Source organism: Pseudomonas zeae, assembly GCF_014268485.2.
GTDB lineage: Bacteria > Pseudomonadota > Gammaproteobacteria > Pseudomonadales > Pseudomonadaceae > Aquipseudomonas > Aquipseudomonas neuropathica.
The window spans coordinates 1-57,219 of sequence record NZ_CP077090.1; the positions used below are offsets into that span (position 1 = coordinate 1).

54 protein-coding genes and 1 pseudogene (1 of these 55 only partly in view) are annotated in these 57,219 nt (G+C 57.7%); 31 read left to right on the top strand and 24 right to left on the bottom strand.

The genetic code is table 11. The annotated features are described in order from the left end of the window. Positions 1-2,010: a DNA helicase Rep gene (rep, locus tag HU754_RS00005; RefSeq protein ID WP_038359196.1), complete on the top strand. Its 2,010-nt coding sequence runs from the start codon at positions 1-3 to the stop codon at positions 2,008-2,010. Positions 2,011-2,068: 58 nt separating this feature from the next. After that, positions 2,069-2,641 carry a xanthine phosphoribosyltransferase gene (locus tag HU754_RS00010; RefSeq protein ID WP_007920398.1) on the top strand — a complete coding sequence of 191 codons (573 nt, stop codon included), beginning with the start codon at positions 2,069-2,071 and terminating at the stop codon, positions 2,639-2,641. Positions 2,642-2,768: 127 nt separating this feature from the next. Here the strand turns inward: HU754_RS00010 and HU754_RS00015 are convergent, their stop codons facing one another. Beyond that, positions 2,769-4,691 (bottom strand): acetyl-CoA hydrolase/transferase C-terminal domain-containing protein, encoded by a 1,923-nt coding sequence (locus HU754_RS00015; RefSeq protein WP_186620143.1) that lies wholly within the window; start codon positions 4,689-4,691, stop codon positions 2,769-2,771. 584 nt (positions 4,692-5,275) lie between these two features. Here HU754_RS00015 and lanM point away from each other — a divergent pair. Genes lanM through HU754_RS00035 form a run of 4 tightly spaced genes read left to right on the top strand, consistent with a single transcriptional unit; the run spans position 5,276 to position 10,685 of the window. Next, entirely contained in the window at positions 5,276-8,209 is a 2,934-nt protein-coding gene (lanM, locus tag HU754_RS00020) for a type 2 lanthipeptide synthetase LanM (RefSeq protein ID WP_186620145.1), read from the top strand. After that, complete coding sequence (locus HU754_RS00025; protein WP_186620147.1) at positions 8,206-9,084, top strand: 6TM ABC transporter family protein; 879 nt, start codon at positions 8,206-8,208, stop codon at positions 9,082-9,084. Before lanM ends, HU754_RS00025 begins: the two co-directional genes overlap by 4 nt. 3 nt (positions 9,085-9,087) lie before the next feature. After that, entirely contained in the window at positions 9,088-9,969 is an 882-nt protein-coding gene (locus tag HU754_RS00030) for a 6TM ABC transporter family protein (protein WP_186620149.1), read from the top strand. Then, entirely contained in the window at positions 9,966-10,685 is a 720-nt protein-coding gene (locus HU754_RS00035) for an AAA family ATPase (RefSeq protein ID WP_186620151.1), read from the top strand. Before HU754_RS00030 ends, HU754_RS00035 begins: the two co-directional genes overlap by 4 nt. Before the next feature lie 55 nt (positions 10,686-10,740). On the opposite strand, the gene HU754_RS00040 is transcribed toward HU754_RS00035, so the two are convergent. From HU754_RS00040 to dadA, 5 genes are all read right to left on the bottom strand, one after another. After that, the gene (locus tag HU754_RS00040; protein WP_093429677.1) at positions 10,741-11,157 is read right to left on the bottom strand and encodes a c-type cytochrome; all 417 of its coding nucleotides are present in this window, start codon (positions 11,155-11,157) and stop codon (positions 10,741-10,743) included. 181 nt (positions 11,158-11,338) lie between these two features. After that, positions 11,339-11,887 (bottom strand): cupin domain-containing protein, encoded by a 549-nt coding sequence (locus tag HU754_RS00045; RefSeq protein ID WP_007920393.1) that lies wholly within the window; start codon positions 11,885-11,887, stop codon positions 11,339-11,341. 88 nt (positions 11,888-11,975) lie between these two features. After that, on the bottom strand, positions 11,976-13,049 hold the full coding sequence (gene alr / locus HU754_RS00050) for an alanine racemase (protein WP_186620152.1): 1,074 nt from the start codon (positions 13,047-13,049) through the stop codon (positions 11,976-11,978). 94 nt (positions 13,050-13,143) lie between these two features. Further along, positions 13,144-13,497 (bottom strand): RidA family protein, encoded by a 354-nt coding sequence (locus HU754_RS00055; RefSeq protein ID WP_093429675.1) that lies wholly within the window; start codon positions 13,495-13,497, stop codon positions 13,144-13,146. Then, positions 13,469-14,773, bottom strand: a complete 1,305-nt coding sequence (gene dadA, locus HU754_RS00060; RefSeq protein ID WP_093429674.1) for a D-amino acid dehydrogenase — start codon at positions 14,771-14,773, stop codon at positions 13,469-13,471. Before dadA ends, HU754_RS00055 begins: the two co-directional genes overlap by 29 nt. 156 nt (positions 14,774-14,929) lie before the next feature. Between dadA and HU754_RS00065 the strand changes: the two genes are divergently transcribed. Then, positions 14,930-15,418, top strand: coding sequence for an Lrp/AsnC ligand binding domain-containing protein (locus HU754_RS00065; protein WP_003177284.1), 489 nt, complete (start codon positions 14,930-14,932; stop codon positions 15,416-15,418). A 110-nt stretch (positions 15,419-15,528) separates the two neighbouring features. On the opposite strand, the gene HU754_RS00070 is transcribed toward HU754_RS00065, so the two are convergent. Then, entirely contained in the window at positions 15,529-15,882 is a 354-nt protein-coding gene (locus HU754_RS00070) for a YkgJ family cysteine cluster protein (RefSeq protein ID WP_064389779.1), read from the bottom strand. Positions 15,883-16,029: 147 nt separating this feature from the next. On the opposite strand from HU754_RS00070, the gene HU754_RS00075 reads away from it, so the two are divergent. Next, complete coding sequence (locus HU754_RS00075; RefSeq protein ID WP_186620153.1) at positions 16,030-17,340, top strand: NAD(P)/FAD-dependent oxidoreductase; 1,311 nt, start codon at positions 16,030-16,032, stop codon at positions 17,338-17,340. A 117-nt stretch (positions 17,341-17,457) separates the two neighbouring features. Here HU754_RS00075 and HU754_RS00080 read toward each other — a convergent pair whose 3' ends face one another. After that, positions 17,458-17,703 carry a DUF1127 domain-containing protein gene (locus tag HU754_RS00080; protein WP_186620154.1) on the bottom strand — a complete coding sequence of 82 codons (246 nt, stop codon included), beginning with the start codon at positions 17,701-17,703 and terminating at the stop codon, positions 17,458-17,460. Positions 17,704-17,881: 178 nt separating this feature from the next. Here HU754_RS00080 and HU754_RS00085 point away from each other — a divergent pair, with 178 nt between their 5' ends. Next, entirely contained in the window at positions 17,882-19,303 is a 1,422-nt protein-coding gene (locus HU754_RS00085; protein ID WP_186620155.1) for an aminotransferase-like domain-containing protein, read from the top strand. Between the two features lie 60 nt (positions 19,304-19,363). After that, a complete protein-coding gene (locus tag HU754_RS00090) occupies positions 19,364-20,932 on the top strand; it encodes a phospholipase D family protein (protein ID WP_186620156.1) in 1,569 nt (522 codons plus the stop codon). 86 nt (positions 20,933-21,018) lie between these two features. Here the strand turns inward: HU754_RS00090 and HU754_RS00095 are convergent, their stop codons facing one another. Together HU754_RS00095 and HU754_RS00100 are read right to left on the bottom strand one after the other, a co-directional pair. Next, the gene (locus tag HU754_RS00095; RefSeq protein WP_099757511.1) at positions 21,019-22,161 is read right to left on the bottom strand and encodes an MFS transporter; all 1,143 of its coding nucleotides are present in this window, start codon (positions 22,159-22,161) and stop codon (positions 21,019-21,021) included. 188 nt (positions 22,162-22,349) lie between these two features. Continuing rightward, positions 22,350-23,843: an aldehyde dehydrogenase gene (locus tag HU754_RS00100; protein ID WP_186620157.1), complete on the bottom strand. Its 1,494-nt coding sequence runs from the start codon at positions 23,841-23,843 to the stop codon at positions 22,350-22,352. Between the two features lie 238 nt (positions 23,844-24,081). Between HU754_RS00100 and HU754_RS00105 the strand changes: the two genes are divergently transcribed. Together HU754_RS00105 and HU754_RS00110 are read left to right on the top strand one after the other, a co-directional pair. Beyond that, positions 24,082-24,444 (top strand): cupin domain-containing protein, encoded by a 363-nt coding sequence (locus HU754_RS00105; protein ID WP_093429667.1) that lies wholly within the window; start codon positions 24,082-24,084, stop codon positions 24,442-24,444. Positions 24,445-24,676: 232 nt separating this feature from the next. After that, positions 24,677-24,880: a hypothetical protein gene (locus HU754_RS00110; RefSeq protein WP_186620158.1), complete on the top strand. Its 204-nt coding sequence runs from the start codon at positions 24,677-24,679 to the stop codon at positions 24,878-24,880. A gap of 147 nt (positions 24,881-25,027) precedes the next feature. Here the strand turns inward: HU754_RS00110 and rpmG are convergent, their stop codons facing one another. Then, positions 25,028-25,183, bottom strand: a complete 156-nt coding sequence (gene rpmG / locus HU754_RS00115; RefSeq protein WP_003177274.1) for a 50S ribosomal protein L33 — start codon at positions 25,181-25,183, stop codon at positions 25,028-25,030. 11 nt (positions 25,184-25,194) lie between these two features. Then, positions 25,195-25,428 (bottom strand): 50S ribosomal protein L28, encoded by a 234-nt coding sequence (rpmB, locus tag HU754_RS00120; RefSeq protein ID WP_007920377.1) that lies wholly within the window; start codon positions 25,426-25,428, stop codon positions 25,195-25,197. A 448-nt stretch (positions 25,429-25,876) separates the two neighbouring features. On the opposite strand from rpmB, the gene HU754_RS00125 reads away from it, so the two are divergent. Further along, positions 25,877-27,463: an ABC transporter substrate-binding protein gene (locus tag HU754_RS00125; protein WP_186620160.1), complete on the top strand. Its 1,587-nt coding sequence runs from the start codon at positions 25,877-25,879 to the stop codon at positions 27,461-27,463. A gap of 133 nt (positions 27,464-27,596) precedes the next feature. On the opposite strand, the gene radC is transcribed toward HU754_RS00125, so the two are convergent. Continuing rightward, a complete protein-coding gene (gene radC, locus HU754_RS00130) occupies positions 27,597-28,271 on the bottom strand; it encodes a RadC family protein (RefSeq protein WP_093429665.1) in 675 nt (224 codons plus the stop codon). Positions 28,272-28,406: 135 nt separating this feature from the next. On the opposite strand from radC, the gene coaBC reads away from it, so the two are divergent. From coaBC to argB, 4 genes and pseudogenes are all read left to right on the top strand, one after another. Next, positions 28,407-29,615, top strand: a complete 1,209-nt coding sequence (coaBC, locus tag HU754_RS00135; protein WP_007920365.1) for a bifunctional phosphopantothenoylcysteine decarboxylase/phosphopantothenate--cysteine ligase CoaBC — start codon at positions 28,407-28,409, stop codon at positions 29,613-29,615. 5 nt (positions 29,616-29,620) lie between these two features. After that, positions 29,621-30,076 carry a dUTP diphosphatase gene (gene dut, locus HU754_RS00140; RefSeq protein ID WP_038359240.1) on the top strand — a complete coding sequence of 152 codons (456 nt, stop codon included), beginning with the start codon at positions 29,621-29,623 and terminating at the stop codon, positions 30,074-30,076. 272 nt (positions 30,077-30,348) lie between these two features. Further along, positions 30,349-31,725 (top strand): annotated as a pseudogene (locus tag HU754_RS00145) (phosphomannomutase/phosphoglucomutase); the annotation flags it as partial. Between the two features lie 17 nt (positions 31,726-31,742). Then, a complete protein-coding gene (argB, locus tag HU754_RS00150) occupies positions 31,743-32,648 on the top strand; it encodes an acetylglutamate kinase (protein WP_186620162.1) in 906 nt (301 codons plus the stop codon). Positions 32,649-32,815: 167 nt separating this feature from the next. Here the strand turns inward: argB and pyrE are convergent, their stop codons facing one another. Then, on the bottom strand, positions 32,816-33,460 hold the full coding sequence (pyrE, locus tag HU754_RS00155; RefSeq protein WP_008078597.1) for an orotate phosphoribosyltransferase: 645 nt from the start codon (positions 33,458-33,460) through the stop codon (positions 32,816-32,818). Between the two features lie 82 nt (positions 33,461-33,542). On the opposite strand from pyrE, the gene crc reads away from it, so the two are divergent. Further along, the gene (crc, locus tag HU754_RS00160) at positions 33,543-34,322 is read left to right on the top strand and encodes a catabolite repression control protein Crc (protein WP_007920349.1); all 780 of its coding nucleotides are present in this window, start codon (positions 33,543-33,545) and stop codon (positions 34,320-34,322) included. A 79-nt stretch (positions 34,323-34,401) separates the two neighbouring features. Here crc and gltS read toward each other — a convergent pair whose 3' ends face one another. The 3 genes from gltS to rph form a co-directional block, all read right to left on the bottom strand. After that, the gene (gene gltS / locus HU754_RS00165; RefSeq protein ID WP_186620164.1) at positions 34,402-35,613 is read right to left on the bottom strand and encodes a sodium/glutamate symporter; all 1,212 of its coding nucleotides are present in this window, start codon (positions 35,611-35,613) and stop codon (positions 34,402-34,404) included. A gap of 357 nt (positions 35,614-35,970) precedes the next feature. Beyond that, complete coding sequence (locus HU754_RS00170) at positions 35,971-36,339, bottom strand: DUF4870 domain-containing protein (RefSeq protein ID WP_007920344.1); 369 nt, start codon at positions 36,337-36,339, stop codon at positions 35,971-35,973. A 28-nt stretch (positions 36,340-36,367) separates the two neighbouring features. Then, positions 36,368-37,090, bottom strand: a complete 723-nt coding sequence (gene rph, locus HU754_RS00175) for a ribonuclease PH (protein WP_016985814.1) — start codon at positions 37,088-37,090, stop codon at positions 36,368-36,370. 270 nt (positions 37,091-37,360) lie between these two features. Between rph and HU754_RS00180 the strand changes: the two genes are divergently transcribed. From HU754_RS00180 to HU754_RS00205, 6 genes are all read left to right on the top strand, one after another. Next, on the top strand, positions 37,361-38,224 hold the full coding sequence (locus HU754_RS00180) for a YicC/YloC family endoribonuclease (protein ID WP_093429970.1): 864 nt from the start codon (positions 37,361-37,363) through the stop codon (positions 38,222-38,224). A gap of 12 nt (positions 38,225-38,236) precedes the next feature. Next, positions 38,237-38,857 carry a guanylate kinase gene (gmk, locus tag HU754_RS00185; protein WP_008078609.1) on the top strand — a complete coding sequence of 207 codons (621 nt, stop codon included), beginning with the start codon at positions 38,237-38,239 and terminating at the stop codon, positions 38,855-38,857. Positions 38,858-39,025: 168 nt separating this feature from the next. Continuing rightward, positions 39,026-39,289: a DNA-directed RNA polymerase subunit omega gene (gene rpoZ, locus HU754_RS00190; protein ID WP_008030604.1), complete on the top strand. Its 264-nt coding sequence runs from the start codon at positions 39,026-39,028 to the stop codon at positions 39,287-39,289. 57 nt (positions 39,290-39,346) lie between these two features. Further along, complete coding sequence (gene spoT, locus HU754_RS00195; protein WP_064589822.1) at positions 39,347-41,452, top strand: bifunctional GTP diphosphokinase/guanosine-3',5'-bis pyrophosphate 3'-pyrophosphohydrolase; 2,106 nt, start codon at positions 39,347-39,349, stop codon at positions 41,450-41,452. Positions 41,453-41,476: 24 nt separating this feature from the next. Then, positions 41,477-41,857 carry a RidA family protein gene (locus HU754_RS00200; RefSeq protein WP_003229509.1) on the top strand — a complete coding sequence of 127 codons (381 nt, stop codon included), beginning with the start codon at positions 41,477-41,479 and terminating at the stop codon, positions 41,855-41,857. 67 nt (positions 41,858-41,924) lie between these two features. Continuing rightward, positions 41,925-42,665 carry a putative periplasmic lipoprotein gene (locus HU754_RS00205; protein ID WP_099757516.1) on the top strand — a complete coding sequence of 247 codons (741 nt, stop codon included), beginning with the start codon at positions 41,925-41,927 and terminating at the stop codon, positions 42,663-42,665. Between the two features lie 139 nt (positions 42,666-42,804). Here the strand turns inward: HU754_RS00205 and HU754_RS00210 are convergent, their stop codons facing one another. Beyond that, positions 42,805-43,662: an SDR family oxidoreductase gene (locus HU754_RS00210; RefSeq protein WP_186620166.1), complete on the bottom strand. Its 858-nt coding sequence runs from the start codon at positions 43,660-43,662 to the stop codon at positions 42,805-42,807. A gap of 188 nt (positions 43,663-43,850) precedes the next feature. Between HU754_RS00210 and exbB the strand changes: the two genes are divergently transcribed. From exbB to HU754_RS00240, 6 genes are all read left to right on the top strand, one after another. Further along, entirely contained in the window at positions 43,851-44,810 is a 960-nt protein-coding gene (gene exbB, locus HU754_RS00215) for a tonB-system energizer ExbB (protein WP_099757518.1), read from the top strand. 6 nt (positions 44,811-44,816) lie between these two features. After that, a complete protein-coding gene (exbD, locus tag HU754_RS00220; protein ID WP_007920333.1) occupies positions 44,817-45,245 on the top strand; it encodes a TonB system transport protein ExbD in 429 nt (142 codons plus the stop codon). Next, positions 45,242-45,988 carry an energy transducer TonB family protein gene (locus HU754_RS00225; protein WP_093429658.1) on the top strand — a complete coding sequence of 249 codons (747 nt, stop codon included), beginning with the start codon at positions 45,242-45,244 and terminating at the stop codon, positions 45,986-45,988. Before exbD ends, HU754_RS00225 begins: the two co-directional genes overlap by 4 nt. A 276-nt stretch (positions 45,989-46,264) precedes the next feature. After that, a complete protein-coding gene (locus tag HU754_RS00230; RefSeq protein WP_007920331.1) occupies positions 46,265-47,194 on the top strand; it encodes a hydrogen peroxide-inducible genes activator in 930 nt (309 codons plus the stop codon). 9 nt (positions 47,195-47,203) lie between these two features. Then, a complete protein-coding gene (gene recG, locus HU754_RS00235; RefSeq protein ID WP_186620168.1) occupies positions 47,204-49,279 on the top strand; it encodes an ATP-dependent DNA helicase RecG in 2,076 nt (691 codons plus the stop codon). Positions 49,280-49,358: 79 nt separating this feature from the next. Beyond that, on the top strand, positions 49,359-50,759 hold the full coding sequence (locus HU754_RS00240) for an aminoacyl-tRNA deacylase and HDOD domain-containing protein (RefSeq protein ID WP_034152069.1): 1,401 nt from the start codon (positions 49,359-49,361) through the stop codon (positions 50,757-50,759). Positions 50,760-50,823: 64 nt separating this feature from the next. Here the strand turns inward: HU754_RS00240 and HU754_RS00245 are convergent, their stop codons facing one another. Both HU754_RS00245 and HU754_RS00250 read right to left on the bottom strand, forming a co-directional pair. After that, a complete protein-coding gene (locus HU754_RS00245) occupies positions 50,824-53,436 on the bottom strand; it encodes a hypothetical protein (protein ID WP_186620170.1) in 2,613 nt (870 codons plus the stop codon). A gap of 192 nt (positions 53,437-53,628) precedes the next feature. After that, positions 53,629-54,012: a helicase gene (locus HU754_RS00250; protein ID WP_186620172.1), complete on the bottom strand. Its 384-nt coding sequence runs from the start codon at positions 54,010-54,012 to the stop codon at positions 53,629-53,631. 584 nt (positions 54,013-54,596) lie between these two features. Here HU754_RS00250 and HU754_RS00255 point away from each other — a divergent pair. Further along, positions 54,597-54,968 carry a DUF6124 family protein gene (locus HU754_RS00255; protein ID WP_038359293.1) on the top strand — a complete coding sequence of 124 codons (372 nt, stop codon included), beginning with the start codon at positions 54,597-54,599 and terminating at the stop codon, positions 54,966-54,968. A gap of 113 nt (positions 54,969-55,081) precedes the next feature. Here the strand turns inward: HU754_RS00255 and HU754_RS00260 are convergent, their stop codons facing one another. From HU754_RS00260 to HU754_RS00275, 4 genes are all read right to left on the bottom strand, one after another. Continuing rightward, a complete protein-coding gene (locus HU754_RS00260; protein WP_186620174.1) occupies positions 55,082-55,243 on the bottom strand; it encodes a hypothetical protein in 162 nt (53 codons plus the stop codon). A 280-nt stretch (positions 55,244-55,523) separates the two neighbouring features. Then, positions 55,524-55,955, bottom strand: a complete 432-nt coding sequence (locus tag HU754_RS00265) for a hypothetical protein (protein WP_095119799.1) — start codon at positions 55,953-55,955, stop codon at positions 55,524-55,526. A gap of 66 nt (positions 55,956-56,021) precedes the next feature. After that, positions 56,022-57,095 carry a tetratricopeptide repeat protein gene (locus tag HU754_RS00270; RefSeq protein ID WP_186620425.1) on the bottom strand — a complete coding sequence of 358 codons (1,074 nt, stop codon included), beginning with the start codon at positions 57,093-57,095 and terminating at the stop codon, positions 56,022-56,024. 2 nt (positions 57,096-57,097) lie between these two features. Continuing rightward, positions 57,098-57,219, bottom strand: partial view of a tetratricopeptide repeat protein gene (locus HU754_RS00275; protein WP_186620176.1) — the 3' end only. It continues 727 nt past the right edge of the window; 122 of the gene's 849 nt are visible here — the last part of the coding sequence; its start codon lies off the right edge, out of view; it ends in the stop codon at positions 57,098-57,100.

The window sequence follows — 57,219 nt, forward strand, 5'->3', positions numbered from 1 at the left end:
ATGTCCCGACTCAATCCCCGGCAGCAAGAAGCCGTGAACTACGTCGGCGGCCCTCTATTGGTGCTCGCCGGTGCTGGCTCCGGCAAGACCAGCGTGATCACGCGCAAAATCGCGCACCTGATCCAGAACTGCGGCATCCGCGCCCAGTACATCGTCGCCATGACCTTTACCAACAAGGCCGCGCGCGAGATGAAAGAGCGGGTCGGCACCCTGCTGCGCGCCGGCGAAGGTCGCGGCCTGACCGTCTGCACGTTCCACAACCTCGGTCTGAACATCATCCGCAAGGAACACGTGCGGCTGGGCTACAAACCCGGTTTCTCGATCTTTGACGAGACCGACGTCAAAGCCCTGATGACCGACATCATGCAGAAGGAATACGCGGGGGACGACGGCGTCGACGAGATCAAGAACATGATCGGCGCCTGGAAAAACGACCTGATCCTGCCGCCTCAGGCGCTGGAGAACGCGCGCAATCCCAAGGAACAGACCGCCGCCATCGTCTACACCCACTACCAGCGCACGCTGAAAGCGTTCAACGCGGTGGACTTCGACGACCTGATCCTGCTGCCGGTAAAACTCTTCGAAGAACATGCCGACATCCTCGAAAAGTGGCAGAACAAGGTGCGTTACCTGCTGGTCGACGAATACCAGGACACCAACGCCAGCCAATACCTGCTGGTAAAAATGCTCATCGGCAAGCGCAACCAGTTCACCGTGGTCGGCGACGACGACCAGTCGATCTACGCCTGGCGCGGTGCGCGGCCGGAAAACCTGATGCTGCTCAAGGACGACTATCCGTCCCTGAAAGTGGTGATGCTCGAGCAGAACTACCGCTCCACCAGCCGCATCCTGCGCTGCGCCAACGTGCTGATCTCGAACAACCCGCACGAATTCGAAAAGCAGCTGTGGAGCGAGATGGGCCACGGCGACGAGATCCGCGTGATCCGCTGCCGCAACGAGGACGCCGAAGCCGAGCGCGTGGCCATGGAAATCCTCAGCCTGCACTTGCGCACCGACCGTCCGTACAGCGATTTCGCCATCCTTTATCGCGGCAACTACCAGGCCAAGCTGATCGAACTGAAGCTGCAGCACCACCAGGTGCCGTACCGCCTGAGCGGCGGCAACAGCTTCTTCGGCCGCCAGGAAGTGAAGGACCTGATGGCCTACTTCCGCCTGATCGTCAACCCGGATGACGACAACGCCTTCCTGCGCGTGATCAACGTACCGCGCCGGGAAATCGGCTCGACCACCCTGGAAAAACTCGGCAACTACGCCACCGAACGCAAAATCTCGATGTACGCCGCCACCGACGAAATTGGTCTGGGCGAGCATCTGGACAGCCGCTTCACCGATCGCCTGTCGCGCTTCAAACGCTTCATGGACAAGGTCCGTGAGCAATGCGCCGGCGAGGATCCGATCTCGGCGCTGCGCAGCATGGTCATGGACATCGACTATGAGAACTGGCTGCGCACCAACAGCTCCAGCGACAAGGCGGCCGATTACCGGATGAGCAACGTCTGGTTCTTGATCGAGGCGTTGAAAAACACCCTTGAAAAGGACGAAGAAGGCGAAATGACCGTCGAGGACGCCATCGGCAAACTGGTCCTGCGCGACATGCTCGAACGTCAGCAGGAAGAGGAAGACGGCGCCGAAGGCGTGCAGATGATGACTTTGCACGCGTCCAAGGGTCTGGAATTCCCTTACGTGTTCATCATGGGCATGGAAGAGGAAATCCTCCCGCACCGCTCCAGCATCGAAGCCGACACCATCGAAGAGGAACGCCGCCTGGCCTACGTGGGCATCACCCGCGCGCGCCAGACCCTGGCCTTCACCTTCGCCGCCAAGCGCAAGCAGTACGGCGAGATCATCGACTGCGCGCCCAGCCGCTTCCTCGATGAGCTGCCGCCGGACGATCTGGCGTGGGAAGGCAACGACGACACACCGACCGAAGTCAAAGCCGTGCGCGGCAACAACGCATTGGCCGATATACGCGCGATGTTAAAGCGCTAGAATTGACCACTTTTTTACTAGACCTTCGGCGCACAAAGCGCCAAAAGAGGACAGCTTCATGGAAGCATTGCACCAGAAAATCCGCGAACAAGGCATTGTGCTTTCCGACCAGGTCCTGAAGGTCGACGCCTTCCTGAACCACCAGATCGACCCGGCCCTGATGAAGCTGATCGGCGACGAATTCGCCTCGCTGTTCAAGGACTCGGGCATCACCAAGATCGTCACCATCGAAGCCTCAGGGATAGCCCCTGCGATCATGACCGGTCTGAACCTCGGCGTGCCGGTGATCTTCGCCCGCAAGCAACAGTCCCTGACCCTGACGGAAAACCTGCTGTCGGCGACCGTTTACTCGTTCACCAAGAAGACCGAAAGCACCGTGGCCATCTCCCCGCGCCACCTGACCAGCAGCGACCGCGTGCTGATCATCGACGACTTCCTGGCCAACGGTAAGGCGTCGCAAGCGCTGATCTCGATCATCAAGCAAGCCGGCGCGACCGTTGCCGGTCTGGGCATCGTCATCGAGAAGTCGTTCCAGGGCGGGCGTGCCGAACTGGATTCGCAGGGCTATCGCGTTGAATCGCTGGCCCGCGTGAAATCGCTGAAGGATGGCGTCGTCACTTTCATCGAATAAAGCCACACCGCAGCCCCCTGTAGGAGTGAGCCTGCTCGCGATAGCGTAGTGTCAGTCGATATATTCGTCGGCTGAAACACCGCCATCGCGAGCAGGCTCACTCCTACAGTTGTTTTGGGTCCGGCAGTTATTGTGCGGTGGCTTTCAGGCCGGTGAGGAGCAGGCGTTGGAAGAGGTCTTCTTTCAGGCCTTCCGGGTTTGTGAGTTGCATGCGTTCCAGGTGTTCGGGATATAGCGATGCCTCAGGGGCATCGAGAGCTGCCTTGCCCAGTTCCAGAATCTCGGTGAGTTTGAATTTGCTCTTCAGCCAGTTCAGCGCCCGCAATAAATCCCGTTCGATCGCAGTGAAATCACAACCCAGCGGATACTCCGGAAACAGGTTCGGATGCCGGGCGGCGATCGCTTGCAGACGCTGCGGTGTGTTGTCGGCAAAGCGCGGATCAAGGCGAAAATCCTTTGGCAATTTGCCGACTTTTTGCGCTTGCTCAATCAGGCCCTGCTGGAAGCGGGAATCGCTGATATTCAGCAATGACTCGATCACCACCGCATCGGACTTGCCGCGCAGATCAGCGATGCCGTACTCGGTCACGACGATGTCGCGCAGATGCCGTGGGATCGTGCAATGGCCGTATTCCCAGACGATGTTGGAACTGACGTCACCACCGGATTCGCGCCAGCTACGCAGGATCAAAATCGAGCGCGCATCGTGCAGCGCATGCCCTTGCGCGACGAAGTTGTACTGCCCGCCGACGCCACTGAGCACGCGCCCGTCTTCCAGTTGATCCGCGACGCCCGCGCCCAACAACGTCATGGTGAACACGGTGTTGATGAAGCGCGCATCAAGTCGCTGCAGGCGCTTGAGTTCTTCCTGCCCGTACAGCTCGTTGATGTAGCTGATGCGGGTCATGTTGAATTCGAGGCGTTTGCTCTGCGGTAACTCGCGCAGACGTTCATAGAAACTGCGCGGGCCAAGGAAGAAGCCGCCGTGCACCGAAATCCCGTCAGTCTGCGCGGCCTCGTCGAGGGTGCCGGCGTTGGCCTGTTCCTGCGTTTGCACATCCGGGTAGACCTTGCGCCGGATGATCCCGGCATCCGCCAGCACTAGCAGACCGTTGACGAACATTTCACTGCAGCCGTAAAGGCCCTTGGCGAACGGGCCGGTGCCGCCTTCGCGGTCGATCAATTGCGCCCACTGGCTGAGGTTGATGTCATTGAGTAACGCTGTGTATCCGGCGTTATCTGCCTGACGGGCGAGCAGAGCGGCGGTCAAGGCATCGCCCATCGAGCCGATGCCGATCTGCAATGTACCGCCGTCGCGCACCAGCGTGCTGGCGTGCAAGCCAATGAAATGATCCTGAAAGCCCACCGGCATGTTCGGCGTGGAAAACAGCGTGCTGCTGTCTTTCGCGTCGATCAGCAGGTCGAAGGTGTCGATATCGACTTCGGCATCACCGGGCATGTACGGCAGATCGGTGTGCACCTGACCGACCAGCAAAATGGTCTCCCCGGCGTGGCGGCGCTTGGCGATCATCGGCAACAGGTCGAGGGTGATGTCCGGGTTGCAGCTCAGGCTCAGACGATCCGGGTGTTCGCTGCTACTGGCGAGCAATTGCGCTACCAGATTCAGCCCGGCGGCGTTGATGTCGCGCGCGGCGTGGCTGTAGTTGCTGCTGACGTAATTCTGCTGGGCCGGCGCGCTGTTGAGCAGGCTGCCGGGCTGCATGAAAAACTGCTCGATGCGGATGTTGGCGGGCAGGCTGTCGCGGTGCAGGTCGCCAAGGAAATCGAACTCCGGGTAGTCACCGAAGACGCGTTCGACGAAGGGTTCGATAAAGCGTTTTTGCAAACCGTCGCCCAGGTTCGGCCGGCCAAGGCACAGCGCGGTGTAGATCGTCAGTTGCCGCTCGGGCAGGCCTTTGATCCGCCGGTACAGCGCGTTGACGAAGTGATTGGGCTTGCCCAACCCCAGCGGCATGCCCATGTGGATATGCGCCGGCAACCGCGCCAGCACGTCGTCCACCGCCTGTTCGATCGAACACAACTGCACCATCTGAAGCCTCCTGCCCGTTCCGTGAATAGGGGTAGACCGAGCTTGCCGGGGATTTACTTCCGAGGGAAGGCAATTAATGCGAAAAAAACGTGAAGTAGGCGAGTGCAGTGCTTGGCGCAACCACACCCAGAGAACTTTCAACAATAACAATGAATTAACAACACCAAAAGAATCATCGCACAAGCCCGTGACTTCTTTCCTACATTGGCTCGAATTTAATCACGCAGAACTTCAGGACACTTCTGAATTGAAGTTATCTGAGTCACAGCTAGCATTAAAAACGTAACACTTCATTAGCAATCAATACTTTTAGGCCAAAAATAAACTTATAAGGAAAAATTATGGAAATCGACTTCTTAGCAATCCGTAGTGCGAGGGCACACATTCTAAATTCAAGCGCACCTATTTCAACGCTGGCAATTCAAGCATTCAGCAACTTAAGCGCAGCCAGCAGCGGTTCGCGACCATGCACTAGTTGTTGCTCACAATGTTGGCAAGGGTGCTGCTACGCGACTTACATGTAGTTATGAGCCAGGGGCGGTCAATACGTGCCGCCCCTTTCAATTACTTTAGGATTTTTTACATTGAAAACGCCGATTGAGTTTTTAACTGAACCCTTGAACTCGCACCGAAGCCTGACCACAGACTGCCCGCTATGGCCATACCTGTCTTACTATATTTACCACATCGAAAATAAACTTCCAAAAACATCCGGAAGCGCCTTGGAAACTCAGTCAGTTATTATCAGCGGTTTCGCAACAAACCTGGCAGCGAGAATTACCAACGCAGCTAATAACGTTTTAATCACCGAAAAACAAATATTTGAAAAATCCATCATCGGCAGAGAGATGGAAACCTCCTCTTACTACAAGTTAGTTAGCGAAAATAAAAGCTATCTCACCGACATCATTAAAGCTTATCCAGAGCTAGATCGAGTCCTCACCAAAATATCACAAAATTTTGTCGAATTTACATTACAGTTTTTTACTCATTTAAAAGAAGACAGACAGGAGATTAACGAAGTATTCAATATTGGGTCTGACGTCAACCTCTCCGCTATTGATGTCGCGACTAGCGAAACGCATTACGGATCGAGGACCGTTTGCACGCTTTCCTTTAACTCCATAAAAATAATTTACAAACCAAGAAATCTTAAACTTGAAGCGGAAGCTTCCGGTTTTCTACTGTCTTTGAGCAGTGCCGCAGGCACTGACTTTTGCGAATGGAAAATACCAATTTATTTGGTGAAAAAAGAACATGGATGGTCAGAGCATACACCTCAAAAGCAGGCAGAAACTGAAGAAGAGGTACATCAATACTTTAAAAGAGCAGGATTTTTATTAGGTTATTGCACGGCCTTTATGGCTGCGGACATTACCTCTGACAATCTGATTGCGCATGGATCAAGCCCTATACCCATTGATCTGGAGACAATTTTTTACAGTACCTTAAACATTGAGACAATCCCGAAAGAAGTTCGGTGGAACGTTACCCAAACAAGTATTCTTCCGAATTGGACTTGGAAAGGCACCGATGGTATCGGTGTAGACTTGAGTGCGCTGGGTGGATTATCAGAGCAATATGTCAGCCTAAACCTGTATCAACACTTAGAAGACGAAACTGGTCACAGTCAATTTGGCATGGACGGAGTTAAAATATTCCCAAATCAGAATGTTTTATATCTTAACGGGAAACCGGCGCAGCCGTGGGACTACGAAAATCAAATCATTGATGGCCTAACCACTCTATTTTCTATATTGAACAATGCGCAACCGTCAATTATCGAAACAATTAAATCTTTTAGAGGCCGACAAAACAGGTATATCCCCAGACCGACCGCGACATATCACTACGCCATTCAATGTTCCCTGCATGCAACCTTAATGCGTTGCACTGACAAACGAACGGCCTTCCTGGAAAATATCCTTAATAACGACACAGCTCCCGCGATAGGCTTTCTCAACGCGGAGGTCTCAGCTTGCTTGGATCTGGACATACCTTTTGCTCGAGGACAAGCCGGTGTTCTTGAGTTCTACGAACCCGGTTACAGCGGTTCAGGGCACCTCGATAGTAAAGATTATATAAACGGAATAGACAACAGCATCCAATACATCAAAACCTTGGAAAAAAACAGAATTGCATTTGAAGAGAAACTAACTTCAAACACCCTTTTAGCAATGAAAAACATGTATGAACACGGAAATAAACTCACGGACCACTCCTTCAAACAACACGACGATGTGAGAGACCCCCGTTATTCAAATACAGACGAGATCATTAACAAAATCAGGACATCATCGGAAATCAACGCATGCTTGATCAATGAACTGTTACGCACCGAAATTTCAAGTAATGGGCTCTGGCTAGGATTTCACTCATCACCAGGTGGCTATATGGAGTTCTCGGAGTTAGGAGATGACTTCTACTACGGATTGTCTGGTATTCTTTATGGCTGCGTAGTGGCGGCCAGTCATAGCAGCGCCATAGATAAAGCTCTGGTAACTGAACTACTAAATCATTGCCACAGTAGAATAGTTAAAAAACTGACAAATAAGGGTACGCACTTAGGGGGCTTTCACTTCGGTCTATCGTCCGCAATCGTTCCGCTCCTGATAGGCTTAAATTATTTCGACGATGAAAGGCAGAGCCAACTACTACAGCTGTATAAAAAATATGTTGAAGACGTACTGGGAGAACCATGGTGGCAAAAATATTTTTGGGGCTCTGACTTTCTTTCTGGAATGTTCGGCACTCTAAATGTACTCACGCTATTATTCGATCTTACTAAAGATTTATCGTTTTCCGATTTAGCCAACTCCTTATACAAAAAAATAGAGACCGAACTCACCTTTATATCTGGAAGCAAACTACCCACATTCGACAATGCAATCACAACGAGAAGCGACGCTTTATTGAGTGGCCTGTCTCACGGAATAATGGGGTGCGCATACTCATTATTTTACTTTAATAAACTTATCGCAAAAAAAGATTCAATCCACGAATTATTCCTAGGCTTTTTGTCTTGGGAGCTTAACGAATATGATGAGTCAATTGAAAATTGGCGCGACTACAGAAAACGCTCGGAATCAAGCGCCGGTGAGTTTGCGTGGAGCCACGGTTTACCTGGTAATTATTTGGCGATCAGTTATTTCGCAAACAATGGAGTACAGCCTGCGCTAGATTTCTTGGAAAAACACCCACCAAAAGCCGCATTCTCATATTCGAATCTCGAAAAACGAAAGAGACCCGTCAATGACTCTTTATGTCATGGCGCTTATGGGATTCTGAATATCATGAAAAAGATCTCACCGGAATCGTTGCTCGACCCACAAGTTTTTCTATGGTCGAACATCGTTAACTTAAGTGAACAAAATTCGAGAATCTTGAGGACAAAAACTGCCGATCCATTAGGATTATGGATCGGACGCGTGGGTTCACTACTTGGCTCTATTGGCTTGACTGACCGTAACTACGAGTTTCCATTTCTTCCGCACCAAATGGAATTTATCAAACCATGAAAAGCAACCTAATACTTTGCTGCTTTGGCCTAGGCATCTCAGTTCTAACAAGCGTATCGCCCTACCTAATCGGCAGTTCAATTAATTTTTACCTATCCCAAGACCGCTCATATTTATATGCACTCGCAGGCGCTTCGCTTCTTATCATCGCGACGCCCCCCTTGAAACTAGCAGCCAACATTTATCTACAAAGGACTGCTGCCAAGACAAGATATATCCTGAAAAGGACAATTCTAACGCACCTGCGAAGCAAGGCAACCACATATAGGGGAAACCCAGGTGAGCAGATCGAACTTATCGACGGTGATGTTGACGGCTCGATATATCTATACCATTCGGTATTCTTTGACACCTCACTCAACTTCAGCATAATAATCTTCGCGCTGATTATAACGGCTCAGTATCATCCTCTTCTGGTGCTCGCCCCCCTTAGCGGCCTGCTATATGCCTCAGCTGCATATTTTATAACCCGGAGAAAGAGCGACACCCTTTTTGAAGAATACGTCCAAGAAAACACCGTTATAATCGGGACAATCTGTGCGCATGTATGCGGTGCCAAACCGTACAACGACAGAGTCAAGCTGGACATCAAAAAAATTGAGCGCCTCGCTTTTCGTTCAAACCTGAAGGCATCTTTTTTCGAATCAATTTCAGGCACATGTTACTTGGTAGCGATAGTTGTTTTATTCTTGATATCCGCTCATTTAATAAGTGAAAGCGCTTTGACAACAGGCGCTATCTTTGCCTCAGCCATCTACCTTGAGCGTGTGCTCAGCCCAACAATGTCACTTATATCCATTTACTACTCAAGCAGAGAGGCCTCTTATCGCCGTAATCGAATTCTGAGCTATAAACTACAGCTCGGGAGGCGCTGAATTATGCTTATGTGCTTACGAAAAAACGGGGCATTATTTTTGTTTTCAACAGTATGCCTGAGTTTAGCAGCTGCATGTCAGTTGCTAATACCTTCGATCGTGGCAGAGGGACTTACAGCTCTCAGTAGTGGTGCTGTCAGCACTAATCTGTATTTCCTTCTCACCGCTATTTTTTTATCCAAACTCGCGACTCAAACTCTGGGCAGCTCCATGGCGGCGCTCATGGAAGCGAAATCTCGCTTTTCACTCATCAATTTCATTGTGCATGATGAAAGACCTCGCCCGTTAAGCTCTCGCGTGACGATGATCAAAGAAGATGCCGAGAAAATTGCTTCAGTCCTTCATGACTTAATTCATCTGGCAGGATCTTGTATTTTGACCTTTGCCACAGCCTATATCTTACTTCGTGAAAACGCTTATTTTCTCATCCCCTTGATATTTATTACGACATTGACTTGTGTGCAGTTGAAATTTGCAAAACCACAAATCCAGAGTCTGTATAAAGACGAAATGAGCAATGAAGACCTGTACAAGGAATCGTTAATCAGCACTTTCAGCACACCCACAATTGATGAGCAAAGTTTTCAATCACTTATCAGCAATAGTAATGGATGTTTGAGCAACACAATACAAGCACGTTACAGATATCAAAAAGCCAACGCAATTCAGTGCTTCTGGCCGGAGATGGCTATCTCGGCCGGGACAGTATCAGTCATCATTTTTAGCGCCACTGCGACGCCGGAGTTATTCGGCGAGCGTCTTATTGCTTATCTTGGTTACGTCGGAATTTTTACCATGGCCAGCACGAGTTCGATAAGACTTGGTATAACAATGATTGGAGTAAAGGTATCCGTCGGTAGAGTATTCAGGGGGGCACCAATATGAATGATTTATTCATTCAGCAGATACGCCTTAAGTCAGACAGAGTTGCGGCTCATTTTCTACGCGGCCTTTTTCCGCTTCAATTCAATAACAGAATTACCGTATTTATCGGAGAAAACGGTTCTGGAAAATCCACCCTGCTTGAAGCACTTGCCATCAAATTGGGATGCAATCCAGAAGGCGGTGGGAAAAACTTCAATTTCTCGACTGAGAACACCCATTCGAAACTGCACGAAACCCTGACGCTTTCAAAAGGCTACCGAAGGGAGAAGGACGTTTTTTTCTACAGAGCAGAAACCTTCTATAACTTGAACACTGCGATCCGCAAGCTTGATGCAGAGGGGAGCTTTGATCCCGAAATAAAGACCTATTACGGCGGCGTGGATATGCATTGCATGTCGCACGGTGAAGCAATGGAGGCGCTGTTTCAAAACCGATTCAAAGCCCAGGGACTGTACGTTCTCGATGAACCGGAAGCGTCGTTATCCCCATTGAGGCAATTAGTGTTTATCAACCGAATGATGGAGCTGGCACGCAAGGGCGCACAGTTCATCATCGCCACTCACTCACCTCTCATTATGTCGATCCCGGGATGTGATCTGAGACAGATATCGGAAGGGCGCTCCGAACCAATAACTCCGGCAGATACTGATGCTTATGCTGTGTACAAAGCCGTACTTAATTCTTCCGGTGCCTTTATCGCGAAAAGCATGCAGTGATGCTGCAGACACAAAAAAACCGTCCGAAGACGGTTTTTTTCATCAGAAGCGCGGCTTATTTCAGGCCGGACATCTTCTGGATTGCGCCCTTCAACTCGTCATCCGAGCAATCGGCGCAAGTGCCTTTCGGCGGCATCGAATTGATACCGGTGATGGCTTTGGCGAGGATGCCATCAAGACCACCCTGATGATCAGCACGCTCTTTCCACGCTGCGGTGTCACCGATCTTCGGCGCGCCCAACAACCCGGTACCGTGGCAAGCATTGCAATGCTTGGCAATCACCTCATCCGGGGTTTTCGCCCCGCCACCGCCGCCTGCCGAAGCGGCAACTTCCATCCCCTTGCACTCCTTGCCTTGAACACACACCTGACCGACCGGATCGAGGCGTTTGGCAATGTCGTCATTCGTCGCAGCTTGAGCGCTGACAGCCCAGAGGGCCAGTACGGTTGCTGGTGCAGCCAGCATTTTCATAATTAGGTTCACGCGTTCACCCTCAATGGTGGCTATTCACGCCTGCGGCCACGGTTCGCAGGCGGGCGGAAGTATAGCGGGTAGCCCGCCACACTGAAACAACCCCATAGTCGAAGGGGTTATACCGCACGGTAGAAAAACTCTCCGGATGCCTTTGCCATCATGGCTTGGCACCTCTTTGTTAAAAATTCGCCGGCGTGGCTGCGCTGATTAGTCGCGCAGGCGCGTCGAACGGATTACGAAAACGGTGCGGCTTGGTACTTTCAAAGTAGTAGCTGTCGCCGGCTTCGAGAATAAAAGTTTCCAGACCCACCACCAGTTCCAGACGACCTTCCACCAGAATCCCGGTTTCTTCGCCTTCATGGGTGAGCATTTCTTCGCCGGTATCGGCGCCCGGCGGGTAGATTTCATTGAGGAAGGCGATGGCGCGGCTGGGGTGCGCGCGGCCGACCAGTTTCATGGTCACGGCGCCGTCGGAAATGTCGATCAGCTCGTTGGCCTTGTAGACGATCTGGGTCGGGACTTCCTGCAGGATTTCTTCGGAAAAGAACTCGACCATCGACATGGGAATCCCGCCCAGTACCTTCCTCAGCGAACTGATCGAAGGGCTGACGCTGTTCTTTTCGATCATCGAAATGGTGCTGTTGGTGACGCCCGCGCGTTTGGCGAGTTCACGCTGGGAAAGCCCTTTGAGCTTGCGGATCGATTGCAGTCGTTCACCGACGTCCAAGGCGGGAGCCTCCTGATGTTGTAAGAATATTGAGCGTTATCATGGCGACAGCGTTCAGTATTTACAACACTTGGCCCCCGCAGCGGCGTCAACCCTCGGAATAGAGCCTTGGCACCCGACGCAGGTTGCAGAAGATCTGGTACGGAATGGTGTCCGCCCACTGCGCCACTTCGCTGGCGAGGATGTTTTTACCCCACAGCTCAACGCTCGAACCGAGGCCAGCTTCAGGCACATCGGTGAGGTCGATGCAGAGCATGTCCATCGACACGCGACCGAGAATCCGGCTGCGTTTACCCGCCACCAGTACCGGCGTACCGGTCGGCGCCTGACGCGGGTAGCCATCGGCATAACCCATCGCCACCACGCCGACGCGCATCGGCTTGTCGGTGATGAATTTGGCACCGTAGCCGATCGGCTCACCGGCGGGCAGTTCACGGACGCAGATGACTTTCGACTCCAGGGTCATCACCGGTTGCAGGCGATCAGCCACGGCGTTGGCCTCCTCGAACGGGGTCGCGCCGTAGAGCATGATGCCCGGACGTACCCAGTCGCTGTGAATCTGCGGCCAACCGAGCACGGCCGGCGAGTTGCGCAGGCTGACTTCCGCCGCCAGACCCTGACGCGCCGCTTCAAACACCGCGACTTGCTCGGTGCTGCTCTGCGCGTGCAGCTCATCGGCGCGGGCGAAGTGGCTCATCAAGACGATTTTCGCCACTTTGCCGCTGGCCAGCAGACGCTGATAGGCCGCCGGATAATCCTTCGGATGCAGACCAACGCGGTGCATGCCCGAATCAAGCTTCAGCCACACGGTGATCGGCTTGCTCAGTGTCGCCTGCTCGATCGCTTCGAGCTGCCACAGCGAATGCACCACGGTCCAGAAATCATGCTCGACAATCAGCGCCAGCTCATCGGCTTCGAAGATGCCTTCGAGCAACAACACCGGGGCCTTGATGCCGGCCGCGCGCAACTCCAGCGCTTCTTCGATGCAGGCGACGGCAAAACCGTCGGCCTCGGTTTCCAGTACCTGGGCGCAACGCACCGCGCCATGGCCGTAGGCGTCCGCCTTGATCACCGCAAGCGCCTTGGCGCCAGTGACTTCGCGGGCAATTCGGTAGTTGTGGCGCAGGGCTTCTAGGTCGATCAGGGCACGGGCAGGACGCATGGCGGCAGACTTCTAGGCGGTCATGGGAAGAAAAACCGGCGCCGACTGACGACGTGAACCGCCAACAGCGCCGGGAGAGGGATCTTTACAACGGTTACGGCAGCGCGGCGACGATGGAAATTTCCACCAGAATGCTCGGCTTGGCCATTTTCGCTTCGACGGTGGCGCGGGCCGGGGCGGCGCCTTTGGGCAGCCACTGGTCCCACACCGAGTTCATCCCGGCAAAGTGGGCTTCGATGTCGTTCAGGTAGATCGTCGCCGACAGCAGATGCTGTTTGTCGGTGCCGGCCAGATCGAGCAAGCGCTCGATATTGGCCAGTACCTCGCGAGTCTGCTGTTCAATCCCGGCGTCGAAGTCGTCGCCGACCTGCCCGGCCAGATACACGGTGCCGTTGTGGCTGACGATCTGACTCATGCGCTCATTGGTGAGCTGGCGCTGGATTGACATGTTTTGCGGACTCCTGAATTTTGTTACCGTAACGGGAAATATCGAGGCCTTCGGCGCTGATCTGTGGCTTTTTCTTCGCCATCAGGTCGGCCAGCAAACGACCGGAACCGCACGCCATGGTCCAACCGAGCGTGCCGTGACCGGTGTTGAGGAACAGGTTCTTGAACGGCGTGGCGCCAACGATCGGGGTGCCGTCCGGGGTGGTCGGACGCAGACCGGTCCAGAAACTCGCCTCGGCCAGATTACCGCCCTGAGGATAAAGGTCGTTGACGATCATCTCCAGGGTTTCGCGGCGGCGCGGGTTCAGCGACAGGTCAAAACCGGCGATCTCGGCCATGCCGCCAACACGGATACGGTTATCGAAACGGGTGATCGCGACCTTGTAGGTCTCGTCGAGAATAGTCGACGTCGGGGCCATCGCCGGGTTGGTGATCGGCACGGTCAGCGAGTAACCCTTGAGCGGATACACCGGCGCCTTGATGCCCAGCGGTTTGAGCAGTTGCGGCGAGTAGCTGCCGAGCGCCAGTACGTAGCGGTCAGCGGTTTCCAGCTTGCCGTCGATCCACACACCGTTGATGCGATCACCGGCGTAGTCGAGTTTCTGGATGTCCTGACCGAAACGGAATTCGACACCCAGCTTCACCGCCATTTCGGCGAGACGTGTGGTGAACATCTGGCAGTCGCCGGTCTGGTCATTCGGCAGGCGCAGGGCGCCGGCGAGGATGTCAGTGACACCCGCCAGGGCCGGCTCTACGCGGGCAATGCCGGCGCGGTCGAGGACTTCAAACGGCACGCCGGATTCTTTCAGCACAGCGATGTCTTTGGCGGCGCCATCAAGCTGTGCCTGAGTGCGGAACAATTGAGTCGTGCCGAGGCTGCGGCCTTCGTAGGCGATGCCGGTTTCCGCACGCAGTTCATCGAGGCAGTCGCGGCTGTACTCGGACAGACGCACCATGCGCTCCTTGTTCACCGCGTAACGGCTGGCGGTGCAGTTGCGCAGCATCTGCGCCATCCACAGGTACTGGTCGATGTCGGCGGTGGCTTTTATCGCGAGAGGGGCGTGGCGCTGCAACAGCCACTTGATCGCCTTCAGCGGCACGCCCGGCGCGGCCCACGGCGAGGCGTAGCCCGGCGATACCTGGCCGGCGTTGGCGAAACTGGTCTCCATGGCTGCGGCTGGCTGCCGGTCGACCACCACCACTTCAAACCCGGCACGGGCCAGATAGTAAGCACTGGCGGTACCGATGACGCCGCTACCCAAGACCATTACGCGCATTTTTGTATCCCTCATCGCGGCAGGGCCGCGTACGTCTGTTGTTAGAGCAATGATGGGCGCAGTGTAAAAAAGAAATGCCAGTGCTTTTCACTATATAAGCGCCTATATTTGGCGACAATTCTCGGCAAAAACCCTTTTCACGGAGGCGCATCCCCTATGCGTACCAACACTCAGACCAAACGTGAGCTGGACAAGATCGACCGCAACATCTTGCGGATCCTGCAAGCGGACGGGCGGATTTCCTTTACCGAACTTGGGGAAAAGGTCGGCCTCTCTACCACGCCCTGCACCGAACGAGTACGGCGTCTGGAGCGCGAAGGAATCATCATGGGCTACAACGCCCGGCTGAATCCGCAGCATTTGAAGGGTAGCTTGCTGGTGTTCGTCGAGATCAGCCTCGACTACAAATCCGGCGACACTTTCGAGGAGTTCCGACGCGCGGTGCTGAAGTTGCCGCACGTGCTGGAGTGTCATCTGGTGTCGGGGGATTTCGACTATCTGGTGAAGGCGCGGATTTCCGAGATGGCGTCTTACCGCAAGCTGCTCGGCGACATTCTGCTGAAGCTGCCGCATGTGCGCGAGTCGAAGAGTTATATCGTGATGGAAGAGGTGAAGGAGAGCTTGAGCTTACCTATTCCGGATTGAAGATCGCTGGCGCTCCATTCGCGAGCAGGCTCGCTCCCACAGGGAAATGCATTCCAAATGTGCGAGCGAGCCTGTTCGCGATGGCGTCGAATCGGTTCCGAGTGAACGCGTTAAACCAACACCTGCCGATTCGCCGCCATGTACTCGAATATCTGCTTCTCCACCCGCGGATGAATCAACTCCACCGGGCGCCGCTCATTCGGACAAGGCAAGGTCTTGGTCGTGCCGAACAAACGGCAAATCAACGGCCGCTCTTCATACACCGTGCAGCCGTTCGGCCCCAGGTGCACACAGTTCAGCTCTTCCATCGCCGCATCTTGCTCGGCGCGGGTCTTGCGTGGCAGGCGGGCCATTTCTTCCGGCGAAGTGGTCACCGGGCCGCAGCAATCGTGACAGCCGGGCACGCACTCGAACGAGGGAATCTGCTGGCGCAAGGTGCGGATTTTCTGGCTGTTGCAGCTCATTGCAGCGATGACCGAGGAGGAATAGGCGGCAATTGTGCCGCAAAAGCCGAGATCCAGACACCGCAGGCCGACCAATGTTGCCCACGTTCGGGCGTGCGGCTTATGCTCCGTCAAATTTTCTCGACACTTAGCCGTTGGATGACGCCTATGACTGCCCGCGCTTTCACCTCCGCGAGCCAACCCCACGTTGCCTCTTACTACGCCGCCAGCAGCCTGCCGCAGCCCGATCACCCGGTGTTGCAAGGTGACGTGCTGGCCGACGTCTGTGTGGTCGGCGGCGGCTTTTCCGGATTGAACACGGCGCTGGAACTGGCCGAACGCGGCCTCAGCGTGGTGTTGCTGGAAGCGCACAAGATCGGTTGGGGCGCCAGCGGTCGCAACGGCGGGCAGCTGATTCGCGGGGTCGGTCATGGTCTCGATCAGTTCACCAACGTCATCGGTGCCGACGGCGTGCGCGAGATGAAACTGATGGGCCTGGAAGCAGTGGAAATCGTTCGCCAGCGCGTCGAGCGTTTTCAGATTGCCTGCGACCTGACCTGGGGCTATTGCGACCTCGCCAACAAACCGTCCGACCTCGAAGGCTTTGCCGAAGACGCCGAAGAACTGCGTGGCCTTGGCTATCGCTACGAAACCCGCTTGCTGCAAGCCCACGACATGCACACGGTGGTCGGTTCCAAACGCTATGTCGGCGGCTTGATCGACATGGGCTCCGGGCATCTGCATCCGCTGAACCTGGCCTTGGGCGAAGCAGCAGCAGCGCAGCAACTGGGCGTGAAGCTGTTCGAACATTCGGCAGTAACCCGTATCGACTACGGCCCTGAAGTGAAGGTGCATACAGCGCAAGGCTCAGTGCGCGCGAAGACGTTGGTGCTGGGCTGCAATGCCTATCTCAACGATCTGAACCCGCAACTCAGCGGCAAAGTCCTGCCCGCCGGCAGCTACATCATCGCCACCGAGCCGTTAAGCGAAGCGCAGGCCCACGACCTGCTGCCGCAAAACATGGCGGTCTGCGATCAGCGTGTGGCGCTGGATTACTACCGGCTCTCGGCGGATCGCCGCCTGCTGTTCGGCGGTGCCTGCCATTACTCGGGACGCGACCCGAAAGACATCGCGGCGTATATGCAGCCGAAGATGCTTGAGGTATTCCCGCAACTGGCGGGTGTGAAGATCGATTATCAGTGGGGCGGCATGATCGGCATCGGCGCCAATCGCTTGCCGCAGATCGGCCGCCTCGCGGATCAGCCGAATGTGTATTACGCCCAGGCGTACTCAGGGCACGGCGTGAATGCCACGCACCTGGCGGGCAAATTGCTCGCCGAAGCAATCAGCGGGCAGCACAGCGGTGGCTTTGACCTGTTTGCCAAGGTGCCGCACATCACCTTCCGGGGCGGCAAGCATTTGCGTTCGCCGTTGTTGGCGTTGGGGATGTTGTGGCATCGGATGAAAGAGTTGGTCTGATGGTTTTGCAGTGAATTTGAAGGTCCAATCGCGAGCAGGCTCACTCCTACAGTTGAAATGCGTTCCCCTGTAGGAGTGAGCCTGCTCGCGATGAGGCCCAAAACGACCATACAGATCTCAGATCCGCCAGAACGGCTTCAACCCCTCCTCCTGCGCTTGCTCACGCGTCAGCCCGATGTCCTTGAGCTGATCCGCCGTCAGTGCCAGCAACGCCTTGCGCGTGTGCAGACGATGCCACAACAGACGCCAGCGACTCAGGCCGGACGGCGCATTGCGCATGATCTCATTGCGCGCACTGTCCTTCTGCCCTGCCGCCAGTTCCTGACCGTGTAACGTCAACCGCACATCGCTCAAGCCGTTCATTTTCAATGCTCCTGTTTACTTGGGTAGCCAGAGATTCCATGATGCGCGGGCGAGCAAAACCATTACAGATTCAAAGACACTGTATTAACTCCATACAGATTTGCCGCTTTGTCGACTGAATTGTCGATTTTTGCGAGATCTGTACTGGTTTATCGAATCACCGCACCGAGGCTGCGCCATGACCCTTTATGTAAACCTCGCCGAATTGCTCGGCACGCGCATCGAAAACGGCTTCTATCGCCCAGGGGACCGGCTGCCATCGGTGCGCGCCTTGAGCGTCGAACACGGGGTCAGTCTGAGCACGGTGCAACAGGCCTATCGCGTGCTCGAAGACAGCGGCCTGGCCACGCCGAAACCCAAGTCCGGCTACTTTGTGCCGGTCGGCCGCGAACTGCCGGAACTGCCTGCCGTCGGCCGGCCGGCGCAGCGCCCGGTGGAGATTTCGCAGTGGGATCAAGTGCTAGAGTTGATTCGCGCGGTGCCGCGCAAGGATGTCGTGCAACTGGGTCGTGGCATGCCGGACATCAGCTCGCCGACGATGAAGCCTTTGCTGCGTGGGCTGGCGCGGATCAGCCGCCGTCAGGACATGCCCGGTCTGTATTACGACAACATCCACGGCACTCTCGAACTGCGCGAACAGATCGCTCGACTGATGCTCGACTCCGGCTGCCAGTTGAGCGCCAGCGATCTGGTGATCACCACCGGTTGCCACGAAGCGCTGTCTACCAGCATCCACGCGATCTGCGAACCGGGCGATATTGTCGCGGTGGACTCGCCAAGCTTTCATGGCGCCATGCAGACCCTCAAAGGCCTGGGCATGAAAGCCCTGGAAATTCCCACCGACCCGCTCACCGGGATCAGCCTCGAAGCGCTGGAACTGGCACTGGAACAATGGCCAATCAAGGTCATCCAGCTCACGCCCAACTGCAATAACCCGCTCGGCTACATCATGCCGGAGTCGCGCAAACGCGCCCTGCTCAACCTCGCGCAGCGCTTCGACGTAGCGATCATCGAGGACGACGTGTATGGCGAACTGTCCTACACCTACCCGCGCCCTCGCACGATCAAATCCTTCGACGAAGACGGCCGTGTGCTGTTGTGCAGTTCGTTTTCCAAGACCCTGGCGCCGGGGCTGCGCATTGGCTGGGTCGCGCCGGGTCGATACCTTGAACGGGTGTTGCACATGAAATACATCAGCACCGGCTCGACCGCGCCGCAGCCGCAGATCGCTATTGCCGAATTTCTCAAGGCTGGCCATTTCGAACCGCATTTGCGGCGCATGCGCACGCAATACCAACGCAGCCGCGACCTGATGATCGATTGGGTGACCCGCTATTTCCCGGCAGGTACCCGCGCCAGCCGGCCGCAAGGCAGCTTCATGTTGTGGGTCGAGTTGCCGGAAGGTTTCGACACCTTGAAACTGAATCGTGAGTTGCACGACCAAGGTGTACAGATTGCCGTCGGCAGTATCTTTTCCGCCTCAGGCAAGTACCGCAATTGCCTGCGGATGAACTACGCTGCCAAACCGACAGCGCAGATCGAAGAGGCGGTGCGCAAGGTCGGCGAGACCGCTGTCAGATTGCTGGCGGAAGCCGACTGACCTTTTTCCAGAGAACCGCGTCCATATGCCGACCCTTGCCGCCAACCGGAATGATCCTACGTGAGCTTCAGACAGCCCCTACTCGCTTCGCTGTTACTCGCCTCGTTCCTGAGCGGCTGTGCCAGTCTCGATGTCCCGCGCGAGCCAAGTCAGGCGTTACCGGCCGCTGATTCCAGCTTCGGTCGTTCGATTCAGGCGCAAGCGGCGCCCTATCAGGGCCGCTCGGGTTTTCGCCTGCTCTCCAACAGCAGCGAGGCGTTCACCGCCCGCGCCGAGCTGATTCGCAACGCCCAGACCAGTCTCGATCTGCAGTACTACATCGTCCATGACGGCATCAGCACGCGAATGCTGGTGGAGGAACTGCTCAAGGCTGCCGATCGCGGCGTGCGCGTGCGCATTCTGCTCGACGACACCACCAGCGACGGTCTGGACCAGATCATCGCCACGCTGGCGGCGCATCCGCAGATCCAGATCCGCCTGTTCAACCCGCTGCATCTGGGCCGCAGCACCGGCGTCACCCGCGCGGCAGGCCGCCTGTTCAACCTGTCGCTGCAACACCGGCGCATGCACAACAAGCTGTGGCTGGCGGACAACAGTGTGGCCATCGTCGGCGGGCGCAATCTCGGTGACGAATATTTCGACGCCGAGCCAAACCTGAATTTCACCGACATCGACATGCTCAGTGTCGGGCCGGTGGCCGAGCAGCTCGGGCACAGTTTCGACCAGTACTGGAACAGCGCCCTGAGCAAACCGATCGACGAATTTCTCTCCAGCCGACCGACCGCCAAGGACCTGCAGAACACCCGCACACGTCTGGAAGAATCGCTGGAGGAAACCCGCAAACAGAATCACGCGCTGTACCAGCAGTTGATGACATTCAAGACTGCGCCGCGCATGGATATCTGGCGCAAAGAGCTGATCTGGGCATGGAATCAGGCGCTGTGGGACGCGCCGAGCAAGGTGCTGGCCAAGGCTGAACCGGATCCGCAATTGCTGCTGACCACGCAGTTGGGCCCGGAGTTGAAAAACGTCAGCAAAGAACTGGTGATGATCTCGGCCTATTTCGTTCCGGGCCAGCCGGGACTGGTCTACCTGACCGGTCGTGCCGATGCCGGCGTCTCGGTAAGCCTTCTGACCAACTCGCTGGAAGCCACCGATGTGCCAGCGGTGCACGGCGGCTATGCGCCGTATCGCAAAGCGTTGCTGGAGCATGGTGTGAAACTGTATGAACTGCGCCGTCAGCCTGGGGATAACTACGGCAGCGGCCCGCATGTGTTTTACAGCAAGTCGTTTCGCGGTTCCGATTCGAGCCTGCACAGCAAAGCGATGATTTTTGATCGGCAGAAGTCGTTTATCGGCTCGTTCAACTTCGACCCGCGCTCGGTGTTGTGGAACACCGAGGTCGGGGTCTTGGTCGACAGTCCGGAGTTGGCCGAGCATGTGCGTGAGCTGGCCTTGCAGGGGATGGCGCCGGCGCTGAGTTACCAAGCGAAATTGCAGGATGGCCAGATCGTTTGGATCACCGAAGACAACGGTCAGCTGCACACGCTGACCAAGGAACCGGGGAGCTGGTGGCGGCGCTTCAACGCATGGTTCAGCACCACTGTCGGCCTTGAGCGGATGCTTTAAAAAGCAAAGATCGCAGCCTGCGGCAGCTCCTACAGTTCAAATGCATTCCCCCCGCAAGAGCTGCCGAAGGCTGCGATCCTTTGACCTTAAGCCGTTTGCACCGTACCGAATGCACCTTGCCGCATCAGCAGAATCACCAGTCCAAACGCCCCAACCGCCATCAGCAGCGGCAACGCATGTCCGCTGATCCACTGACTGCCCGCCCCCGCCATCAGAGGCCCGATCAAACAGCCAACCCCCCACAGCTGCGCAATATGCGCATTGGCCCGCACCAGAGCATCGTCACGATAACGCTCGCCAATCAGGATCAGTGACAGGGTAAACAGCCCGCCGGCGCTGGCACCGAACAGCACCCACAGCGGCCAGATCAACAGCGTGTCGATCAACATTGGAATCGCCAGGCTCGACAGCATCAGGATCACTGCGCACCCGGTGAACAGGGTGCGCCGCGACAGATAATCGGCCAGCGCACCAATCGGCAGTTGCAGCAGCGCATCACCCACCACCACCGTGCTGACCATCGCCAGCGCAATCTCGGCAGTGAAGCCCTGTTGCAGGCAATACACCGGCAGTAACGTCAGGATCATCGCCTCGAATGCGGCGAACAACGACACCGCCCAGGCAATCGCCGGCAACTCACGGGCGAAGCCCCACAACTCCTTGAACGTTACGCTGCTGGCTTCACTGCTCGGAGCACCGCTGCGGCCCAGCAAAAGCAATGGCGACAGCAACAGCAAAGCGACACCGACCCAGAAACCATAATCATGCTCGGTACCCAGCGCGCCCAACAGCAACGGACCCGACAGCTGGCTCAACGCATAGCTGCTGCCATACAGCGCCACCAGCCGCCCGCGCCAGTTCTCGACCACCAGTTGATTGATCCAGCTCTCGCCGAGGATGAACACGATGGTCAGGATCACCCCGATCATCAGCCGTAGCACCAGCCAGATCGGGTAGCTCGGCAGCAACGCCAACAGACCGATCGACAGCGCCCCGGCCCACAGGCACAGGCGCATCAGGTTCGCCGTGCCGAAACGTGCCGCCAGATGGCTGGAAATCTTCGCGCCCAACAACACGCCAATCGCTGGCATCGCTGCCATTACACCGATGGCAAAGGAACCGTAACCCCAGCCTTCCAGGCGCAACGACACCAACGGCATGCTGACCCCCAGGGCCAGGCCGACACTCAAGACAGACGCCAACACGGCGAAATACGTCGCCCACCGCATGTTCCACGCTCCTGTGGATTATTTTTATGTGCACCACAAAACCAATGTGGGAGCGAGCTTGCTCGCGAATGCGGCTGCACATTCAGCACATGGGCTGACTGATACACCGCTTTCGCGAGCAGGCTCGCTCCCACAGGGATCTGCCTCGTCTGGAAGATCTGCTCTTGCGAACAGACCCTCCTAACGGCTTACAGCTTGATCCACGTCGCTTTCAGCTCGGTGTACTTGTCGAACGCGTGCAGCGATTTGTCGCGACCGTTACCCGACTGTTTGAAGCCGCCGAATGGTGCGGTCATATCACCACCATCGTACTGGTTAACCCACACGCTGCCGGCCCGCAGTGCCTTGGCGGTCAGATGCGCCTTGGAGATGTCCTGGGTCCATACCGCAGCGGCCAGGCCATACGGCGTGTCGTTGGCGATCTGGATCGCTTCTTCAGCCGTATCGAAAGCGATGACCGACAGCACCGGGCCGAAGATCTCTTCCTGAGCGATCTTCATCGCGTTGCTCACGCCATCGAAGATCGTTGGCTCAACATAGGTACCACCGGTTTCCTGGAGAATGCGCTTGCCGCCGGCGACCAGTTTGGCGCCATCGGTATGACCGGATTCGATGTACGACAGCACGGTGTTCATCTGCTGAGTGTCGACCAGCGCACCGACGTTGGTCGCCGGATCCAGCGGATTGCCCGGCTTCCAGGTTTTCAGCGCCTCGATCACCATCGGCAGGAATGTGTCCTTGATCGAACGCTCGACCAGCAGACGCGAACCGGCGGTGCAGACTTCGCCCTGGTTGAAGGCGATGGCGCTGGCAGCGGATTCGGCAGCGGCTTGTAGATCCGGCGCATCGGCAAAGACGATGTTCGGGCTCTTGCCGCCGGCTTCCAGCCAGACGCGTTTCATATTCGATTCGCCGGAGTAGATCATCAGTTGCTTGGCGATTTTGGTCGAACCGGTGAACACCAGCGTGTCGACATCGTTGTGCAGGGCCAGCGCCTTGCCGACGGTGTGACCGTAGCCCGGCAGCACGTTGAGCACGCCTTTCGGAATACCGGCCTCAACAGCCAGTGCAGCGATGCGGATGGCGGTCAGCGGGGATTTTTCCGATGGTTTGAGGATCACCGAGTTACCGGTCGACAGCGCCGGGCCGAGTTTCCAGCAGGCCATCATCAGCGGAAAGTTCCACGGCACGATGGCACCGACGACACCCACTGGCTCGCGGGTCACCAGGCCCAGTTGGTCGTGCGGCGTGGCCGCCACTTCATCGTAGATCTTGTCGATCGCTTCACCGCTCCAGCTCAGCGCTTGCGCCGCACCCGGAACGTCGATGTACAGCGAATCGCTGATCGGCTTGCCCATGTCGAGGGTTTCGAGCAGGGCCAGTTCTTCGGCGTGCTGCTTCAGCAGGCCGGCAAAACGAATCATGGTGGCTTTGCGTTTGGTCGGTGCCAGACGCGACCAGACGCCGGAGTTGAACGTGGCGCGAGCGTTTTCCACGGCGCGCTGGGCATCGGCGGCGTCACAGCTGGCGATCTTGCCGAGCAGACGGCCATCGACCGGGCTGATGCACTCGAAGGTCTCGCCGGAGACGGCGTCGGTGTATTCGCCATTGAGGTAGGCGCGGCCCTCGATTTTCAGATCGCGGGCGCGTTGTTCCCAGTCGGTACGAGTCAGGGTGGTCATTTAAGTGTCCTCCTCTTGTTGAATACGAGCGCCGCGCGATCGTCGCCAGCGTCCTCAAAAATTCTGCCCGGCCAGCCTGCATTTCGGCCCAAGGCACCCGCCACCCTAAACCAGCGGCCGGGGTTGTTTCAATATATTTGACATAAGGCAGTCATACGGCCTTGCGGTGTTGATTTTAATCAACATAGACTTTGACCCTTTCCAGCCAATCGCGCCGTATTCACGGGGGATAACAACAATGAACATCCAGAACGTCGTCGACATCAGCCTGACCAGCAGCGAAGCCGAACGCTATCGCCCGGACCCGGCGAAAGTACTGAAGGGTGATCCTGAGCAAGCGGTGTTTCATCAATACGACAGCCCGTGTGGGCAGATGGGCGTTGGCGTGTGGGAAGGTGCGGTGGGTCAGTGGACGGTGAATTACACCGAGCATGAATACTGCGAGATTTTACAGGGCGTGTCGGTGCTGCGTGACGGCGAGGGCAATGCCAAGACGTTGCGCGTTGGCGACCGGTTTGTGATTCCGGCAGGGTTTCGGGGCACTTGGGAAGTGCTGGAGGCTTGCCGCAAGATCTATGTGATCTTTGAACAGAAGGCTTGAGGATTTTCGCTGATTTCGCCTACCTCTTCGCGAGCAGGCAGCACGAAAAACCGAAAAAACAAAAAAGGCCCGTATCGCGAGATACGGGCCTTTTTATCAGAGGCACCTTCTGCGGGAACCTCGCTCCGCGTGAAAAAATCTCACCCGATATACATATGTACCGCACAAGGACAATGCGTGAAGCACAGCATGGGCGTCCCTAAGGACATTTTCTAATTTCAAGGATTAACCCATGACTGACAATGATGCCGCCCAGCCACTCAAGTTTCTGGTCGGAAGTTCGCTCAACGAACGACTAATGGAATTCATCCGCGGAGCTAACGCGTGCAAAGGCTTCCCGTTCGATTTCTCGATTCCGGAAAACAAAGAAATTAACGTCGTAGTCGATGATCAGGGGACCATTCAAGACCTGGTTTTATCTGACACTTCCGACTAATCAGCGTAACGCCGAAAAGGTCCGCGTCGAAAGACACGGATCTTTTTTTCATCCGCTGGAACGGCTCAGCGGGCATGGCAATTCATGCCAACAAAAAAGGCCCGTATCGTGAGATACGGGCCTTTTTTGTAAGTCGGGAAAAATCAATTACTTGATTTTGCCTTCCTTGTAGATCACGTGCTTGCGAACAACCGGATCATATTTCTTGATCTCGATTTTGTCCGGGGTAGTACGCTTGTTCTTGTCGGTAGTGTAGAAGTGACCAGTACCGGCGCTCGAGATCAAACGAATCAATTCACGCATGATTAGCTCCCTTAAATCTTGCCATCGCGGCGAAGTTCGGCGAGCACGACAGTGATGCCACGCTTGTCGATGATACGCATGCCTTTGGCAGATACGCGCAGACGCACAAAACGTTTCTCTTCTTCAACCCAGAAGCGGTGATGCTGCAGGTTCGGCAGGAAACGACGACGGGTTTTGTTGTTTGCGTGGGAAATGTTATTCCCAGTCACCGGACCCTTACCGGTAACTTGACATACTCTCGACATGCCTCAGCCCTCTAAAACCACATGCCCAACCCGGCATGGGTTGGCCGCTTAATCTCTCAGTCATTTGGCGCCAGGCGCCGCGTTTCTTTAGAGGTCTTACCGGCTACACCTACAGTGAAGGAACCGGGCCCCTAGAAAAGAGCGCTGCTTTATACCAGAAAGACTTCGGAGCAACAACATTCGGTGTGCACACAATCCACAAAAAGGCGCTTTTTCAGCCTGCGAACGCCTTGGATAAAGGCTGGCATCGATTTTTACCACTCGTCGCAGAAAATCGTCCATACGGGCGATTCAGACTTTTTACCGCGCACCGCGGTCTGAAAAACCGCCATCACTGTGCCCCGAAAATGCAAAAAGGGGATAGTCATTTGTAATCCAGACCTCTAGGGTAGGCCTTTTCCAGACTGCACTTGCAGATGGGCCTTCGATCTGTAAAAGGAAACCGACCATGCGCCTCGCTGCCCTACCCCTGTTGCTCGCCCCGCTCCTGCTGAGCCCCCTGGCCCAGGCCGCCGCGCTGAGCGTCTGCACCGAGGCCAGCCCTGAGGGTTTCGACGTGGTGCAGTACAACTCGCTGACCACCACCAACGCCTCGGCCGACGTGCTGATGAACCGTCTGGTTGAATTCGACACCGCCAGCGGCAAAGTCGTGCCGAGCCTGGCCGACAGCTGGGAAGTCAGCACCGATGGTCTGACGTATGTCTTCAAGCTACACCCGCAGGTGAAGTTTCATACGACTTACTACTTCAAGCCGAGCCGTGAGCTGACCGCAGAAGACGTCAAATTCAGCTTCGACCGCATGCTTGACCCGGCCAACCCGTGGCACAAAGTTGCCCAGAGCGGCTTCCCCCATGCGCAATCGATGCAGTTGCCAGCGCTAATCAAGAAGATCGACGCACTCGATCCGCTGACCGTGCGCTTCACCCTTGATCACCCGGACTCGACCTTCCTGGCAACCCTGAGCATGGGCTTCGCCTCGATCTACTCCGCCGAATACGCCGACAAATTGATGAAGACCAACGCCACGGACAAGCTCAACAGCCAGCCGATCGGTACCGGCCCGTTTGTGTTCAATCGCTTCCAGAAAGACGCGGCGATTCGCTACAAGGCCAACCCGGATTACTTCGGCGGTAAGCCTTCGGTAGACCCGTTGATCTTCGCCATCACCCCGGACGCCAACGTGCGCCTGCAAAAGCTACGACGCAACGAATGCCAGATCGCCCTGTCGCCAAAACCGTTGGACGTACAGGCCGCGCTGAAAGAGCCGACACTAAAAGTCGAAAAGACTGACGCGTTCATGACCGCTTTCGTTGGCATCAACAGCCAGCATCCGCCGCTGGACAAGCCAGAGGTGCGTCAGGCCATCAACCTCGCCTTCGACAAGGCCAACTACATCAAGGCGGTGTTCGAAGACACCGCCGAAGCGGCCAATGGCCCTTACCCACCGAACACCTGGAGTTATGCGAAGAACCTGCCGGGTTACCCGCATGACGTGGCCAAAGCCAAGGCGCTGATGGCCAAGGCCGGCTTGAAAGACGGCTTCCAGACCACCATCTGGACGCGTCCTTCGGGCAGCCTGCTCAACCCGAACCCAAGCCTCGGTGCACAGTTGTTGCAATCGGATCTGGCGGAAATCGGTATTCAGGCGGAAATCCGCGTGATCGAGTGGGGCGAACTGATTCGCCGCGCCAAGGCGGGCGAGCATGACCTGCTGTTCATGGGCTGGGCCGGCGACAACGGCGACCCGGACAACTTCCTCACGCCGCAGTTTTCCTGCGCCGCAGTCAAATCGGGCACCAACTTTGCGCGCTACTGCAATGCCGATCTGGACAAGCTGATCAGCGCCGGCAAGACCACCAGCGAACAAGGCGTCCGGACCAAGTTGTATGAGCAGGCGCAGGCGCAGATTCAACAGCAGGCGTTGTGGCTGCCGCTGGCGCATCCGACCGCTTATGCGCTGACACGTAAGGACGTGCAGGGTTACTCGGTAAGCCCCTTTGGCCGCCAGGACTATTCGAAGGTAAACTTGAAATAACCTGCCCGGCACATCACCTGTAGGAGTGAGCCTGCTCGCGATGGCGTCATTTCAGTCAACCCATTCGGTGACTGGAAAATTGCTATCGCGAGCAGGCTCACTCCTACAGGGGTTTAGCGTTTGTCCCTGAGAACTACATCCAGCCACACTCCGCCATCGACAACGGCTCACCATCACCAACGATGAAGTGATCGAGTACCCGCACGTCAATCAGCTCCAGTGCCTTTTGCAGGCGTTTGGTCAGCAGCCGATCTGCCTGACTGGGGTCAGTGTTCCCCGATGGATGGTTGTGGCACAGGATCAACGCAGCGGCGTTATTGGCCAAACATCGCTTCACAACCTCGCGTGGATGCACGCTGGTGTTGTCGATTGAGCCGCGAAACAGTATCTCGAAATTCAGTACTTGATGTTTGGAGTCGAGAAACAGGCAACCAAACACCTCATGCGGTTCGTGACGCAGCATCGATTTCAGATAATCGCGAACGACCTGAGGGTTTTCCAGGGCTGGTTTCTGCCGTGATTTCTCAGCCAGATGCCGCCTGTTCATTTCCTGAGCAGCTTGCAGTTGCGCAAACTTCGCCGGCCCGAGCCCCAATTGTTTGCTGAATTCGTCCTGATCGGCCTCAAGCAGCAAACGCAGGCTGCCGAATTGAGTCAACAGATTGCGCGCCAGATCCACAGCACTTAGTCCGGGCAATCCGGTGCGCAGAAAAATCGCCAGCAACTCAGCGTCTGAAAGGCTCGCTGCCCCGTGTTCCAACAACCTTTCCCGCGGACGTTCCGCCGCAGGCCAATCGCGAATACTCATAGCACTTCCCTGTCTGTGGGCGCCGCTGTTCCGTAGCGGTCGCTGTGATATCGTAGCCCATCTTTTTTGCGGGCGAATTCACCCTGGGGAGGGGGTTTCGCCACGTATGTCACCCACGAAATGAAAGGCAGACCTATGCAGCGGCTGTATCGGAAACGCATCGTGCTCGGCGTCGGCGGCGGCATCGCGGCCTACAAGAGCGCCGATCTGGTTCGTCGCCTGATCGATCAGGGTGCCGAAGTACGCGTGGTCATGACCCATGGCGGCGCCGAGTTCATCACCCCGCTGACCATGCAAGCGCTGTCCGGCCACCCGGTCCACCTCGACTTGCTCGACCCGGCTGCCGAAGCCGCGATGGGCCACATCGAGCTGGCGAAATGGGCCGATCTGGTACTGATCGCCCCGGCCACTGCCGACCTGATCGCCCGCCTGGCCCAAGGCATCGCCAACGATTTGCTGACCACCCTGGTGCTGGCCACCGACGCCGTTGTGGCAGTCGCGCCGGCAATGAATCAGGCGATGTGGCGTGATCCGGCGACCCAGGCCAACCTGCAACTCCTGGAAAGCCGTGGCCTGAAGACCTTCGGCCCGGCCTCGGGTAGCCAGGCCTGCGGCGACGTCGGCATGGGCCGCATGATGGAGGCCACCGACCTCGCACAATGCGCGGCGGACTGTTTCCAGCGCCAGGCGCTGACCGGCAAACACGTCGTCATCACCGCCGGCCCGACTCAGGAAAACATCGACCCGGTTCGCTACATCACCAACCACAGCTCCGGCAAAATGGGCTTCGCCCTCGCTGAAGCCGCAGTTGAGGCCGGCGCCCGCGTCACGCTGATCAGCGGCCCGGTGCACCTGCCGACACCGGATCGCGTCACGCGTATCGACGTGGTCAGCGCCCGCGACATGCTCGCGGCTTGCGAGTCGGCGATCCCGTGTGACGTGTTCATCGCCTCGGCAGCCGTTGCGGACTACCGCCCGGAAGTCGTCGCCCCGCAAAAACTCAAGAAAGATCCTACGAGCGGTGACGGCTTCGTCCTGCAAATGGTGCGTAACCCGGACATCCTGGCCACCATCGCGACCCGTCCCGACCGTCCGTTCAGTGTCGGTTTCGCCGCCGAGACCGAACACCTGCTCGACTACGCTGCACGCAAGCTGAAAGACAAGAATCTCGATTTGATCGTCGCCAACGACGTCGCCAACCCGAGCATCGGTTTCAACAGCGAAGAAAACGCCTGCAGCGTGATTGACCGTGCGCTGCACGCCACGGTTTTCGCCCAGACCAGCAAGAGCAAGATCGCTCGCCAACTGGTCACCTTTATCGCCGAACGTCTGAACCAGGTTTAATTTACATGCACGCTTTGCAAGCCAAGATCCTCGACCCACGCATCGGTACCGATTTCCCGCTGCCGCAATACGCCACCCCGGGTTCCGCCGGCCTCGACCTGCGCGCCATGCTGGATCAGGACATCGTGATCAAGCCGGGTGAAACCGTGCTGATCCCCACCGGTCTGTCGGTTTACATCGGCGACCCGAACCTCGCCGCGCTGATCCTGCCGCGCTCGGGCATGGGCCATAAGCACGGCATCGTGCTGGGCAACCTCGTGGGTCTGATTGACTCGGATTATCAGGGCCCACTGATGGTGTCTTGCTGGAACCGTGGCCAGACCGACTTCACCATGACCGTCGGCGAACGTCTGGCGCAACTGGTGCTGGTGCCAGTGGTGCAGGCGCACTTCGAAATGGTTGAAGAGTTCGTCGAAACCGAACGCGGCACCGGCGGATTTGGCCACACCGGCACCAAGTAACCAGCACTGATACGTCTCTGTAGGAGCAGCCTTCGGCAGCTCCTACAGGGAAAATTTGTGCATTTTCAGCGGCAGGTTTTCACACCGTAAATCAAGGTTTTGCCGGCCGAAAGCCACGCCCGCCGAGGCGTCATGGCCCTTTCATACCACGAACTCTCCGTGGAAAACGCCGTCATACCCTTCAGTTTGAGCCTGCCGTCGAACGATTCGTCGGTCTGTCCCGCCACTTTCGAGATGGAGCATTTCCGTAGATGAGCACCCCAGCCAAGATCGCCCCGAAGCTGCCCGACAGCATTTTCCGCGCCTATGACATTCGCGGCACCGTGCCGGAATTCCTCAATGCCGAAACCGCTTACTGGATCGGCCGCGCCATCGGTTCGCAGAGCCTGGCCCAAGGTGAACCGAACGTTTCCGTCGGTCGCGACGGCCGCCTGTCCGGCCCGGAGCTGGTTGCAGAACTGATTCGCGGCATCGCCGAAAGCGGCTGCCACGTCAGCGATGTCGGCCTGGTGCCAACGCCTGCGCTGTACTACGCCGCCAACGTCCTGGCCGGCAAATCCGGGGTGATGCTCACCGGCAGCCACAACCCGTCGAACTACAACGGTTTCAAGATCGTCATCGCCGGCGACACCCTCGCCAACGAACAGATCCAGGCCCTGCACGAGCGCCTGAAGAGCAACAACTTGAGCAGCGGCACCGGCAGTGTCACTCAGGTCGAGATCCTCGACCGCTATAACACCGAAATCGTCCAGGACATTAAACTGGCACGGCGCCTGAAAGTCGTGGTCGACTGCGGCAACGGCGCGGCCGGTGTGATCGCCCCACAACTGATCGAAGCGCTGAATTGCGAAGTCATCCCGCTGTTCTGCGAGGTCGATGGCAACTTCCCCAACCACCACCCGGATCCGGGCAAGCCTGAGAACCTCGTCGACCTGATCGCCAAGGTCAAGGAAACCAACGCCGATATCGGCCTGGCTTTCGACGGCGACGGCGACCGCGTCGGTGTAGTGACCAACACCGGCAGCATCGTTTATCCCGACCGCCTGCTGATGCTGTTCGCCCGTGACGTGGTCGCGCGCAACCCGGACGCGGAAATCATCTTCGACGTCAAATGCACCCGCCGCCTGGTGCCGCTGATCAAGGAATACGGTGGTCGTCCGCTAATGTGGAAGACCGGTCATTCGTTGATCAAAAAGAAAATGAAACAATCCGGAGCGCTATTGGCCGGGGAAATGAGCGGGCACATCTTCTTCAAGGAGCGCTGGTTCGGTTTCGACGACGGTATCTACAGCGCCGCACGGCTGCTGGAGATCCTCAGCAAGGAAAAATCCACCGCGGAAGAGCTGTTTGCGACGTTCCCGAACGATATTTCTACGCCGGAAATCAATATCCATGTGACCGAAGAGAGCAAATTCAGCATCATTGATGCACTGCACGACGCACAGTGGGGCGCAGGCGCTGACCTGACCACCATCGACGGCGTGCGAGTCGATTACGCCAAAGGCTGGGGCCTGGTGCGCGCGTCCAACACCACACCGGTGCTGGTGCTGCGCTTCGAGGCCGATGACGAGGCTGAATTGCAACGCATCAAGGATGTATTCCACGCCCAATTGAAACGCGTTGCACCTGATCTCCAACTACCGTTCTGATCCACCCGGAGCCCTGAATGACCCTCGAACGCGAAGCCGCCGCCCATACCGCCCAGGTCCTGTCCGAAGCGTTGCCTTACATCCGACGTTATGTCGGCAAGACCCTGGTGATCAAATACGGCGGCAACGCGATGGAAAGCGAGGAGCTGAAAACCGGCTTTGCGCGCGACATCGTCTTGATGAAAGCCGTGGGCATCAACCCGGTCGTGGTTCACGGTGGCGGCCCGCAGATCGGCGATCTGCTCAAGCGTCTGTCGATCGAAAGCCACTTCGTCGATGGTATGCGCGTCACCGACGCCGCGACCATGGATGTGGTGGAAATGGTCCTTGGCGGCCAGGTCAACAAAAGCATCGTTAACCTGATCAACCGTCACGGCGGCAGCGCCATCGGCCTGACCGGTAAAGACGCCGGGCTGATTCGTGCGAGGAAGCTCACCGTCACCCGTCAGACGCCGGAGATGACTCAACCGGAAATCATCGACATCGGTCAGGTCGGCGAAGTGGTCGGGATCAATACCGAACTGCTGAACCTGCTGGTCAAAGGCAACTTCATCCCGGTGATCGCGCCGATCGGCGTGGGTGAGAACGGCGAGTCGTACAACATCAACGCGGATCTGGTGGCTGGTAAAGTCGCCGAGGCACTGAAAGCCGAGAAGCTGATGTTGCTGACCAATATTGCCGGCCTGATGGACAAGTCGGGCACCGTGTTGACCGGCCTGAGCACGCAGCAGGTCGACGACCTGATCGCCGACGGCACTATCTACGGCGGTATGCTGCCGAAGATCCGTTGTGCACTGGAAGCGGTTCAGGGCGGCGTGGGCAGCTCGCTGATCATCGACGGCCGCGTGCCGAACGCGATCCTGCTGGAAATCTTCACCGACACCGGTGTGGGCACGCTGATCAGCAATCGCAAGCGTCCGTAAGCGAAAGCGCAAAAAAAAAGACCCCGCTCAGCCTGACTGAGCGGGGTCTTTTTTTGCCGGTAATTCCTGTGGGAGCGAGCCTGCTCGCGAAAGCGGTCTCTGCATCACATCAATGTTAAATGTGAAGGCCTCTTCGCGAGCAGGCTCGCTCCCACAGTGTTCCGCCGCTAGACGCCGAATTGTGCGCGGTAGGCTTCTACGGCTGGCAGGTGTTGCTTGAGCTGCGGATCATCGGCAAGGAATTCCAGCACCTGATTCAGCGAAACAATGCTGATCACCGGGATACCGAAATCACGCTCGACTTCTTGAATGGCCGACAATTCACCGTTGCCACGTTCCTGACGGTTCAGCGCAATCAGCACGCCCGCAGCCTTGGCACCGTCCTGGGAAGCGATGATCTGCATCACTTCGCGGATTGCTGTACCCGCCGTGATTACGTCATCAATGATCAGCACATCGCCAGTCAGCGGCGCGCCGACCAGGCTGCCGCCTTCGCCGTGGGCCTTGGCTTCCTTGCGGTTGAAGCACCACGGCAGATCACGGTCGTGGTGCTCGGCCAGTGCCACAGCGGTGGTTGCCGCCAACGGGATGCCTTTGTAGGCCGGGCCGAACAGAACGTCGAAAGGAATGCCGCTCTCAGCGATGGCTGCCGCGTAGAAACGCCCCAGCTGCGCCAGGGCCGAACCCGAGTTGAACAGGCCGGCATTGAAGAAGTAAGGACTGGTGCGCCCGGACTTCAGGGTGAACTCACCGAAGCGCAAAACGCCGCGATCGATGGCAAAACGAATGAAATCGCGCTGATACGCTTGCATGAAAAAAACCCCAAATACCACGGATTTAGCTAATTAGCTTGACGCCGTGTATCATACACGCACGCGATTTTTGGGGCCATTTATGCGGATCATCAGTGTGAACGTCAATGGTATTCAGGCTGCAGTCGAGCGTGGTTTGCTCAGTTGGCTGCAAGCACAGAATGCCGACGTCATCTGCCTGCAGGACACCCGTGCCTCCGCCTTTGAACTGGATGACCCAGCCTTCCAACTGGATGGCTACTTCCTTTATGCCTGCGATGCTGAAGTCCCTGCCCAAGGCGGCGTGGCTTTGTATTCGCGGTTGCAACCGAAGGCTGTCATCAGCGGTCTCGGTTTCGAGACGGCCGACCGCTACGGGCGCTACCTGCAAGCAGATTTCGACAAAGTCAGTATTGCCACCTTGCTGCTTCCTTCGGGGATGAACGGCGATGAGGACTTGAACCAGAAGTTCAAGCTCATGGACGACTTCGGCAAGTACCTGGACAAACAGCGGCGCAAACGTCGCGAGTACATTTATTGTGGCTCGCTGTACGTGGCGCAGCAGAAGCTCGACATCAAGAACTGGCGCGACAGCCAGCAATCCCCGGGCTTCCTGGCGCCAGAACGCGCTTGGATGGACGAGATTGTTGGCAACATGGGCTACGTCGATGCCCTGCGCGAAGTCAGCCGCGAAGGCGACCAGTACAGCTGGTGGCCGGACAACGAACAGGCCGAGATGCTCAATCTCGGCTGGCGGTTTGACTACCAGATCCTGACCCCGGGCCTGCGGCGCTTCGTGCGCAGTGCTCGCCTGCCGCGTCAGCCACGGTTCTCGCAGCACGCACCGCTGATCGTCGACTACGACTGGACGCTGACCATCTAAGCGCTTTTTCTAAGTAAAAAAATGCCCGTATCGCAGGATACGGGCATTTTTTGTGCCTCAGCGCCAAGCCGATTCGGACTCAGACAGCAGCAAAGAACGGTAAGGCCAGGTAGAGCTTGATCACGACGACATTAATGATATCGATGAAAAACGCTCCGACCATCGGCACCACCAGAAAGGCAATCTGCGACGGCCCATAACGCTGCGTCACTGCCTGCATATTGGCGATCGCCGTCGGCGTCGCACCCAATCCGAAACCGCAGTGCCCTGCCGCCAGCACGGCCGCGTCGTAGTTGCGCCCCATCATCCGGAATGTCACGAAAATCGCGAACAACGCCATGACCAGCGCCTGCACTGCCAGGATGATGAAGATGGGCAGCGCCAATGCTGCCAGATCCCACAGTTTGAGCGACATCAGGGCAATCGCCAGAAACAGCGACAAGCTGACATTGCCCAGCACCGACACCTCACGCTCGAACACCTGATACAGACCCAACGCCGAAAGCCCGTTGCGCAAGACCACGCCAACAAACAGAACACAAACGAACGTCGGCAACTCGAATGCGGTGCCCTGCAGCAGGCCGTTCAACAGATTGCCGGCCAGCAAACTGACCGCGATCAGGGCGAGTGTTTCTATAAACGAAAACGGGGTAATCGAGCGTTCTTTGTTTGGTTGCTCGAAGCCTTTCGGCAACCGCAGCGGTGCATCCGGACTCTGACAACCGGGCACCTGCACTCGCTTGATGAGCAAGCGCGCGACTGGTCCGCCGATCAAACCACCCAGCACCAGGCCAAACGTAGCGGAAGCCATCGCCAGCTCCGACGCAGATGCCAGACCGTATTTCTCACTGAATACCGTACCCCACGCGGCACCGGTGCCGTGACCGCCCGCCAAGGTGATCGATCCGGTCAGCAGTCCCATCAATGGATCAAGCCCGAGCATTGTTGCCAGCCCGATCCCCATCGCATTCTGCACCACCAACAATCCGGTAACTGCCAACAGAAATATCCCGACAACGCGCCCGCCTTTCTTCAAGCTGGCAAAGTCTGCACTTAGACCAATGGTGGCAAAAAAGGCCAGCATCAAAGGTGTCTGCAGCGAAGTATCGAAACGAATTTCAATATTTAGCGTTCGCAGCAGCAACAAGATCAAGGCAACTACCAGGCCACCCGCGACCGGTTCAGGGATATTGTAACTGCGCATGAAACCAACACGCATAACGAGCCCGCGTCCTAGCAGAAGGACTAAAGAGGCGGCCACAAGTGTTCCGTAAAAATCGAGCTGAATCATTGGGATTATTCTTGGCTATATATTCAGAGGCGAGCTGTTTACCTGCACGCGCCTCATGAACCGGCTGATTGTCTCAACACTGATTACTCGGAAATTCAATAGCCTTCGATGGCTTGAATATATCTTAATATTTCAGGAGAAATATTATCCGAGCAACTTTAACAATCGTCGCCTTTGATTCCAAGGCCATGAATCCTAACTAAGCCGATGCAGTTGTGACTAAAAGTGTATATACAGAAAGAGTATCGACCGATCATCGCGATCAGATCATTCCTACCCATAATAACGATTAATTTTGTTGCATTAATAAAATGCCCTGACAGGTCAGGGCATTTGTTTTAAAACTTTTCGAGCGCCTTATTTGATCAGCCGCCAGGTAAACGGATATCGGTAAGGAAAACCTTCATTGGCCTTCACACCGGCGATGATGGTCAATACCAGCGCACCGATGGCCAGTATCCCCAACAGGAAGAACCCGATGATCAGCACCATCAGCAGGAAACAGATCAACGAGGCGATGGCGACGGTGATCTGAAAATTCAGCGCCTCCTTGCCTTGAGCGTCGATGAACGGGTCCGTTTCGCGCTTCATCTGCCAGAGGATCAACGGCCCGATCAGATTGCCGAACGGGATCCAGATCCCCAGCAAGGCCGACAAGTGACAAAACATCGCCCACTGGCGAACCTCCTGGCTCGGTTTGGGCAGCAATTCTTGTTCGTCACTCATCGCGTCCTCCTTGCGGTTATGAACCTGCTCAGTCGGCCAGTGCAGCCTTTTGCAGTTCGAAGATTTCGTTCATGCCTTGCTTGGCCAGTTCCAGCATGGCGTTCAAGTCTTCAGGCTGGAACGGCGCGCCTTCAGCCGTGCCCTGCACCTCGATGAAGCCACCGGTGCTGGTCATCACCACGTTGAGGTCAGTCTCGGCGGCGGAATCTTCAAGATAGTCCAGATCCAGCACAGCCTCGCCCTGATACATGCCGACCGACACGGCACCGATCATCTGCTTGAGCGGATCGCCACCCTTCAGGCCGCCACGCTTCTTGATTACTTTCAGTGCATCAACCAGTGCAACCATGGCGCCGGTGATCGAAGCCGTGCGAGTACCACCGTCGGCCTGGATCACGTCGCAGTCGACGTACAGGGTCACATCGCCCAGCTTGGACATGTCCAGCGCGGCGCGCAGGGAACGACCGATCAGGCGCTGGATTTCCAAGGTGCGACCGCCCTGCTTGCCACGGCTCGCTTCACGCTGGTTACGCTCGCCAGTAGCGCGCGGCAGCATGCCGTATTCGGCAGTCAACCAGCCTTGGCCCTGACCCTTGAGGAAACGCGGCACGCCGTTTTCGACGCTGACGGTGCAGATGACTTTGGTATCACCGAATTCGACCAGTACGGATCCCTCGGCGTGTTTGGTGTAGTTGCGGGTAATGCGGATCGAGCGGAGCTGATCGGCAGCGCGACCACTTGGACGTTTCATAGGAATACCTGTACTGGGGACGGAAAACTGCCGAGCATTATAGAGCGCTGCACCGCGCGTGGGCACTCGTTAAAAATCCAGCCCGACGATCGAAGGTCCTGAAACACCCGTTACCGACGGGATGCAGCCCTTTGTCACACCGTGTGTTTGGGCGCATTCGCCGCACTGCGCTACAATCCTGCGCCTTTGCTGCCAGTCGGCTTAAATTCATACATATCGCGCCTGCGGAACACAGGTTTCGCGCCGATCTGCATTTGCGAGGTCACCGCCATGGTGCACAGCATGACCGCCTTCGCCCGCGTCGAAAAAGCCGGCGCACAGGGCACCCTGAGCTGGGAACTGCGCTCGGTGAACAGCCGCTATCTGGAACCCCACCTGCGCCTGCCGGAGTCGTTTCGCGACCTCGAAGGCGCGGTGCGTGAAGCGCTGCGTCAGGGCCTGTCGCGGGGCAAACTGGAATGCACCCTGCGTTTCACCGAAGAAAGCACCGGCAAAACCCTGCAAGTCGATCGCGAGCGCGCCGCGCAGCTGGTTGCTGCAGCCGAGACCGTTGCCGGGCTGATCAAAAACCCTGCCGCACTCAACCCGCTGGAAGTGCTGGCCTGGCCCGGCGTACTGGTGGGCGATGCGAGCGACCCGCAGGCGCTGAATGCCGACGCACTGGCGCTGTTCAATCAAGGCCTGAAAGAGTTGAAGGCCGGCCGCGAGCGCGAAGGCGCGGAGCTGGCACGCCTGATCAACGAGCGTCTGACCTCCATCGAAGAGGACGTCGTGACCCTGCGCGAACTGGTGCCGCAAATGCTTGCGACCCAGCGCCAGAAAGTCCTCGATCGCTTCGCCGACATGAAGGCCGAACTGGATCCGCAGCGTCTCGAACAGGAAATGGTCATCCTCGCGCAAAAGAGCGACGTGGCCGAAGAACTGGATCGCTTGAGCACCCACATCATCGAAGTGCGCCGGGTGCTCAAATCCGGTGGTGCCGCCGGTCGGCGCCTGGACTTCCTGATGCAGGAACTCAACCGCGAAGCCAACACACTGGGCTCCAAGGCCTTCGACCCGCGCAGCACCCAAGCCGCCGTCAACCTCAAGGTGTTGATCGAGCAGATGCGCGAACAAGTGCAGAATATTGAGTAAGGCTACCCCGACATGACCCACAGCACCGGCACCCTGTACATCATTTCCGCGCCATCGGGCGCGGGCAAGAGCAGTCTGGTCAAGGCGTTGACCGATGCCATACCGGAAATTCGCGTTTCGGTTTCCCACACCACCCGCGCCATGCGTCCGGGTGAAGTGGACGGCGTGAACTATCACTTCGTGACCCGCGAAGAGTTCGTGAAGATGGGCGAGCATGGCGACTTCCTCGAACGCGCCGAAGTCTTCGGCAACTTCTACGGTACCTCGCAAAGCCGCCTGCAGCAGACGCTGGACGAAGGTCACGACCTGATTCTGGAAATCGACTGGCAAGGCGCCGAGCAAGTGCGCAAGCTGATGCCGCAAGCACGCTCGATCTTTATCCTGCCGCCGTCGCTTCAGGCCCTGCACCAACGCCTGACCAATCGCGGTCAGGATAGCGATGAGATCATTGACGGACGAATGCGCGAAGCGGTCAGCGAGATGAGTCACTATGTCGAATACGACTACCTGATCATCAACGACGATTTTGCTCATGCACTGGACGATCTGAAGGCGATTTTCCGCGCCAATCAGCTGCAACAGAAACGCCAGCAAGTGCGTTTCGGCAAATTGCTGGCTGAATTGCTCGGCTAAATCAGCACTTCCCAAAATGCCTGCAAGCGCTTTACATTGGTGCTTGCAGCGCGTTGAAGGGTCTGGTCAAAAAATCAGCGCTTCCCTAATCGCTGGTGATTTTTTAAACTGCTCAGTCCGCTCGCCCAACCGGGCAGCGCGCATATTGCATTCGCTCCGAGGAATACCATGGCCCGCGTAACCGTTGAAGACTGCCTAGAACACGTGGAAAACCGCTTTGAGCTGGTCATGCTCTCTACCAAGCGTGCCCGTCAACTGGCCACCGGCGGCAAAGAGCCATTGGTGCAGTGGGAAAACGACAAGCCGACCGTTGTCGCGCTGCGTGAAATTGCTGAAGGCCTGATGAGCTACGAGTTCATCGCCGAGCAGGAAATCGTCCAGGATGAACCGCTGTTCGCAGCGTTCGAGGACGAGTCGAACGAGGCCGTCTAAGCCTATGCCTGGTCGACGTAGCACGGCGCGGGGTCACAGCTTTCGGCAGGATTCATCATGCCGAGCATAGACGCCCTCGCCGATCGCTTATCGACCTACCTCGGCAACGACCAGGTCAACCTGGTCCGCCGAGCGTATTTCTACGCCGAACAAGCCCATGACGGTCAACGCCGTCGCAGTGGCGAGGCGTACGTCACGCATCCTCTTGCCGTGGCCAATATTCTTGCCGACATGCACATGGACCATCAGAGCCTGATGGCCGCGATGCTGCATGACGTGATCGAAGACACCGGTATCGCCAAGGAAGCGCTGCAAGCGCAGTTCGGTGAAACCGTGGCCGAACTGGTCGACGGGGTCAGCAAACTGACCCAGATGAATTTCGAGACCAAGGCCGAAGCCCAGGCGGAAAACTTCCAGAAAATGGCCATGGCGATGGCGCGCGACATCCGGGTGATCCTGGTAAAACTCGCCGACCGTCTGCACAACATGCGCACGCTGGAAGTGCTGTCCGGCGAAAAGCGCCGACGCATCGCCAAGGAAACCCTCGAGATCTACGCACCCATCGCCAACCGGCTGGGCATGCACGCGATCCGCATCGAGTTCGAAGACCTTGGCTTCAAGGCCATGCACCCGATGCGTTCCGCGCGGATCTACCAAGCGGTCAAACGCGCCCGGGGCAACCGCAAGGAAATCGTCAACAAGATCGAAGAATCCCTCGGCCATTGCCTCGCCATTGATGGCATCCAGGGTGAAGTCAGCGGTCGCCAGAAACACCTCTACGGCATCTACAAGAAAATGCGCGGCAAGCGTCGGGCCTTCAACGAGATCATGGACGTCTATGCGTTCCGGATCATCGTCGACAAGGTCGATACCTGCTACCGCGTACTGGGTGCTGTGCATAATTTGTACAAACCGTTGCCCGGACGCTTCAAGGATTACATCGCGATCCCCAAGGCCAACGGCTATCAGTCGCTGCACACCACGCTGTTCGGCATGCACGGTGTACCGATCGAGATCCAGATCCGTACCCGCGAAATGGAAGAGATGGCCAACAACGGCATCGCCGCCCATTGGCTGTACAAGTCCAGCGGCGACGAGCAGCCCAAAGGCACTCATGCCCGCGCTCGCCAGTGGGTCAAAGGCGTGCTGGAAATGCAGCAACGCGCCGGCAACTCGCTGGAATTCATCGAGAGCGTGAAGATCGACCTGTTCCCGGACGAGGTCTACGTATTCACGCCAAAAGGCCGGATCATGGAGCTGCCAAAAGGCTCCACGGCGGTCGACTTTGCCTACGCGGTACACACCGATGTCGGCAACAGCTGCATCGCCTGCCGGATCAATCGTCGTCTCGCGCCGCTGTCGGAACCGCTGCAAAGCGGCTCCACGGTCGAGATCGTCAGCGCCCCCGGCGCACGGCCAAATCCGGCGTGGCTCAACTTCGTCGTTACCGGCAAGGCGCGCACGCACATTCGTCATGCGTTGAAACTGCAACGCCGTTCGGAGTCCATCAGTCTCGGCGAACGTCTGCTGAACAAGGTCCTCAACGGTTTCGACAGCGCGCTGGAAAAGATTCCGGCCGAGCGCGTCAAAGCGATGCTTACCGAATACCGTCTCGAACTGATCGAAGACCTGCTCGAAGACATTGGCTTGGGCAATCGCATGGCCTACGTGGTCGCCCGCCGCCTGCTTGGCGAAGGCGAACAACTGCCGAGCCCGGAAGGCCCGCTGGCGATTCGCGGCACCGAAGGCCTGGTGCTCAGTTACGCCAAGTGCTGCACGCCGATCCCGGGCGACCCGATTGTCGGGCACCTGTCGGCGGGCAAAGGCATGGTCGTGCACCTGGACAACTGCCGCAACATCAGCGAAATCAGGCACAACCCGGAAAAATGCATCCAGCTCTCGTGGGCCAAGGATGTCACCGGCGAATTCAACGTCGAACTGCGCGTCGAGCTGGAACACCAGCGCGGCCTGATCGCCCTGCTGGCCAGCAGCGTCAACGCAGCCGACGGCAATATCGAGAAAATCAGCATGGACGAACGCGATGGTCGCATCAGCGTGGTCCAGTTGGTGGTCAGCGTTCACGACCGTGTGCACCTGGCCCGCGTGATCAAGAAGCTGCGCGCCTTGACCGGGGTGATCCGCATCACCCGCATGCGTGCATAACTCAACCATTACAAGGAGTCATACATGACCAAGACTGTTATCACCAGCGACAAGGCCCCGGCCGCCATCGGCACTTACTCCCAGGCGATCAAGGCAGGCAACACCGTTTACATGTCGGGTCAGATTCCTCTGGACCCAAAAACCATGGAACTGGTTGAAGGCTTCGAAGCCCAGACCGTCCAGGTGTTCGAGAACCTCAAAGCCGTGGCTGAAGCCGCTGGCGGTTCGTTCAAGGACATCGTCAAACTGAACATCTTCCTCACCGACCTGAGCCACTTCGCCAAGGTCAACGAGATCATGGGCAAGTACTTCGACCAGCCATACCCGGCCCGCGCCGCCATCGGCGTAGCTGCCCTGCCAAAGGGTTCGCAGGTTGAAATGGATGCCATTCTGGTCATCGAGTGATGCGCACGGCGCGGCCTTCAAACGCCGCGCCGACTGCTGCAAGAAAAGGTTTTGAAAGGATTCCACCATGCGCAAAGCGCTAGCTCTCCCGCTGCTCGCCATTTTCCTCGGCGGCTGCGCCAGCAACCCTGCCGACCGTGACATCAGCGGCACCTGGATCAACCAGGTGGCGATCGATGCCGCAGCCAAGGGCGGCCCCCTGCGCGAAGCGCTTCAGGCTTACGGCCCGAACCTTGAGTGGGACGTCAACACCAAGGCCGGTCAGGCCCGCTACACCAACGGTTTTGAGAACGTCGAAGGGCGGCTGCTGGGCGAGAAATCCGGCGCCTGGAAAGTCGACTTCTATGGCAGCTCCGCCAGCGAGCTGAAACGCGACGGCGGGCAACTGCAGCAAGCCGCCAGCGAGAACGAACCCGAGCAACTTTTCGACCGCGCACAGATCCCGGTGCCGGAAGGCGCACCAATCGGCGCCAGCTTCGAACGTGCGCTGTATTCCGCCTACATGGGCGGCAGCTGGACAATCGCCAGTGGTCAGGGCGAAGGCAGCACCGTGCAGTTCCAGGCTGACGGCCAGGTTTCCGGTTTGCCGGGCGCCGACCGTTATGCCTTGTGCCTGGCGGGCGATTGCGCTTCGATGAGCAGCACCAACGACAACATGTGGTTGCAGCTCAACGGTCAGGGCAATGCCTACATCTTTGCGCGCAAGGGCAAGGAACTGGAGATTTTCCAGGCGGTGAACACCGCGCTGGCGGATGAAATGCCGCAATACACGCCGGGCGAGCGTAAGTGGTTGCTGGAGAAGCAGTAACCCGGACCTCAATTCGCAGAAATCACCTGTAGGAGTGAGCCTGCTCGCGATAGCGGTGTAACAGTCAGCATAAGTGTTGAATGTTAGACCGCTATCGCGAGCAGGCTCACTCCTACAGTTGTTTTGGGGTGTCAGGAAGTCAGCACTTACCTTCGAGGATCGCGGCATAACCCTCGCGGTAACTTGGGTACGCTGGCGTCCAGCCCAACGCTTTCGCCCGGGCATTGCTGCATCGCTTGCTGCCTGTGCGCCGAACGCTGGCGTCTTCCGCCCATTCGGTAACGCCCAGATACTCACGCAACCAGCCCACCACTTCGGCCAACGGTGCCGGTGCATCGTCCACGCCGATGTAGAAATCCTCCAGCTTCACGCCCTGCCGATCCTTCTCCAGCAGAAACGCCAGCAATCCCGCCGCATCGTCAGCGTGAATCCGGTTGCCATACAGCGGCGGCTCCACCGCGACGCGATAACCGCGACGCACCTGAGTCAGCAGCCATTCGCGACCCGGGCCGTAAATCCCGGTCAGGCGCAGGATGCTCGCAGGGATGCCACTGTTCAGTGCCACCTGCTCTGCTTCGAGCATCAGTCGCCCGGAATAACCCGCAGCTACCGTCGCGGATGCCTCGTCAACCCACTCGCCATCCTGCTGACCGTAGACACTGCTGCTGGATACGAACAGCAGCCGCTCAGGCACTTGCCCGTAATCGTCGAGCCAGCTCAGGACATTTTGTAAACCCTGCACATAAGCCGCGCGATAACCGGCCTCATCGTGATCAGTCGCTGCAGCGCAATACACCAGATAGTCCACGGCACCCACCGGCCAGGTCGCCGGGCAGTCTTCGTTGAACAGGTCGCCGGCAATACCGATCACCCCAGCAGGCAGCTTCGAAACATCCCGGCGCAGGCCGTGAACTTCCCAGCCAGCCGCCAGTAATTGCTTGGCCAGACGACTGCCGACATCACCACAACCGGCAATCAAAACAGAAGGCGCGGACATCAAAAAACTCCTATCGGAAAGACACAGACTAGCGCTGGCAAAGGACGGGCGGCTAGCAATGAAGGAAAAAAAGATACTCTATTACTTTTGTTAACAAGAATTACTTGCAATAATGCACCTCACTTTTGTTCTCGGCCTCACGAGGCCTGGAAGAGCATCAACGTTTTTCTATCTCAGGTCCGGCCAGCATGACACGCAATCAAATCCCCGCTTCGCCAACCAATCGACCTCGCGCCTGGAGCGCGCTGGCGGCTCTGCTGCTCAGCATGATGCTGGCACCGACCGCCGCGTTCGCCGACGCACAAGCGCCAGCAGCCCCGGCCGCGACCGAACAGCACGCACCGGCCGCCAACGCGCCTGCCGCTGCTCCCGCTGCCACTGATCCAGTGCAAGCGGTAGACGCTGCCGACGTACCTGAAGTTCTCGAAGCCGACAACAGCCTGGGCATGGCCCACGACCTGTCGCCGTGGGGCATGTACCAGAACGCCGACATCATCGTGAAAATCGTGATGATCGGTCTGGCCATCGCTTCCATCATCACCTGGACCATCTGGATCGCCAAAGGCTTCGAGCTGATGGGCGCCAAGCGTCGCCTGCGTGGCGAGATCGCCGCCCTGAAGAAAGCCACCACCCTTAAAGAAGCCAGCGCCACGGCCGGCAAGGAAGGCACCCTCGCCAATCTGCTGGTGCACGACGCCCTCGAGGAGATGCGCCTCTCGGTCAACAGCCGCGAGAAAGAAGGCATCAAGGAACGCGTGAGCTTCCGTCTCGAGCGTCTGGTAGCGGCCTGCGGTCGCAACATGAGCAGCGGCACCGGCGTCCTCGCCACCATCGGTTCTACCGCGCCGTTCGTGGGCCTGTTCGGCACCGTGTGGGGCATCATGAACTCCTTCATCGGCATCGCCAAAACCCAGACCACCAACCTTGCCGTTGTGGCTCCAGGCATCGCCGAAGCACTGCTGGCCACCGCACTGGGTCTGGTTGCAGCGATCCCAGCAGTGGTGATCTACAACGTTTTTGCCCGTTCCATCGCCGGCTACAAGGCGCAGGTTTCCGACGCGTCGGCAGAAGTTCTGCTGCTGGTCAGCCGTGACCTCGATCACCAGCCTGAGCGCAGCTCGCAGCCGCACATGGTCAAAGTGGGGTAATCGGCCATGGGCCTGCATTTGAAAGAAGGCGCAGACGACGATCTGGCCGAGAACCACGAAATCAACGTCACGCCGTTCATCGACGTGATGCTGGTGCTGTTGATCATCTTCATGGTGGCCGCTCCGTTGGCCACCGTGGATATCAAAGTCGACCTGCCGGCCTCGACCGCCAAACCGGCGCCGCGGCCAGAGAAACCGGTGTTCCTCAGCGTCAAAGCTGACCAGCGCCTGTACATCGGCGACGACGAAGTGAAAGCCGAAACCCTTGGCGCCGTGCTCGACGCCAAGACTCAGGGCAAGAAAGACACCACTATCTTCTTCCAGGCTGATAAAGGCGTGGATTACGGCGACCTGATGAGCGTGATGGACAAGCTGCGCTCCGCCGGTTACCTGAAGGTCGGCCTGGTCGGACTTGAGACGGCAGCCAAGAAATGATCACGACGCGCCATAAGCTGACGCGTTACAGCGGTAGCCTGGCCGTGGTGCTGGGCGTGCATGCGCTGGCCATCGCGCTGGCACTGAACTGGACCGCCCGCCCGCCCATCGAATTGCCCCCACAGGCAATGATGGTCGAGCTGGCCCCGGTTCCAGCCCCGCCACCGCCTGCTCCGCCGAAAGTCGTCACACCGCCGCAGCCACCGGCTCCGGTTGAAGAGTTGCCGATTCCGAAGCTGGCCGAAGCACCGAAAGCTGAAATCGCGGTGCAGAAGCCCAAGCCGAAGCCAAAGCCTAAACCGCCGAAGCCGGTCGAGAAGAAGCTGCCTGATCCACCGAAGGAAAAACCTTCCGAGGAGAAGCCGGCCGATACACCACCGACCCCGGCACCGACGGAGAAATCCGCTGCACCGGCGCCCGGCCCGTCGCCGGCACAGTTGGCAGCCAAGGCCAGCTGGCAAGGCACCCTGCTCGCGCATTTGGCCAAGTACAAAAAGTACCCGCAAAGTGCTCAGGCGCGGGGGAAGGAAGGCTTGAACCGTCTGCGCTTTGTGGTCGATGCCGAAGGTAATGTGTTGTCGTTCGAACTGGTGGGCCGCTCCGGCAACGCCGATCTGGACCGGGCCACCCTGGAAATGATCCGCCGCGCGCAGCCGCTGCCCAAGCCACCGGCCGACATGTTGACCAATGGCTCGATCGAAATTGTTGCGCCGTTTGTGTACTCCCTCGAACGCCGCCGCTAAGCAACACCGCAATACCTGTGGGAGCGAGCCTGCTCGCGAAGAGGTCGTGTCAGTCAGCACATGCTTGTCTGACCCACCGCTTTCGCGAGCAGGCTCGCTCCCACATGGGTTATGAGTCGACCGTTAAATCAAGAGAAAGGCACCGAAAGGTGCCTTTTGCATATCTGGCAACGGCAAACTGACATTGCCCGGTGTCGCATTCCACACTCAGTCTGATAACGTGCGTCTATCGATTGCAGCCGGTATGCTTGGCCCGCATCTTCATGGACGCTTGCTATGACCCTCACAGAATTACGCTACATCGTTACCCTCGCCCAAGAGCAGCATTTCGGCCACGCCGCCGAACGTTGCCACGTCAGCCAGCCGACCCTGTCGGTGGGCGTGAAAAAGCTTGAAGACGAACTCGGTGTGCTGATTTTCGAGCGCAGCAAAAGCGCCGTGCGCCTGACCCCGGTCGGCGAAGGCATCGTCGCCCAGGCGCAGAAAGTCCTCGAGCAAGCGCAAGGCATCCGCGAACTGGCCCAGGCCGGCAAGAACCAGCTGACCGCGCCGCTGAAAGTCGGCGCGATCTACACCGTCGGCCCGTACCTGTTCCCGCACCTGATTCCGCAACTGCACCGGGTCGCCCCGCAGATGCCGTTGTACATCGAAGAAAACTTCACCCACGTGCTGCGCGACAAACTGCGCAACGGCGAGCTCGACGCGATCATCATCGCGCTGCCGTTCAACGAAGCCGACGTGCTGACCCTGCCGCTCTACGACGAGCCGTTCTACGTCCTGATGCCGGCGCAGCACCCGTGGACGCAAAAAGAAACCATCGACGCCGGCCTGCTCAACGACAAGAGCCTGCTGCTGCTCGGCGAAGGCCACTGCTTCCGCGATCAAGTGCTGGAAGCCTGCCCGACCCTGACCAAGGGCAACGATGGCGCCAAGCACACCACGGTTGAATCCAGCTCGCTGGAAACCATCCGCCACATGGTCGCGTCCGGTCTGGGCATCTCGATCCTGCCGCTGTCGGCGGTCGACAGCCATCACTACGCCCCCGGCGTGATCGAAGTGCGGCCACTGTCGCCGCCGGTGCCGTTCCGCACCGTGGCCATTGCCTGGCGCGCGAGCTTCCCACGGCCAAAAGCCATCGAGATCCTCGCCGACTCCATTCGCCTGTGTTCGGTGGCCAAGCCAGCGGCACCGGTTACGGCCGGTTAAGCGAGCGTCATGACTGAGCTGTCGCAAGTGTCGGTGACGGCACTCAAGGGTGTCGGCGAAGCCATGGCCGAGAAATTGGCCAAGGTCGGTCTGGAGAATCTTCAGGATGTGCTGTTTCACCTGCCGCTGCGTTATCAGGATCGCACCCGCGTGGTGCCGATCGGCGCGTTGCGGCCGGGGCAGGACGCGGTGGTCGAAGGCACCGTCAGCGGCGCCGACGTGGTCATGGGCCGCCGGCGCAGCCTGGTCGTACGCCTGCAGGACGGCACTGGCGGACTCAGCCTGCGCTTCTACCATTTCAGCAATGCACAGAAAGAAGGCCTCAAACGCGGCACGCGGGTTCGCTGTTACGGCGAAGCCCGGCCCGGCGCGTCAGGACTGGAAATCTACCACCCGGAATACCGCGCCATTACCGGTGACGAACCGCCGCCCGTGGATGAAACCCTGACCCCGGTCTACCCGCTCACCGAAGGCCTGACCCAAGCGCGTCTGCGCCAGTTGTGCATGCAAACGCTGACCCTGCTCAAGCCAGACACCCTGCCCGACTGGTTGCCGACCGAACTGGCGCGCGACTATCAACTCGCGCCACTGGCCGATGCGATCCGCTATCTGCACAACCCGCCCGCCGATGCCGACGTCGACGAACTCGCCCTCGGCCATCACTGGGCCCAGCACCGCCTGGCCTTCGAAGAACTGCTGACGCACCAACTGTCGCAACAGCGTCTGCGCGAAAGCATGCGTTCGCTGCGCGCGCCAGCGATGCCGAAAGCGACGAAGCTGCCGCCGAAATATCTGGCCAACCTCGGCTTCAGCCCGACCGGCGCGCAACAGCGGGTCGGCAACGAAATCGCCTACGACCTCAGTCAACACGAACCGATGCTGCGCCTGATTCAGGGCGACGTCGGCGCGGGTAAAACCGTGGTCGCCGCCCTCGCCGCCCTGCAAGCGCTGGAGGCCGGTTATCAGGTTGCGCTGATGGCGCCGACCGAGATCCTCGCCGAACAGCACTTCATCACCTTCAAGCGCTGGCTCGAACCGCTGGGCATAGACGTCGCTTGGCTGGCCGGCAAGCTCAAGGGCAAGAACCGCGTCGCCGCGCTGGAGCAGATCGCCAGCGGCACGCCGATGGTGGTCGGTACCCACGCGCTGTTCCAGGACGAAGTGCAGTTCAAGAACCTCGCGCTGGTGATCATCGACGAACAACACCGCTTCGGCGTGCAGCAACGTCTAGCGCTGCGCCAGAAAGGCGTCGGCGGGCGCATGTGTCCGCATCAACTGATCATGACTGCCACGCCGATTCCGCGGACGCTGGCGATGAGCGCCTACGCCGACCTCGACACCTCGATCCTCGACGAACTGCCGCCCGGGCGCACCCCGGTCAACACCGTGCTGGTCACCGACACCCGCCGTGTCGAAGTCATCGAACGCGTGCGCGGTGCCTGCGCCGAAGGCCGTCAGGCCTATTGGGTGTGCACGCTGATCGAAGAATCCGAAGAGCTGACCTGTCAGGCCGCCGAAACCACGTTTGAAGACCTCACCCTCGCCCTCGGCGAACTGAAAGTCGGGCTGATTCACGGGCGCATGAAACCCGTCGAGAAAGCCGCCGTCATGGCCGAGTTCAAGGCCGGCAACCTGCAATTGCTGGTTGCCACCACGGTGATCGAAGTCGGCGTCGACGTGCCCAACGCCAGCCTGATGATCATCGAAAACCCCGAGCGCCTCGGTCTCGCGCAACTGCACCAATTGCGCGGCCGCGTTGGCCGGGGCAGCGCCGCCAGCCATTGCGTGCTGCTCTACCATCCGCCGCTGTCGCAGATCGGTCGCCAGCGCCTGGGCATCATGCGCGAGACCAACGACGGTTTCGTCATCGCCGAAAAAGACCTCGAACTGCGCGGTCCCGGCGAAATGCTCGGCACCCGCCAGACCGGTCTGCTGCAATTCAAGGTCGCCGACCTGATGCGCGACGCCGACCTGCTGCCCGCCGTCCGCGACGCCGCGCAAGCCTTGCTGGAACGCTGGCCAACCCACGTCAGCCCATTACTCGATCGCTGGCTGCGCCACGGGCAGCAATACGGCCAAGTGTGAGCACCGTCGCAGTTTCTGACAGATCGTTCTGACCAAGCTGGTTATACTCCTGCCATTGTTTCAAAAACGGATACAGACCATGACCGAAGCCGCTCTCGCCCCCGAATCCCCGCACGCGCCGTCTGTCATTCGGCTGCTGCTAGGCAAGCTGGGCATCGCCTACGAAGAAGTGCTCGACCACCACGGCCTCAATGCATCGCGCAAGGTACAAGCCGTGTTGCTGGACGACGCCGTCGGCGCGCTGATGGTGCTGTTTCCGCAGAGCCAGTTGCTGGATCTCAATCGCCTCGCCGAACTGACTGGCCGGCGCTTGACCGCCGTCTCCACCGAGCGCCTGGAAAAGATGCTCGGCAAACACAGTCTGAGCCTTCTGCCGGGCCTTCCAGCGCTGACCAGCTCGCCGTGCCTCTACGAAGAAAGCCTGCTGCGCGAACCGAAGCTGCTGATCAACTCCGGTGAGCCGGGCCTGCTGCTGGAAATCGCCAGCGAAGACTTCAAGACCATGCTGACCAAGGCCAGCGCCGCGAACTTCGGCGAAGCCCTAAGCAGCATCCGCCCGAACCTCGACCGCCCGGACGATGACCGCGAGGAAATCACCCAGGCCGTACAAGCGTTCACCGCGCGGCGCATCCAGCAGCGTCTGGAAGCGACCATCGAGATTCCACCGCTGGCCGAAACCGCGCAAAAAATCATCAAGCTGCGCGTCGATCCCAACGCCACCATCGACGACATCACCGGCGTGGTCGAAACCGACCCGGCGCTGGCCGCACAAGTGGTGAGCTGGGCGGCGTCGCCGTACTACGCCTCGCCGGGCAAGATTCGTTCAGTGGAAGACGCGATCGTCCGCGTGCTTGGCTTCGATCTGGTGATCAACCTTGCGCTGGGCCTGGCCCTCGGCAAGACCCTGAGCCTGCCCAAAGACCACCCGCAACACACCACGCCGTACTGGCAGCAGTCGATCTACACCGCCGCCGTCATCGAAGGCCTGACCCGCGCCATGCCGCGCGCCCAGCGCCCGGAAGCCGGCCTGACCTATCTGGCCGGTCTGCTGCACAACTTCGGTTACCTGCTGCTGGCCCACGTCTTTCCGCCGCACTTCTCGCTGATCTGCCGCCACCTGGAGGTCAACCCGCACCTGTGCCACAGCTACATCGAGCAACACCTGCTCGGTATCAGCCGTGAACAGATCGGCTCGTGGCTGATGCGCTACTGGGACATGCCGGATGAGCTGGCCACCGCCCTGCGCTTCCAGCACGACCCAAGCTACGACGGTGCCTACGCCGAATACCCGAACCTCGTTTGCCTGGCCGTGCGCCTGCTGCGCAGCCGTGGGATTGGCTCCGGCCCGGATGAAGATATTCCGGATGCGTTGCTTGAACGTGTGGGCCTGACTCGCGAAAAAGCCAACGACGTGGTCAGCAAAGTGCTTGAGGCCGAGGTGTTATTGCGCGAACTGGCCTCGCAGTTCAGCCAGGCCTGAATGCAAAGCGGGCAAGCGACCTCCAGTTGGAGCGACGCTTGCCCGCGATGGGCCAACCTGCGGCTTAAGCCGACTTGTCCAGGTAACGGATCACCCAGCCTTTATCGTATCCAGAGTCGGTGAAATACACTCCGCCCACCACGATACGCCCATCGTCCATTACCGCCATGCCGTGGGGGTATTCGAAACCCGCGCTTTCATTGAAAACGGTAAATCCCGAACCAAAGAAAGAGGAGTCTGGAGAACCATCCGCCAGAAAGCGTGCGGTGACCGCGCTGAGATTCTCGTCAAGCGCGCCAGTGCCACTGTTACCGCATACGATGACTGAACCGTCCGTACGCGGCACGCAATGCAACCATCTGACGCCTTGGGACACAGGTGACGAAATCAGTGGTTGACCATCATTGAACACCCGATTGTAGGAGCCGCTGAGATTGAGCACCGCAATCAAGCCCTGAGAGACGCCCTCCACCGCCGCACCGCCGGCCACAACAATCTTGTCGTCGACGATTGCCGCAACGTCCAGGCTGATCCATTGATCGAGGGGCACGTTCACCGCGCCTTTGATTCCAAAACCTGTGTCAACCTTACCCGTAGCGTCGAAACGAGTAACGAAGGCGCCATGCCCACTCACCGCAAAATAATTGCCGCAGATCACCACGGCGCCGTCAGCCTGGGTTGCCGCCGCTTGCGCAACGATGTCCAAAGACGAAATATCTGCAAGCTCTACGAACGCAAAGCCCGTGCCGTTGAAGGTCGTATCGGGTGAGCCATTCGGCTCGAACCTCAGAACGATACCTTTTGTCCGGTGGGAAGCATCCTCAACGTTACTGACCACGACGATTTTTTCGTCCATTTGTTGAGCGACCATCCCTGCCGCGCCATTCCCTGCGGCACCGCTGGCAGACGCTTGCACCACCCCGGTATATCCGCCGCCGCCCATCTTCGCGTAGGGAAGATAGAGCGCACCTTGTTCCCCGAAAGACGTCTGCAGTTGCCCGTCCTCGCGCTGTCTGACCAGCACCAGGCCCGTCGAGTTATTCGCGCCCTCTTCCGCGTACTGAGCACGAACCAGCCAGCCGCCATCGCTCAGCGGTGTAAACCCGAGGATCCGGCTCATGAAAAAATTTTCTTTCAGCCTGATCTCGACGTAGCCGGAGCCTTCTCCACCGAAAGCTGAGTCGAGAGCACCGTCTTCAAGCAGACGAACGACCCGCGTAGGCGCACCGGGCGTTGAAAGGCGAACGGCAACCAGCAATTTGTTTTGCGGCAGCGCCAGCAGCGCCCTGACGTCATATCCCGAGAACCCGGGGAATGGAAATCTGAGGATGCCACCGTCGCCGAAGGTCGGATCGTTATTCAAGGATGGCGTGCCCGCCAGATAGCGCACGAAACGCCCAGGGACGTTGGGAAGATCAGAATGGACGGAGAGCTCGATGCACACCACAATCCGGCCGTCCGTCATAACGGAGACACCTCGCGCAAAGGCTTCCCCTGCGCTGTCTTCAAACAGCGCATGCCCCGTACCGTTGAAAGCCGTATCCGGTTTTCCATCAGCAAGGAAACGCGCCGTTACCATGGCTGATTCACCCTGACCGACAACAGCGATCGAACCACCCACCTGCGAGGTATGCGTCCACGCCAACCCTTTTAGTAACGGCGAAAACAGCGGCTTGCCACCATTGAACACAAGGTTGGCCGCGCCGCTGGTCGTGAATGCAGCGATCAACCCGCCGTCGAGACCACCACGCTGGGCTTGGCCCGCGACGATAATCCTGCCATCGCCTTCACGTACCGAAATCGACTGCAGAAAACTCTCGCCTTCATCATCGGGCATCAACACGGCCACACCGTTGTTGAATTGACTGTCCGGCGCGCCACTGGCGTCCAGACGCGTCAGAAAAACTCCACGACCTCCCGATCCGTCCTGGTATGAACCGCAGACCAGCACCTTGCCATCGGCTTGAATGGCGATGCCGTAGACGTTATTCGATGTGGCGACATCCACAACCACATAGCCCGAACCGTTGAATGATTGATCGAGTGACCCATCCGCTAGCAGACGAATCACAACCCCCGCCGGCAGTGGTGCATCATCAAAAAACACTAAATGGAGCAGGACGATTTTGCCATCCACCTGCCGGGCCGTTGATCGTGATGGGAGGTGGGCAGTCTGTGAGGATCCGGAGTTCGGGTGACTTGCCTCACGCGGCACGCTAGCGGGATGGGGATTGCCGTAATGGGAGATAAACCGCATGCCGTTGGTGCCGAACGATTCGTTCAGTTCACCGGTATTTTTCAGGCGGACCAGTGCAAGGCCAACGTCATTGGAGGTAGTCGAGGAATATTGAAGGTGTATCAGCCAACCATCATCCTCAAGCGCATCGAGACCGGATACATAGCTGATCCGAGCACCTTCCAACGCTATTTCAACAAAACCTCTGCGCGCGGGACCAAAGGTTTCGTCCAGCGAACCGTCGTCATTCAGCATCGCAATGGCAACCGGGGCATTCGCTCCCGTTAAAGGTATCGCAACGAGTAATTTTGCATCGGGGAGCGCCAGGACCGCCGCCGCTTCGTCGCCCGCGATACCAGGTATCGGTAAGGTCAGCACGCCATCCTGAGCAAATGTCGGATCGAGAGACCTAGGGATCGAAATACTGTGTGTCTGCGTCATGAGCTTGCTCCATCAAGTCAGGTAAGTCCCTTAATGCCGGAACTGGAACTTGAGTAGAACATCGCGACTGTGCACGAAACACCTGATAGAAATGACAGTTCGGCTGTCTTTGCGAGCCTGAGTAATGGCCTTACAAGACAAGCGCACCGTTATTCAGTGCGCGTGCATGGGTTTGTTCTAGCCAGCGACTTCCTAAGCTTTAGCCTTCGCCTTTCTTGGTTTCAAATACTTCATCAACCCTTGAAACCACATCACTAGCGCAGGGTTGCCCTTGAGCTGGATCGACTTGTCCTGAATGCCCTGCATAAACGCCAACTGCTTGTTCTTCGCCTGCATCGTGGCAAAGCCATAACCGGCATCTTTAAACGCAATCGCAAACGCCGGCTCTGCGACCACGCCAGACTTGCTGGTGATGCGCTGATCCTTGACCACGAAATGCCGCGCCACTTTCCCGTCCAGCGTCTGTAGCTGAAATACCAGCTCCTTGTCACCCAACTGCTGCTGGAACGCGGGATTTGTCCGGCTGGCCTTACCCATCAACAAACCCATCATCCACAGGAGAAAACGAAATTTCATGCGCACAGCCTCAAAAGGAAAATGAACGGCCGGGGCAGTGTAAGGGATTCGAACGATAACGCCAGTATCTGACTCTGTTGGAGGATGATGCAGACTATTTCTCGCACGATGACCGCCAAGTCACGATTCAGCGCTCGCCCACTGATCGTTCCCACGCTCCGCGTGGGAATGCATCCCGAGACGCTCTGCGTCTCACCACTCACCTTTCCTACACCTGTTGAAACACATCCCTGTAGGAGCCGGCGAAGCCTGCGATCTTTTGATCTTCCGGCCCGCGAATCTATGGGAAATTTCCTGCAAAGTGCGGTGCTGTGCGTGAACTAGGCGAGTTGGCTGGCTATCGATAGGCTCTGTGGGTCGCCGCAGATTGGCGATACGGACGTGCAAGTCCGGTTGGAGTACACATTGGTTATGGCAATTCGCCGAGCGTTTTCCTATGCTCGCGGATCGTTATGGCGGCTGTGTATGGGAGGCCTTCGGGTCTGCCGGGTTACTCCACCGGTCTTGCACACCTATGCACAGCTGCCACCACTTTCGAAGTGCGAGCGAAACGGTGTCGGCTCCTTAAACTGGAGTAAGACCGAATGATCAAACCAACACCCAATCCCCCCGAAAACCCAGACGTTTCGCCCTACGAAACTCTGGAATCAAAGAAATTCCACGAAGCCGCCGAACGCGCCCTCGACCACCACTTCAAACCAGCCGTCGATCCACACCCCAAACGTGAGAACGGCCTCTTCAAACTCTCCCCCGGTACCGACGCCGAAGCCCTCATGGCCAACGCCTCCGAAGACCTCCTGTCCATCAGCGTCATCGCCTGCGACCTCGCCGACGACCTCCACGGCTCCCGCCGCTCGGTGGCACTGGCCCTGAGCAGGATGGCGGATGGGGTGAGATTGATGGTGGAAGGGACGCTCGACCAGATTGAAGTGCGAAGCGTGGCGGCCAAGTCGTAGCGAGATTTGCGGATGAAAAAAGGGGACGTTAAGTCCCCTTTCTGCAACTACCTGTAAAAACCCAGACACAAAAAAGCTGCCAATCACGGCAGCTTTTTTTGAATCCGAAACCTTCAGCCGGCCAGTCGACCGACTGGCTCAAAATCAGAACCTTTGGCCAACGCAACATCCAGAAAGCGGCTGCGCTTACCAGAGCGCTTGGCCAAAACTTCACGAGCTTCAGCCTGGAACCGAGCAGCCATCACAGGCTTTGGTTCATGTTTGGACTTTTTCATGGAAACCTCTCGGGTCTCGAAATTTGACTGGATCGCCCTGTCTGGCGGCGCCACCCGCCCCCTTGATTCTTGGGCATGGATAATCAATGGCAATTTTGAAGGTCCAGAGAGTAGCGATATTTGAAAGCTCTTGAATACCCGCCGGAAACACCCCGACATTGATTATCTGATCGAAGCAAACCGCAGGTTCTATCCCTGTCGCTGAATCAGCACGCATCGGCGAGACGGGATTGACTACCAATAAAGGGATGTTAAGTCCCCTTCCTGAATATTCCCTGCCTCACCATTGGCAACCTGTTTCAGGTTTCGAATCCACGTTGTAATCGTTTTCAAACGAATACTTCTTTGCGGATTTGTAATTCGTATACGACATCGCATCAACCCGGCCACCCTGAGTGACCATCTGATACTCACCTGTCAGTGCGCCATCAACTACTTCAACCCAAGTTGTCGTGTACTGGTAGGGCCGGCCATACACGAGTTCTTCTTGTTCAGTACTGCGATGAACCAACCCAATAGCCTTTTTTGACTTGCTGTATTTGACGCCAGCACCGCTCCATTTGGCGACAGAGTCGTAATAGGTTCTGAATTCAAAATTTATGGGTTTGCCTTCGTAGGAGCGGAAGCAAAAAACCTCGGTCGTGACCTCGCTATGAGCCGCCAGAGGAACGAAAACGAGCAACGCGGAAAACAATGCAGACGAAAATTTCAAACCGAACATTCCTTTAGCGGTTCATCGGTACAGAACACACAGTTACAACAACTCAACGAGCTCTTGTCACGCCTCGGGCGCCACAGCGCTGCGCTCACCCACCCTCGCCGGGATTTTCGAAGCTTTTCCCGCTTCAGACATTCGCGATGCGTATTGCTTGTACGCCGCCACCGCCCGCTCTTTATCCTTCACGGCCCAATAACTGTCAGCGAGATTCAGGTAAGCAACCGTCCTGTTTGGGTGGTTAGCAATCACTGCGTTGAGCAACTCAATCGACTCAGCGTAGTAACCCGCCTCGCCGAGCAGAAAACCGAGGTCGTTGGACCAGCCGGGACGCTGCGGGTAGTAGTACTTTGCGACGATATAGCTATCCGGGGGACAAGTGTCATGCGAGCCACCGCCCATCAACGCGTAGCTCATCGTATCCTTGAAGGAAGAGTCATCACCCTTTCGGTAGGCTGCCAGCGCCATATCCAGCAAATCAGCCGAATTGACGGTCATCAATTTCTTTCTAACGCCCTCAATACTGCCAGTACGAGCAACCCGCAGCTTCTGCAGCGCTTCACGCCCATCGAAAGAGGCGAGGGTGATCGGGCCCAATGTCTGCACCGGCAACTCCACAACGCTGACAAGCGACCGGTCACAGGAGTCGTTATTCGCCACTTCCAGCAGAGCTTTCAGCTCAAACTGCTTTGAACCTCTATTGAAGGCGAACAACAGGTTGAAGTTGTAAACCGCGTTATCTTCTTCGCTGGTTACCAGCGCGATGTAATCCCCAGCCTCAACGAACGGCTGCTTGACGACAGCTTCCTCAGACTGCGGATCAATGACAGTCATGACGCCGGGGCGACCTTTGACTACATGGACGCTGAATACACCCTGAAGCGCAGACGAGTACTGACTCTTGATCAGAGGCAGCGCCTTCGACGTATCGAGCAATATGTCCTCATTACGTGCCTGCACCGGCGCAATCAACAACCGGTTGGAGGCCTCGTCCGCATCCCCTGCCAGAACAAATACTTTTTGCCGTGATGCATCACCCAGCAAGCTAGCCGGAATTTCCTTGAGGACTTGCGGGGCAGCAAATGCGTAGGAAGTGGATAGAAGCCCAAGGCTCAACACGATAAAGCGGAAGAACATATTCACTGTCTCAGTCCCTGAATTTCAGATCGCTCAACGACTCGTTGCGGAATCTTCTGCGCTTTACCAGCCGCGGTCATCGCTTCGCCGTACTCGCGGTAATAACGCTGCGCTTCTTCTTGCC

Excerpts from the sequence above, each read along its gene's own strand:
- rep (WP_038359196.1), top strand. The coding sequence starts at position 1 with ATGTCCCGACTCAATCCCCGGCAGCAAGAAGCCGTGAACTACGTCGGC.
- HU754_RS00010 (WP_007920398.1), top strand. The coding sequence starts at position 2,069 with ATGGAAGCATTGCACCAGAAAATCCGCGAACAAGGCATTGTGCTTTCC.
- HU754_RS00015 (WP_186620143.1), bottom strand. The coding sequence starts at position 4,691 with ATGGTGCAGTTGTGTTCGATCGAACAGGCGGTGGACGACGTGCTGGCG.
- HU754_RS00025 (WP_186620147.1), top strand. The coding sequence starts at position 8,206 with ATGAAAAGCAACCTAATACTTTGCTGCTTTGGCCTAGGCATCTCAGTT.
- HU754_RS00030 (WP_186620149.1), top strand. The coding sequence starts at position 9,088 with ATGCTTATGTGCTTACGAAAAAACGGGGCATTATTTTTGTTTTCAACA.
- HU754_RS00035 (WP_186620151.1), top strand. The coding sequence starts at position 9,966 with ATGAATGATTTATTCATTCAGCAGATACGCCTTAAGTCAGACAGAGTT.
- HU754_RS00040 (WP_093429677.1), bottom strand. The coding sequence starts at position 11,157 with ATGAAAATGCTGGCTGCACCAGCAACCGTACTGGCCCTCTGGGCTGTC.
- alr (WP_186620152.1), bottom strand. The coding sequence starts at position 13,049 with ATGCGTCCTGCCCGTGCCCTGATCGACCTAGAAGCCCTGCGCCACAAC.
- HU754_RS00055 (WP_093429675.1), bottom strand. The coding sequence starts at position 13,497 with ATGTCAATCCAGCGCCAGCTCACCAATGAGCGCATGAGTCAGATCGTC.
- dadA (WP_093429674.1), bottom strand. The coding sequence starts at position 14,773 with ATGCGCGTAATGGTCTTGGGTAGCGGCGTCATCGGTACCGCCAGTGCT.
- HU754_RS00065 (WP_003177284.1), top strand. The coding sequence starts at position 14,930 with ATGCGTACCAACACTCAGACCAAACGTGAGCTGGACAAGATCGACCGC.
- HU754_RS00070 (WP_064389779.1), bottom strand. The coding sequence starts at position 15,882 with ATGAGCTGCAACAGCCAGAAAATCCGCACCTTGCGCCAGCAGATTCCC.
- HU754_RS00075 (WP_186620153.1), top strand. The coding sequence starts at position 16,030 with ATGACTGCCCGCGCTTTCACCTCCGCGAGCCAACCCCACGTTGCCTCT.
- HU754_RS00080 (WP_186620154.1), bottom strand. The coding sequence starts at position 17,703 with ATGAACGGCTTGAGCGATGTGCGGTTGACGTTACACGGTCAGGAACTG.
- HU754_RS00085 (WP_186620155.1), top strand. The coding sequence starts at position 17,882 with ATGACCCTTTATGTAAACCTCGCCGAATTGCTCGGCACGCGCATCGAA.
- HU754_RS00095 (WP_099757511.1), bottom strand. The coding sequence starts at position 22,161 with ATGCGGTGGGCGACGTATTTCGCCGTGTTGGCGTCTGTCTTGAGTGTC.
- HU754_RS00100 (WP_186620157.1), bottom strand. The coding sequence starts at position 23,843 with ATGACCACCCTGACTCGTACCGACTGGGAACAACGCGCCCGCGATCTG.
- HU754_RS00105 (WP_093429667.1), top strand. The coding sequence starts at position 24,082 with ATGAACATCCAGAACGTCGTCGACATCAGCCTGACCAGCAGCGAAGCC.
- HU754_RS00110 (WP_186620158.1), top strand. The coding sequence starts at position 24,677 with ATGACTGACAATGATGCCGCCCAGCCACTCAAGTTTCTGGTCGGAAGT.
- rpmG (WP_003177274.1), bottom strand. The coding sequence starts at position 25,183 with ATGCGTGAATTGATTCGTTTGATCTCGAGCGCCGGTACTGGTCACTTC.
- rpmB (WP_007920377.1), bottom strand. The coding sequence starts at position 25,428 with ATGTCGAGAGTATGTCAAGTTACCGGTAAGGGTCCGGTGACTGGGAAT.
- HU754_RS00125 (WP_186620160.1), top strand. The coding sequence starts at position 25,877 with ATGCGCCTCGCTGCCCTACCCCTGTTGCTCGCCCCGCTCCTGCTGAGC.
- radC (WP_093429665.1), bottom strand. The coding sequence starts at position 28,271 with ATGAGTATTCGCGATTGGCCTGCGGCGGAACGTCCGCGGGAAAGGTTG.
- coaBC (WP_007920365.1), top strand. The coding sequence starts at position 28,407 with ATGCAGCGGCTGTATCGGAAACGCATCGTGCTCGGCGTCGGCGGCGGC.
- dut (WP_038359240.1), top strand. The coding sequence starts at position 29,621 with ATGCACGCTTTGCAAGCCAAGATCCTCGACCCACGCATCGGTACCGAT.
- argB (WP_186620162.1), top strand. The coding sequence starts at position 31,743 with ATGACCCTCGAACGCGAAGCCGCCGCCCATACCGCCCAGGTCCTGTCC.
- pyrE (WP_008078597.1), bottom strand. The coding sequence starts at position 33,460 with ATGCAAGCGTATCAGCGCGATTTCATTCGTTTTGCCATCGATCGCGGC.
- crc (WP_007920349.1), top strand. The coding sequence starts at position 33,543 with ATGCGGATCATCAGTGTGAACGTCAATGGTATTCAGGCTGCAGTCGAG.
- gltS (WP_186620164.1), bottom strand. The coding sequence starts at position 35,613 with ATGATTCAGCTCGATTTTTACGGAACACTTGTGGCCGCCTCTTTAGTC.
- HU754_RS00170 (WP_007920344.1), bottom strand. The coding sequence starts at position 36,339 with ATGAGTGACGAACAAGAATTGCTGCCCAAACCGAGCCAGGAGGTTCGC.
- rph (WP_016985814.1), bottom strand. The coding sequence starts at position 37,090 with ATGAAACGTCCAAGTGGTCGCGCTGCCGATCAGCTCCGCTCGATCCGC.
- HU754_RS00180 (WP_093429970.1), top strand. The coding sequence starts at position 37,361 with ATGGTGCACAGCATGACCGCCTTCGCCCGCGTCGAAAAAGCCGGCGCA.
- gmk (WP_008078609.1), top strand. The coding sequence starts at position 38,237 with ATGACCCACAGCACCGGCACCCTGTACATCATTTCCGCGCCATCGGGC.
- rpoZ (WP_008030604.1), top strand. The coding sequence starts at position 39,026 with ATGGCCCGCGTAACCGTTGAAGACTGCCTAGAACACGTGGAAAACCGC.
- spoT (WP_064589822.1), top strand. The coding sequence starts at position 39,347 with ATGCCGAGCATAGACGCCCTCGCCGATCGCTTATCGACCTACCTCGGC.
- HU754_RS00200 (WP_003229509.1), top strand. The coding sequence starts at position 41,477 with ATGACCAAGACTGTTATCACCAGCGACAAGGCCCCGGCCGCCATCGGC.
- HU754_RS00205 (WP_099757516.1), top strand. The coding sequence starts at position 41,925 with ATGCGCAAAGCGCTAGCTCTCCCGCTGCTCGCCATTTTCCTCGGCGGC.
- HU754_RS00210 (WP_186620166.1), bottom strand. The coding sequence starts at position 43,662 with ATGTCCGCGCCTTCTGTTTTGATTGCCGGTTGTGGTGATGTCGGCAGT.
- exbB (WP_099757518.1), top strand. The coding sequence starts at position 43,851 with ATGACACGCAATCAAATCCCCGCTTCGCCAACCAATCGACCTCGCGCC.
- exbD (WP_007920333.1), top strand. The coding sequence starts at position 44,817 with ATGGGCCTGCATTTGAAAGAAGGCGCAGACGACGATCTGGCCGAGAAC.
- HU754_RS00225 (WP_093429658.1), top strand. The coding sequence starts at position 45,242 with ATGATCACGACGCGCCATAAGCTGACGCGTTACAGCGGTAGCCTGGCC.
- HU754_RS00230 (WP_007920331.1), top strand. The coding sequence starts at position 46,265 with ATGACCCTCACAGAATTACGCTACATCGTTACCCTCGCCCAAGAGCAG.
- recG (WP_186620168.1), top strand. The coding sequence starts at position 47,204 with ATGACTGAGCTGTCGCAAGTGTCGGTGACGGCACTCAAGGGTGTCGGC.
- HU754_RS00240 (WP_034152069.1), top strand. The coding sequence starts at position 49,359 with ATGACCGAAGCCGCTCTCGCCCCCGAATCCCCGCACGCGCCGTCTGTC.
- HU754_RS00245 (WP_186620170.1), bottom strand. The coding sequence starts at position 53,436 with ATGACGCAGACACACAGTATTTCGATCCCTAGGTCTCTCGATCCGACA.
- HU754_RS00250 (WP_186620172.1), bottom strand. The coding sequence starts at position 54,012 with ATGAAATTTCGTTTTCTCCTGTGGATGATGGGTTTGTTGATGGGTAAG.
- HU754_RS00255 (WP_038359293.1), top strand. The coding sequence starts at position 54,597 with ATGATCAAACCAACACCCAATCCCCCCGAAAACCCAGACGTTTCGCCC.
- HU754_RS00260 (WP_186620174.1), bottom strand. The coding sequence starts at position 55,243 with ATGAAAAAGTCCAAACATGAACCAAAGCCTGTGATGGCTGCTCGGTTC.
- HU754_RS00270 (WP_186620425.1), bottom strand. The coding sequence starts at position 57,095 with ATGTTCTTCCGCTTTATCGTGTTGAGCCTTGGGCTTCTATCCACTTCC.